At 71.7% G+C, this 55898-nt stretch carries 52 protein-coding genes and 1 pseudogene (2 of these 53 cut by a window edge); 18 read left to right on the top strand and 35 right to left on the bottom strand.

Going from position 1 to position 55898, the window contains the following annotated elements; all coding sequences use genetic code 11:
• Window positions 1-122, bottom strand: partial view of an RNA polymerase sigma factor gene (locus K1J60_RS36555; protein WP_220649950.1) — the 5' end (the start) only. 385 nt of this gene lie to the left of the window's left edge; the window shows 122 of its 507 coding nt (coding positions 1-122); the start codon lies at window positions 120-122; its stop codon lies beyond the left edge, outside the window.
• A 108-nt stretch (window positions 123-230) separates the two neighbouring features.
• Window positions 231-1433, bottom strand: a complete 1203-nt coding sequence (locus tag K1J60_RS36550; protein WP_220649949.1) for a glycerophosphodiester phosphodiesterase — start codon at window positions 1431-1433, stop codon at window positions 231-233.
• A 331-nt stretch (window positions 1434-1764) separates the two neighbouring features.
• On the opposite strand from K1J60_RS36550, the gene K1J60_RS36545 reads away from it, so the two are divergent.
• Window positions 1765-2439 carry a lysophospholipid acyltransferase family protein gene (locus K1J60_RS36545; RefSeq protein WP_033532636.1) on the top strand — a complete coding sequence of 225 codons (675 nt, stop codon included), beginning with the start codon at window positions 1765-1767 and terminating at the stop codon, window positions 2437-2439.
• A gap of 93 nt (window positions 2440-2532) precedes the next feature.
• Here K1J60_RS36545 and K1J60_RS36540 read toward each other — a convergent pair whose 3' ends face one another.
• The 4 genes from K1J60_RS36540 to argH all read right to left on the bottom strand — a co-directional run bounded on the left by K1J60_RS36540 (window position 2533) and on the right by argH (window position 7367).
• Window positions 2533-4056 (bottom strand): MFS transporter, encoded by a 1524-nt coding sequence (locus K1J60_RS36540; RefSeq protein WP_220649948.1) that lies wholly within the window; start codon window positions 4054-4056, stop codon window positions 2533-2535.
• Complete coding sequence (locus tag K1J60_RS36535) at window positions 4053-4619, bottom strand: TetR/AcrR family transcriptional regulator (RefSeq protein WP_220649947.1); 567 nt, start codon at window positions 4617-4619, stop codon at window positions 4053-4055. The genes K1J60_RS36540 and K1J60_RS36535 overlap by 4 nt, the downstream gene beginning before the upstream one ends.
• A gap of 136 nt (window positions 4620-4755) precedes the next feature.
• Complete coding sequence (locus tag K1J60_RS36530; protein ID WP_220649946.1) at window positions 4756-5727, bottom strand: aldo/keto reductase; 972 nt, start codon at window positions 5725-5727, stop codon at window positions 4756-4758.
• Window positions 5728-5936: 209 nt separating this feature from the next.
• A complete protein-coding gene (gene argH, locus K1J60_RS36525; RefSeq protein WP_220649945.1) occupies window positions 5937-7367 on the bottom strand; it encodes an argininosuccinate lyase in 1431 nt (476 codons plus the stop codon).
• A gap of 203 nt (window positions 7368-7570) precedes the next feature.
• Between argH and K1J60_RS36520 the strand changes: the two are divergent.
• The 5 genes and pseudogenes from K1J60_RS36520 to K1J60_RS36500 all read left to right on the top strand — a co-directional run.
• Window positions 7571-8395: pseudogene (locus K1J60_RS36520) on the top strand (hypothetical protein); the annotation flags it as partial.
• A gap of 743 nt (window positions 8396-9138) precedes the next feature.
• Window positions 9139-9726, top strand: coding sequence for a pyridoxamine 5'-phosphate oxidase family protein (locus K1J60_RS36515; RefSeq protein WP_220649943.1), 588 nt, complete (start codon window positions 9139-9141; stop codon window positions 9724-9726).
• A gap of 168 nt (window positions 9727-9894) precedes the next feature.
• Window positions 9895-11232, top strand: coding sequence for a ferredoxin reductase family protein (locus tag K1J60_RS36510; protein WP_052146580.1), 1338 nt, complete (start codon window positions 9895-9897; stop codon window positions 11230-11232).
• A gap of 153 nt (window positions 11233-11385) precedes the next feature.
• Window positions 11386-12480 (top strand): FMN-binding protein, encoded by a 1095-nt coding sequence (locus K1J60_RS36505; protein ID WP_220649942.1) that lies wholly within the window; start codon window positions 11386-11388, stop codon window positions 12478-12480.
• Window positions 12481-12541: 61 nt separating this feature from the next.
• Window positions 12542-13279: an FAD:protein FMN transferase gene (locus K1J60_RS36500; RefSeq protein ID WP_259408354.1), complete on the top strand. Its 738-nt coding sequence runs from the start codon at window positions 12542-12544 to the stop codon at window positions 13277-13279.
• 268 nt (window positions 13280-13547) lie between these two features.
• Here the strand turns inward: K1J60_RS36500 and K1J60_RS36495 are convergent, their stop codons facing one another.
• From K1J60_RS36495 to argC, 5 genes are all read right to left on the bottom strand, one after another.
• Window positions 13548-14096 (bottom strand): arginine repressor, encoded by a 549-nt coding sequence (locus tag K1J60_RS36495; RefSeq protein WP_220649940.1) that lies wholly within the window; start codon window positions 14094-14096, stop codon window positions 13548-13550.
• Between the two features lie 7 nt (window positions 14097-14103).
• On the bottom strand, window positions 14104-15321 hold the full coding sequence (locus tag K1J60_RS36490; RefSeq protein ID WP_220649939.1) for an acetylornithine transaminase: 1218 nt from the start codon (window positions 15319-15321) through the stop codon (window positions 14104-14106).
• Window positions 15318-16241: an acetylglutamate kinase gene (gene argB / locus K1J60_RS36485; RefSeq protein ID WP_220649938.1), complete on the bottom strand. Its 924-nt coding sequence runs from the start codon at window positions 16239-16241 to the stop codon at window positions 15318-15320. The genes K1J60_RS36490 and argB overlap by 4 nt, the downstream gene beginning before the upstream one ends.
• A complete protein-coding gene (gene argJ, locus K1J60_RS36480) occupies window positions 16238-17392 on the bottom strand; it encodes a bifunctional glutamate N-acetyltransferase/amino-acid acetyltransferase ArgJ (protein WP_220649937.1) in 1155 nt (384 codons plus the stop codon). The genes argB and argJ overlap by 4 nt, the downstream gene beginning before the upstream one ends.
• A 109-nt stretch (window positions 17393-17501) precedes the next feature.
• A complete protein-coding gene (gene argC / locus K1J60_RS36475; RefSeq protein WP_220649936.1) occupies window positions 17502-18530 on the bottom strand; it encodes an N-acetyl-gamma-glutamyl-phosphate reductase in 1029 nt (342 codons plus the stop codon).
• A 110-nt stretch (window positions 18531-18640) separates the two neighbouring features.
• Here argC and K1J60_RS36470 point away from each other — a divergent pair, with 110 nt between their 5' ends.
• Complete coding sequence (locus K1J60_RS36470; RefSeq protein ID WP_220649935.1) at window positions 18641-19381, top strand: VOC family protein; 741 nt, start codon at window positions 18641-18643, stop codon at window positions 19379-19381.
• A gap of 54 nt (window positions 19382-19435) precedes the next feature.
• Here K1J60_RS36470 and K1J60_RS36465 read toward each other — a convergent pair whose 3' ends face one another.
• Window positions 19436-19687 (bottom strand): hypothetical protein, encoded by a 252-nt coding sequence (locus K1J60_RS36465; protein WP_398683813.1) that lies wholly within the window; start codon window positions 19685-19687, stop codon window positions 19436-19438.
• 97 nt (window positions 19688-19784) lie between these two features.
• A complete protein-coding gene (locus K1J60_RS36460) occupies window positions 19785-20186 on the bottom strand; it encodes a DUF5997 family protein (protein ID WP_220649934.1) in 402 nt (133 codons plus the stop codon).
• A gap of 95 nt (window positions 20187-20281) precedes the next feature.
• Between K1J60_RS36460 and K1J60_RS36455 the strand changes: the two genes are divergently transcribed.
• Complete coding sequence (locus K1J60_RS36455; protein ID WP_220649933.1) at window positions 20282-21049, top strand: LysR family substrate-binding domain-containing protein; 768 nt, start codon at window positions 20282-20284, stop codon at window positions 21047-21049.
• A gap of 127 nt (window positions 21050-21176) precedes the next feature.
• Here the strand turns inward: K1J60_RS36455 and K1J60_RS36450 are convergent, their stop codons facing one another.
• The gene (locus K1J60_RS36450) at window positions 21177-23660 is read right to left on the bottom strand and encodes an alpha-L-arabinofuranosidase C-terminal domain-containing protein (protein WP_220649932.1); all 2484 of its coding nucleotides are present in this window, start codon (window positions 23658-23660) and stop codon (window positions 21177-21179) included.
• Between the two features lie 189 nt (window positions 23661-23849).
• Between K1J60_RS36450 and K1J60_RS36445 the strand changes: the two genes are divergently transcribed.
• A complete protein-coding gene (locus K1J60_RS36445) occupies window positions 23850-24365 on the top strand; it encodes a DUF6314 family protein (protein WP_220649931.1) in 516 nt (171 codons plus the stop codon).
• Here K1J60_RS36445 and K1J60_RS36440 read toward each other — a convergent pair.
• The 3 genes from K1J60_RS36440 to K1J60_RS36430 form a co-directional block, all read right to left on the bottom strand.
• Window positions 24310-24885 carry a histidine phosphatase family protein gene (locus K1J60_RS36440; RefSeq protein WP_220649930.1) on the bottom strand — a complete coding sequence of 192 codons (576 nt, stop codon included), beginning with the start codon at window positions 24883-24885 and terminating at the stop codon, window positions 24310-24312. The genes K1J60_RS36445 and K1J60_RS36440 overlap by 56 nt on opposite strands.
• Before the next feature lie 106 nt (window positions 24886-24991).
• Window positions 24992-25435, bottom strand: a complete 444-nt coding sequence (locus tag K1J60_RS36435; protein WP_220649929.1) for a GNAT family N-acetyltransferase — start codon at window positions 25433-25435, stop codon at window positions 24992-24994.
• On the bottom strand, window positions 25432-26898 hold the full coding sequence (locus K1J60_RS36430) for an aminotransferase-like domain-containing protein (RefSeq protein WP_220649928.1): 1467 nt from the start codon (window positions 26896-26898) through the stop codon (window positions 25432-25434). The genes K1J60_RS36435 and K1J60_RS36430 overlap by 4 nt, the downstream gene beginning before the upstream one ends.
• Between K1J60_RS36430 and K1J60_RS36425 the strand changes: the two genes are divergently transcribed.
• Both K1J60_RS36425 and K1J60_RS36420 read left to right on the top strand, forming a co-directional pair.
• Window positions 26897-27973, top strand: coding sequence for a DMT family transporter (locus tag K1J60_RS36425; protein ID WP_220649927.1), 1077 nt, complete (start codon window positions 26897-26899; stop codon window positions 27971-27973). The genes K1J60_RS36430 and K1J60_RS36425 overlap by 2 nt on opposite strands.
• Before the next feature lie 47 nt (window positions 27974-28020).
• The gene (locus K1J60_RS36420) at window positions 28021-28215 is read left to right on the top strand and encodes a DUF1918 domain-containing protein (RefSeq protein ID WP_220649926.1); all 195 of its coding nucleotides are present in this window, start codon (window positions 28021-28023) and stop codon (window positions 28213-28215) included.
• Window positions 28216-28255: 40 nt separating this feature from the next.
• Here the strand turns inward: K1J60_RS36420 and K1J60_RS36415 are convergent, their stop codons facing one another.
• Complete coding sequence (locus K1J60_RS36415) at window positions 28256-29530, bottom strand: glycoside hydrolase family 10 protein (RefSeq protein ID WP_259408070.1); 1275 nt, start codon at window positions 29528-29530, stop codon at window positions 28256-28258.
• 177 nt (window positions 29531-29707) lie between these two features.
• Here K1J60_RS36415 and K1J60_RS36410 point away from each other — a divergent pair, with 177 nt between their 5' ends.
• Both K1J60_RS36410 and K1J60_RS36405 read left to right on the top strand, forming a co-directional pair.
• Complete coding sequence (locus tag K1J60_RS36410; protein ID WP_220649925.1) at window positions 29708-30583, top strand: 3-hydroxybutyryl-CoA dehydrogenase; 876 nt, start codon at window positions 29708-29710, stop codon at window positions 30581-30583.
• A 205-nt stretch (window positions 30584-30788) separates the two neighbouring features.
• A complete protein-coding gene (locus K1J60_RS36405) occupies window positions 30789-31046 on the top strand; it encodes a hypothetical protein (protein WP_046916210.1) in 258 nt (85 codons plus the stop codon).
• A 27-nt stretch (window positions 31047-31073) separates the two neighbouring features.
• Here K1J60_RS36405 and K1J60_RS36400 read toward each other — a convergent pair whose 3' ends face one another.
• The 10 genes from K1J60_RS36400 to infC form a co-directional block, all read right to left on the bottom strand.
• Window positions 31074-31619: an NUDIX domain-containing protein gene (locus tag K1J60_RS36400; RefSeq protein WP_220649924.1), complete on the bottom strand. Its 546-nt coding sequence runs from the start codon at window positions 31617-31619 to the stop codon at window positions 31074-31076.
• 98 nt (window positions 31620-31717) lie between these two features.
• On the bottom strand, window positions 31718-33058 hold the full coding sequence (locus tag K1J60_RS36395) for a hypothetical protein (RefSeq protein WP_033531713.1): 1341 nt from the start codon (window positions 33056-33058) through the stop codon (window positions 31718-31720).
• 227 nt (window positions 33059-33285) lie between these two features.
• Window positions 33286-34200, bottom strand: a complete 915-nt coding sequence (locus K1J60_RS36390) for a PP2C family protein-serine/threonine phosphatase (protein WP_317619737.1) — start codon at window positions 34198-34200, stop codon at window positions 33286-33288.
• A 271-nt stretch (window positions 34201-34471) separates the two neighbouring features.
• Window positions 34472-36994 (bottom strand): phenylalanine--tRNA ligase subunit beta, encoded by a 2523-nt coding sequence (gene pheT, locus K1J60_RS36385; protein ID WP_220649922.1) that lies wholly within the window; start codon window positions 36992-36994, stop codon window positions 34472-34474.
• Entirely contained in the window at window positions 36994-38115 is a 1122-nt protein-coding gene (pheS, locus tag K1J60_RS36380) for a phenylalanine--tRNA ligase subunit alpha (protein ID WP_220649921.1), read from the bottom strand. The genes pheT and pheS overlap by 1 nt, the downstream gene beginning before the upstream one ends.
• A gap of 136 nt (window positions 38116-38251) precedes the next feature.
• Complete coding sequence (locus K1J60_RS36375; RefSeq protein WP_220649920.1) at window positions 38252-39388, bottom strand: sensor histidine kinase; 1137 nt, start codon at window positions 39386-39388, stop codon at window positions 38252-38254.
• Window positions 39389-39441: 53 nt separating this feature from the next.
• Entirely contained in the window at window positions 39442-40287 is an 846-nt protein-coding gene (locus K1J60_RS36370; protein ID WP_220649919.1) for a TrmH family RNA methyltransferase, read from the bottom strand.
• A 246-nt stretch (window positions 40288-40533) separates the two neighbouring features.
• The gene (rplT, locus tag K1J60_RS36365; protein ID WP_184896197.1) at window positions 40534-40917 is read right to left on the bottom strand and encodes a 50S ribosomal protein L20; all 384 of its coding nucleotides are present in this window, start codon (window positions 40915-40917) and stop codon (window positions 40534-40536) included.
• A 113-nt stretch (window positions 40918-41030) separates the two neighbouring features.
• Window positions 41031-41225, bottom strand: coding sequence for a 50S ribosomal protein L35 (gene rpmI, locus K1J60_RS36360; protein WP_004933563.1), 195 nt, complete (start codon window positions 41223-41225; stop codon window positions 41031-41033).
• 131 nt (window positions 41226-41356) lie between these two features.
• Complete coding sequence (infC, locus tag K1J60_RS36355) at window positions 41357-42034, bottom strand: translation initiation factor IF-3 (RefSeq protein WP_220651865.1); 678 nt, start codon at window positions 42032-42034, stop codon at window positions 41357-41359.
• A 371-nt stretch (window positions 42035-42405) separates the two neighbouring features.
• Between infC and K1J60_RS36350 the strand changes: the two genes are divergently transcribed.
• Window positions 42406-42762: a DUF1844 domain-containing protein gene (locus K1J60_RS36350; protein WP_046919552.1), complete on the top strand. Its 357-nt coding sequence runs from the start codon at window positions 42406-42408 to the stop codon at window positions 42760-42762.
• On the opposite strand, the gene K1J60_RS36345 is transcribed toward K1J60_RS36350, so the two are convergent.
• Window positions 42753-43514 carry an SseB family protein gene (locus K1J60_RS36345; protein WP_220649918.1) on the bottom strand — a complete coding sequence of 254 codons (762 nt, stop codon included), beginning with the start codon at window positions 43512-43514 and terminating at the stop codon, window positions 42753-42755. The two genes, K1J60_RS36350 and K1J60_RS36345, sit on opposite strands and share 10 nt — an antisense overlap.
• A gap of 149 nt (window positions 43515-43663) precedes the next feature.
• On the opposite strand from K1J60_RS36345, the gene K1J60_RS36340 reads away from it, so the two are divergent.
• Window positions 43664-44665, top strand: coding sequence for a class A beta-lactamase-related serine hydrolase (locus K1J60_RS36340; RefSeq protein WP_220649917.1), 1002 nt, complete (start codon window positions 43664-43666; stop codon window positions 44663-44665).
• Window positions 44666-44674: 9 nt separating this feature from the next.
• Here the strand turns inward: K1J60_RS36340 and mycP are convergent, their stop codons facing one another.
• Window positions 44675-46066, bottom strand: a complete 1392-nt coding sequence (gene mycP, locus K1J60_RS36335) for a type VII secretion-associated serine protease mycosin (protein WP_259408068.1) — start codon at window positions 46064-46066, stop codon at window positions 44675-44677.
• The gene (locus tag K1J60_RS46955; RefSeq protein ID WP_317619736.1) at window positions 46063-47913 is read right to left on the bottom strand and encodes a hypothetical protein; all 1851 of its coding nucleotides are present in this window, start codon (window positions 47911-47913) and stop codon (window positions 46063-46065) included. Before K1J60_RS46955 ends, mycP begins: the two co-directional genes overlap by 4 nt.
• Before the next feature lie 1027 nt (window positions 47914-48940).
• Here K1J60_RS46955 and K1J60_RS36325 point away from each other — a divergent pair.
• On the top strand, window positions 48941-50143 hold the full coding sequence (locus tag K1J60_RS36325) for an amino acid deaminase/aldolase (RefSeq protein WP_220649916.1): 1203 nt from the start codon (window positions 48941-48943) through the stop codon (window positions 50141-50143).
• A 52-nt stretch (window positions 50144-50195) separates the two neighbouring features.
• Here the strand turns inward: K1J60_RS36325 and K1J60_RS36320 are convergent, their stop codons facing one another.
• The 4 genes from K1J60_RS36320 to K1J60_RS36305 form a co-directional block, all read right to left on the bottom strand.
• Window positions 50196-51119: a DUF2510 domain-containing protein gene (locus K1J60_RS36320; RefSeq protein ID WP_220649915.1), complete on the bottom strand. Its 924-nt coding sequence runs from the start codon at window positions 51117-51119 to the stop codon at window positions 50196-50198.
• 66 nt (window positions 51120-51185) lie between these two features.
• Window positions 51186-51977, bottom strand: coding sequence for a 3-oxoacyl-ACP reductase (locus K1J60_RS36315; protein WP_220649914.1), 792 nt, complete (start codon window positions 51975-51977; stop codon window positions 51186-51188).
• The gene (locus tag K1J60_RS36310; protein ID WP_220649913.1) at window positions 51974-53347 is read right to left on the bottom strand and encodes an aldehyde dehydrogenase family protein; all 1374 of its coding nucleotides are present in this window, start codon (window positions 53345-53347) and stop codon (window positions 51974-51976) included. The genes K1J60_RS36315 and K1J60_RS36310 overlap by 4 nt, the downstream gene beginning before the upstream one ends.
• 8 nt (window positions 53348-53355) lie before the next feature.
• Window positions 53356-54714, bottom strand: coding sequence for a glutamine synthetase family protein (locus K1J60_RS36305; protein ID WP_220649912.1), 1359 nt, complete (start codon window positions 54712-54714; stop codon window positions 53356-53358).
• A 105-nt stretch (window positions 54715-54819) separates the two neighbouring features.
• On the opposite strand from K1J60_RS36305, the gene K1J60_RS36300 reads away from it, so the two are divergent.
• Both K1J60_RS36300 and eat read left to right on the top strand, forming a co-directional pair.
• Window positions 54820-55566, top strand: a complete 747-nt coding sequence (locus K1J60_RS36300; protein ID WP_220649911.1) for a FadR/GntR family transcriptional regulator — start codon at window positions 54820-54822, stop codon at window positions 55564-55566.
• A gap of 160 nt (window positions 55567-55726) precedes the next feature.
• Window positions 55727-55898, top strand: partial view of an ethanolamine permease gene (gene eat / locus K1J60_RS36295; RefSeq protein WP_220649910.1) — the 5' portion only. Its footprint extends 1268 nt past the window's final position; the window shows 172 of its 1440 coding nt (coding positions 1-172); the start codon lies at window positions 55727-55729; its stop codon lies beyond the right edge, outside the window.

Here is a 55898-nt window from a genome sequence, read left to right as displayed (position 1 = left end):
TCCAGCAGGCGCAGCCAGACCGCCTGTTCCAGGTCCCCCGCCTCGGCCCCGGCCGCGTACGCCTCCGCCGAGACCTCCGCGACCAGCAGGGGGCGCAGGGTGGCGAGCATGTCGTGTGTCATATGCCCCGGGACGCCACCGCCCCGGCAGGGGTTGCCGGGGCGGGCGCGAGTCACCCCAATCGGGGCTCGGGACTCGGCCGTTGACGTTCGAACCCGTGTGTCGTTCGCTCAGTCGCCGACGAAGTCCGCGTGGGCCAGCAGACCGGTGTCCGGGTTGTCGGTGAAGATGCCGTCGATGCCGGTGTCGAAGTACACCTTGAGCGCGCCGAAGGAGTCGCCGTAGGCGTTGGCGTCCGTGCCCTTGCGGAAGTTCGCGGGCAGGAAGGTGTTCTCGTTGCGCAGGGTGTAGGGGTGCAGGATCAGGCCCTCGGCGTGCGCGTCGGCGACGAGGGTGGTCGGCGTGGTCAGGTTGCCGCCCGAGTCGCGCGGGATGATCAGGTCGAGGGTGGGGCCGATGCCGTTCGCGAACGAGGCGATCCAGGTGAGCCCGGCCGGCTTGACCAGGTCGGCGACGGTGCGCGGGTCACCGGCCTCGACGAAGTCCCAGGGGCGGGTGGCGGCTCCGGAGAGCAGGACGACGAGCGGGCTGTCGACCAGCCGGTTCAGGCGCTGGATGCTGCTCGGCTCGAAGGACTGCAGGAAGACGGGCGAGTTCTTCCGGTGCCGGTCGTACTTGCGCAGCAGCTTGGCGAGCGGCTCCTCCAGGCCGAGGCCCAGCTTGCGGAAGTAGGTGGGGTGCTTGGTCTCGACGTGCAGCCAGACGCGCCTGCCCCGCTTCCGGCCCTCCTTCTCGGCCCAGCGCAGCACCTCCTCGAAGGAGGGGATCTCCCAGCGGCCGTCGTAGAGGGTGTTCTCCTGGCGGTTGCCCGGGATGCGCTCCTTGGCGCGCAGGGTCTTCAGCTCGGCGAGGGTGAAGTCCTCGGTGAACCAGCCGGTGTAGGTGACGCCGTCCACGACCTTCGTGGTCTTCCGACCGGCGAACTCGGGGTGTGCCGCGACATCGGTCGTGCCGGTGATGTCGTTCTCGTGACGGCATACGAGATGGCCGTCCTTGGTGGGCACGAGGTCCTGCTCGATGACGTGCGCGCCCATGTCGAGGGCGAGCTGGTACGAGCCGAGCGTGTGCTCCGGGCGGTAGCCGCTGGCCCCTCGGTGCGCGATGATCGTCGGCACCGGAAGACTCCGGTAGCCGCCGCCCGAGTGGCCGGCCGCCTTGGCGTCCGGCGTCGCCTCGTCGGCTCTCGCCGCGGCCGGCAGTCCGAGGACCGCTCCGCCCGCGCCGAGCACCGCGGCACCGAGCAGCGCCCGTCGGCCCGTTGCGCGTCCCTGTTCGTTCGCGTCCTGCGGCTGCCGCGACTCCTGCGTCCCCATGACCGGCTCCTCCACCGTGATGCCCTGCACCTGTCAAAGCGGGACGATCGTAGGTGTCCTGAGGTGACCGTCGGGAGACCTGGGACCGAACACGCGGAAGACGCCTCGTGTCGCACGGGAGGCGGAATTTGACGGGGTGTCGGTTCGGTGACGCGATGTCCGTCACATGCCGCACCCGGGTGACATCCCGCCGCCACGGCGTCACCGCAGGTAAAACAGCGTCAACAGTTGGTATCCACTCGGTGAACCCGACGTGCGCCGCCCCGTGGGCCGGGAGTATCGTCCTCACCTGCACAGACTTGTACCGGAACGCTTGACATGGGAGGGCCCGTTGTCCCGCTTCGCGCTCATCAAGGCAGTGCTCGGACCGATCATGCGCCTGATGTTCCGCCCCCGGGTGGAGGGCGCGGAGCACATTCCGGGCGACGGTCCGGTGATCCTCGCCGGTAACCATCTGACCTTCATCGACTCGATGATCCTGCCGCTGGTCTGCGACCGGCAGGTCTTCTTCATCGGCAAGGACGAGTACGTCACCGGCAAGGGGATCAAGGGCCGTCTGATGGCCTGGTTCTTCACCGGCGTCGGCATGATCCCCGTCGACCGCGACGGCGGCCGGGGCGGTGTCGCGGCGCTGATGACCGGCCGGCGGATCCTGGACGAGGGCAAGGTGTTCGGCATCTACCCCGAGGGGACGCGGTCGCCCGACGGCCGGCTGTACCGGGGCCGTACCGGCATCGCCCGGCTGACGCTGATGACCGGGGCGCCGGTCGTGCCGTTCGCGATGATCGGGACGGACAAGATCCAGCCGGGAGGTGCGGGGTTGCCGCGGCCGCATCGGGTGACCGTGCGGTTCGGTGAGGCGATGGAGTTCTCCCGGTACGAGGGGATGGATCGGGACCGGTACGTGCTGCGGGCGGTGACCGATTCCGTGATGGCCGAGGTCATGCGGTTGTCGGGGCAGGAGTACGTGGACATGTACGCGTCCAAGGCGAAGGAAGCGGCGTAGCTCCGCCGGGGGTGCCGGGGACTTCGGTCGTCTGTCGGGCGCGGGCCGGTGGGGCTTCTCGCGCAGTTCCCCGCGCCCCTGACCTCGCTGTCCCTAAGCGGGGTTCTCCAGGCGCTGGTTCCGCAGCATGAACCAAGCCGCTATCGACGTCGCCAACAGAACCACCGCACCCGCGCCCGCCGCGATCGTGAGGCCGTCCACGAAGGACTCCCTCGCGGAGGACAGCAGGGCCTCGGCGGTGGCCGACGGCATTCGCGCCGCAGCCTCGACCGCGCCGCCCAATGACTCGTGTGCTCCTTCCGGGGTGCCCGCGGGCGCCGCGAAGTCGCGGTAGACACCTGTCACGATCGAACCCAAGACCGCGATGCCGAGGGCCGCGCCCAGTTCGTACGCCGTTTCGGAGACCGCCGAGGCCGAACCCGCCTGCTCCTTGGGGACGCTGGAGAGGATGACGTCGGCGGTGACGGTGAAGGAGAAGCCGGCGCCGATGCCGACGACCAGCAGGGCGACGCCGATCAGGGGGTAGCCGGTGGAGCGGTCGACCAGGGTGAGCAGGGCGAGGGCCAGGCCGATGGCCGCGAGACCCCCCGTCACCACGGAACGGACCGAGAAGCGGCGGGCCGCGGCTCCGGCGACCAGGCCCGCGGCCACCGCTCCGATCGCCGCCGGAAGCTCGGCGAGACCCGCCTCCAACGGGCCCCGGCCCTGGACCAGTTGCAGGAACTGGGAGAGGAAGAAGACCAGACCGGACAGGCCGAGAATGGTCAGCAGGTCGGCGAGGACGGCTCCGGAGAAGCCCCGGTTGCGGAACAGCCGCATGTCCAGCAGCGGGTGCGGCAGGGTGAGCTGACGGCGCACGAAGAAGAACAGCCCGGCGACGCCGAGGAGGCCGGCGGCGAGCGCGTTGCCGTCGACGCCGTGGGTGGCGGTCTCCTTCACCGCGTACACGACCCCGATCATGCCGACCAGCGACAGGCCGACGCTGGGCATGTCCCACGGGCCCGGGTTCGGGTGGCGGGACTCGGGGAGCAGCTTGATGCCGACGAGGACCAGGACGGCCATCACGGGCAGGTTGATGAGGAAGACCGAACCCCACCAGAAGTGTTCCAGCAGGAAACCGCCGACGACAGGCCCGACGGCGGTGCCGGCGGAGGCCGTGGCACCCCAGACGCCGATGGCGAGGCTGCGCTCGCGCGGGTCGTGGAAGAGGTTGCGGATCAGGGCGAGGGTGGCGGGCATCAGGGTCGCGCCCGCGACACCGAGCAGCGCTCGCGCGACGATCATCATCTCGGGCGTGGTCGCGTAGGCGTTGAGCACGGATATCGCGCCGAACGCCGTGGCGCCGATCAGCAGCAGCTTCTTGCGGCCGACGCGGTCACCGAGACTGCCGGCCGAAACGAGCAGACCCGCGATGACGAACGAGTAGATGTCGCCGATCCACAGGAGCTGGGTGCCCGAGGGCTTCAGGTCCTCACTGATGTAGGGGGTCGCGAGACCGAGGACGGTCGCGTCGACGGCCACCAGCAGCACGGCGAGCACCAGGACGGCGAGCGCGAGCCAGCGGCCCGGCCTCTTCTCCGCCTCGACGGTGCGGGCCGGCCGCAGGGTGCTGGTCATGATTCCTCTCTCGGTTGTTCGGGATGACGCAGGGCGCCGCCGAGCAGCAGCTCGGCGATCATGAAGGTGAAGTCCTTGGCTGCCACACGGCCTTCGGAGACCGCCCAGGCGCCGGAGGCCAGCAGGCCGTAGAGCGCCTCGGTGAGCCAGGCCGGGGTGAGGTCGATGCGGAACTCGCCGGCCGCCTGGCCGCGTTTGAACAGGGCCGCGACGCGGTCGTCGATCCGGGCCCAGCCCTCGTGCTGCCCCTCCCCCTCGAACAGCTGGTTCTCGGTGTAGAGGAAGGCGAGCAGGCCCGCGGCGGGTTCGATCTCGCGCACCAGCCGGCGGACGGCGTCGCGCGCCGGTCCCTCGTCCGGGCGCGCCGCGTCCAGCGCGGCCTCGCACTCCTGGATGCCGAGCGCCTCCAGCGCCCGTACGAGCGCGTCGCGTCCGGCGAAGTGGCGGTGCAGCGTGGCCCGGCTGATCCCGGCGGCCCTGGCGACCTCGTCCATGGTCGCGGTGGACTTGCGGGTCAGCAGGGCGGCTGCGCTGCGCAGCACGTGTTCACGATCGACGGCCATGAGACAACCATAGACCACATGAGACACGTATGTCTCATGCGGGCTATGGACGTCTCACGCCAGAAGCCCCGTCCCGGGCGCCTTGAGGCGCCGGGACGGGGCTTCGCTCGGTGCGGGGCGGGCTGCCGCGTTCCGGTCAGTGCCAGGGCAGGTTGCCGCGCTTCTCCCAGTACGTCCGCGGATCCTCGGCGAGGTCCGCGAGGCGGGCCAGCTGGTCGTCGTCGAGGTCGACGACCGCCGCGTGCAGGTTGGAGGCGAGCTGGTTGGTGGTGGCGGCGCCGGAGAGGACGACTCCGGCCCACGGCTGCCGCAGGACCACCGCCAGGGCGATCGCGTCGCAGCCGAGGCCCGTCCGTTCGGCGACGTCCCTGAGCGCGTCCGGAGCGTGCGGACCCGCCAGTCGGCCGTTGGCCATGCCCTCCTTGACAATCACGGTCAGACCGGCGTCGTGCGCCTCGGCGAGGGCCGGGGCGGCGGAGGTCTCCAGCGCGTTGTACGTCGACTGGACGGTACGGAAGAGGGGTTCGCCGTCGACGGTCACGGTGAGGGCGGTGCGGATGGCGTCCGCCTGGGCCGGACCGCTGGTGGAGAAGCCGACGGTGACGCCCTGGGCGGCCGCCTCCGCCAGCCTGGCGTGGAGTTCCTTGTCGGTGAGGGCCGGGCTGTCCGGAGTCACCGAGTGGATCTGGTAGAGGTCGAGCCGGTCGCCGAGCAGCTCGGCGGTCTCGGCGCGCTGCCGCTCGTACGTCGGGAGGCTGTGGTCCTTGACCTCGTGCTTCTCGGCGTCGGTGGTCCATTCGGCGGTGTAGGTGTAGCCCCACTTGCTGCCGACGACCACGTCGTCGAGGCCGGGTCGGGTGCGGAGCCAGTCGGCGAGGAACTCCTCGGAGCGGCCGTAGGAGCGGGCCGCGTCGAAGTAGCGGACACCCTGGGCGTAGGCGGCGTCGAGGAGTTCGTGGGTGCGGGCGCGGAGGGCCTCGACGGTGCGGCTCTCTCCGAGGTCGGCGTCGCGGCCGAGGTTGATGTAGCCGGGGCGGGCGACCGCGGCCAGACCGAAGCCGATGTGGCAGGTGGGGGTGGTCGCTGCGGCCAGTCGGGCGAAGGGCATCGCGGGCTCCGTTCGGGTCGGCTCCTTGCGGTTCCTGAGCCAACGTAACCCGTGATGACCTTCGTTGTGCGGTAGGGGGTGAGGGGCGGCGGGTGAGGGGCGGGCCTCCGGGGAGGTTTTCACCCCCGCCGACCCTGCCTCTCCCCCGCCGCCCGTTCCCGTCCCGTACCCGAGGGGTGGCGCCCCTCAGGGGCGCGTGTGCGGCCGACTCAGCTCTTCTTGGCCGTCGCCCATGCGTGCTGTGCCGTCACGTCACGCTTGATGTCCGCCAGTTGGATCGCCACCGCGCTGGGGGCCGTGCCTCCCCGGCCGTTGCGGGAGGCCAGGGCGCCCGGCACGTTCAGGACGCCGCGGACCTCGGGGGTGAGGTGGGACGAGATCTTGGCGAACTGCTCGTCCGTCAGGTCGTTCAGCTCCTTGTTCTCGGCCTCGGCGGCCTTGACGCACTCGCCGGCGACCTCGTGCGCGACCCGGAAGGGGACACCCTGCTTGACGAGCCACTCGGCGATGTCGGTGGCGAGGGAGAAGCCGGCCGGGGCCAGCTCCTCCATGCGCTCGCGGTGCACGGTGAGGGTGGCCATCATGCCGGTGAACGCGGGGAGCAGGACCTCCAGCTGGTCGATGGAGTCGAAGACCGGCTCCTTGTCCTCCTGGAGGTCGCGGTTGTAGGCGAGGGGCAGGGCCTTGAGGGTCGCCATCAGGCCGGTGAGGTTGCCGATGAGACGGCCGCTCTTGCCGCGCGCCAGCTCCGCGATGTCCGGGTTCTTCTTCTGCGGCATGATCGACGAGCCCGTCGAGAACGCGTCGTGGAGGGTCACGAAGGAGAACTCCTTCGTGTTCCAGATGATGACCTCCTCGGCGATCCGGGAGAGGTTCACACCGATCATCGCGGTGACGAAGGCGAACTCGGCGACGAAGTCGCGGGAGGCGGTGCCGTCGATGGAGTTCGCCGAGCTGCCGTGCTCGAACCCCAGGTCCTTGGCCACCGCCTCCGGGTCCAGGCCGAGGCTGCTGCCCGCGAGAGCGCCGGAGCCGTAAGGGGAGACGGCGGTGCGCTCGTCCCACTGGCGCAGCCGCTCGGCGTCCCTGGAGAGGGACTGGACGTGAGCGAGGACATGGTGGGCGAAGAGGACCGGCTGGGCGTGCTGGAGGTGGGTGCGGCCGGGCATGGCCACGTCCGGGTGAGCCTCCGCCAGGCCGATCAGGGCGTCCTGGAGGTCGGCGATCAGACCGCCGATCGTGCGGGCGTGGTCCCGCAGGTACATCCGGAAGAGGGTCGCGACCTGGTCGTTCCGGGACCGGCCGGCGCGCAGCTTGCCGCCCAGGTCAGGGCCGAGGCGCTCCAGGAGACCGCGTTCCAGGGCGGTGTGCACGTCCTCGTCGGCGACGGTGCCGACGAACGCGCCCGACGCCACGTCCGCTTCGAGCTGGTCCAGGCCCGCGGTCATCCGGGACAGCTCGTCCTCGGTGAGCAGGCCCGCCTTGTGCAGCACGCGCGCGTGGGCGCGGGAACCCGCGATGTCGTACGGGGCCAGCCGCCAGTCGAAGTGGACGGACGCGGACAGCTTCGCCAGGGCCTCGGCGGGACCGTCGGCGAAACGGGCGCCCCAGAGCCGTACGTCACCGCTGTTGCTGCTCACTCGCGTTGCTCCTAGATCTCCGCTTGCTGCGTTCACTGCTATGCATGAGTATGCAGAACTCTGCATGAATCGTCAATCTGAGAGAACTTTGAGAGACGCCGAGAAAGGTTTGAACAAACGAAACCGCTTTCCCGTAACTCACACCGAACGCAGGCGCCGCGTTTGTAAACACCGACCACACCCGACCCGAGTGAGGCATCCGCATGTCCAGGGCTCTTCCGAAGTACAACAAGCGTCGCGTAGGGATCATCGGCGGCGCCGCCGCGGTCGTGCTCTCCGGAGCGGTCATCGCGGGTTCCGCCCTCGCCGGCGAGGGTGCCAACAACGAGGACGCCGCGGGGAACGCCTCGCCCGGCACCATCACCTGCCCGGCTGTCGAAGGCAGCCTCCCCGCGATCCCGGCCTCCGCGCAGGCCGAGGTCGACCGCAACCTCGCCCTCCTCGACACCCAGATCCAGGAAGCCAACCAGCGCCTCATCGACACCGTCGGCCAGGGCGGCCCGAACTTCGTCAACAACGCCATCCTCGGCCCGCTCGAGGACAAGCGCATCGCCACACTGAACCGCATCGAGACCGCCATCGGCCGCGCCGCCGCCAAGCCCGAAGGCCTCGAAGCGCTCGCCCCCTGCCAGCTCAACCAGGGCGGCGCCGCGGGCGCCGGTGAAGAAGCGGACGCCGGTGCGGGTGCCGGAGCCGGAGCGGGCGAGGGCGCCGAGGACGCGGGCAACGCCGGTGCCGCCGGCACGATCACCTGCCCCGAGGTCGAAGGCGAACTCCCGGCCATCCCCGCCTCCGCCCAGGCCGAGGTCGACCGCAACCTCGCCCTCCTCGACACCCAGATCCAGGAAGCCAACCAGCGCCTCATCGACACCGTCGGCCAGGGCGGCCCGAACTTCGTCAACAACGCCATCCTCGGCCCGCTCGAGGACAAGCGCATCGCCACACTGAACCGCATCGAGACCGCCATCGGCCGCGCCGCCGCCAAGCCCGAGGGCCTCGAAGCCCTCGCGCCCTGCCAGCTCAACCAGGGCGGCGCCGCGGGCGCCGGTGAGGAAGCGGACGCCGGCCAGGAGGCCGAAGCCGGTGCGGGTGCCGAGGCAGGCGCGGGCGCCGAGGCCGGAGCGGGCGAGGGCGCCGAGGACGCGGGCAACGCCGGTGCCGCCGGCACCATCACCTGCCCCGAGGTCGAAGGCGAACTCCCGGCCATCCCCGCCTCCGCCCAGGCCGAGGTCGACCGCAACCTCGCCCTCCTCGACACCCAGATCCAGGAAGCCAACCAGCGCCTCATCGACACCGTCGGCCAGGGCGGCCCGAACTTCGTCAACAACGCCATCCTCGGCCCGCTGGAGGACAAGCGCATCGCCACACTGAACCGCATCGAGACCGCCATCGGCCGCGCCGCCGCCAAGCCCGAAGGCCTGGAGGCGCTCGCGCCCTGCCAGCTCAACCAGTAGTCCGCCCGTACCGTCGGCCCGCCGCGCCGGTGGTCCGGAGGTCCGCCGGTCGCGTGAGAGCTGACGGGCGGTCCGGCCGAGGGGCCGTTCGCGATGAACCGTCCACGACGAGCCGTCCGCGACGGGTCCCCTCGTTCGGCGAGTGACCTCCTGCGCCCCTCGTGGGCGACAGGGGCCGTGTCCGCCCCGCGCGCCGGCCGGGGCGGACACGGAAGACCTGGTTCCGGGTGGGCCCCACCGTGGGGTCCACCCGGAATTCGCGTTCCCGGCCCCAAGTCGTGAGACAGGCGAAGCGTTTCCGTCGATAATTGTTAGACATGGGAAAGACTTATGAGCGCATCGACGGCCGCCTGCGTACGTTCATCGAGGCACAGCCACTGTTCTTCACCGCCACGGCGCCCCTGTCCGCCGACGGCACGGTCAACCTCTCCCCCAAGGGCCTCAAGGGCTCGTTCGTCGTCCTCGACGAACGAGCCGTCGCCTACCTGGACTTCGCCGGCTCCCACGCGGAGACGATCGCGCACCTGCGCGAGAACGGCCGGATCACCCTGATGTGGTGCGCCTTCCAGGGACCGCCCACCATCGTCCGCGTGCACGGCACGGGTGAGCCCGTCTTCCGCGACGACCCACGCTTCGCCGGACTCCTCGCCCGATTCCCCGACATCGACCCCGCCCCGCACGGCCTGCGCGCGATCATCGTGGTCCGCGCCGAGCACATCCGCGACAGCTGCGGCTACGCCGTGCCGTTCATGGCGTACGAGGAGGAGCGCGACCTCCACGGCCGCCGCTTCGCGCGCGAGGACGACGACTCGCTCAGCGCCTACTTCAGCTCCAAGGAACACATCGCGACCAGCATGGACGGCCTCCCGGGGCTGCCGCTGCCGCTGCCGCCGTCCAGCCCCTGACGGCGTGGGAGGCTGGCGCGCCCTCCGGTACCGATGGTTCCGCAAGGCAGTTGTTCACACGGTTGAACAGACGGCACTCCCTGCACGTACGTGTGGGCCAAGGGTCCAGCCCACCACGGAGGAACCGTGTCCACGATCGCCGGAGGTCGCGCCGCGCGCCGCCAGACGATGCGCCGCATCCGACCTCGCCGCTCCCCCGCAGTCCCGCTGCTGATCGTTTTCTTTGCGGGCGTGGCCGCGGTGGTCTGGCTGTGGTGGGACAACACGCCGTCCATCGCGGACCAGGGCAGCAAGATGGTCAACGCCGGCCGGATCACCGGTCTGCTCGGCGGCTACATGATGGCTCTGGTGGTGCTCCAGATGGCCCGGGTGCCCGCGCTGGAACGCCGGGTCGGCTCCGACCGGGTCGCCCGCTGGCACGCGATGACCGGCCGCTACACGCTCTGCCTGGTCGTCGCGCACGTCGTCCTCACGATGTACGGGTACGCGCTGCAGGCCGGTCTCACCCACACCGCGATCCTGCAGCAGACCATCGACTCCATCAACCAACTGCCGGACATGGGCAAGGCCGCCATCGGCACCGGTCTGCTGGTGCTCATCGGACTGATGTCGATCGGTCCGGTGCGCAAGCGGATCCCCTACGACTTCTGGTACCACACACACCTGCTGACCTACGCGGCCACGTTCCTGACGTTCTGGCATCAGATCTCCACCGGCAACGAGTTCGCCGTCACGCCCGCCGCGAAGACCGGCTGGTACGCGCTGTACGGGTCGGTGACCGCGCTGGTGCTCTGGTACCGGATCATCACGCCGATCCGGCTCAACATGCGGCACCGGCTGCGGGTCGAGGCGGTCATCGAGGAGTCGCCCGGGATCGTCTCCGTGCTGATGAGCGGGCGCAAGCTGCACCGGATGGGCGCCGAGGCCGGGCAGTTCTTCCGCTGGCGGTTCCTCGCCCCCGGCATGCGCTTCAGCTCGCACCCGTACTCGCTGTCTGCGGCGCCCCGCCCCAACATGCTGCGCATCACGGTCAAGGCGATCGGCGACCACAGCTCGGCCCTGCGCGACCTGGAGCCCGGCACCCGGGTGTGGGCCGAGGGCCCGTACGGCGCGCTCACGGCAGGCAAGCGCAGCCGGGGCAAGGTGCTGCTGGTGGCCGGCGGTGTGGGCATCACGCCGATGCGGGCCCTGTTCGAGACGCTACCCGGCGCGGCCGGTGACCTGACCCTGCTCTACCGGGCCAACAGCACCCAGGACCTGGCGCTGTGGGACGAGTTGGCGCAGATCGCGGAAGAGCGCGGGGCGCGGCTGATGTACGCGGTGAACAGCCCGGACGGCGAACGCCCCGACATCTCGCCGGACTCCCTGCGCCGCAAGATCCCGGACATCGAACGCCATGACGTCTTCCTGTGCGGGCCGCCCGGTTTCGCGCAGGGCGTGTACGAGGCGCTGCGCGGCGCGGGCGTCCCGACCCGGCGCATCCACCACGAGTCGTTCGAGATGTGAGCGACGGGCTCCCTCCCCGGGGGCCCCACCCGACCGACCGTTTCCAGCCGTAGGTCACCACGACCTGCCCCACCCCGACTTCTGGCCAAGGGTTCCCGCGGTTCGCCCCGGGTCTCCCCCGCGAGACTTCACACTTCAGGAGCTGAAGGAGCGATGAAGAAGAGCCACCCCATCCGGCGGACGCTGCTCGCCACCGCCGCCACCGTGTCCGGCATCGTGCTGCTGCTGTCGCTGAAGCCGGCCTCCGACCCGGCCGGATCGGTACAGGCGGGAGCGGCAGGGGGCGCTCCATCGGCACAGGGCGGGGTGGCGGCCGGCGCGCAGACCCTCACCGGCACCGCCGTCCAGACCGAGTACGGCCCGGTCCAGGTCCGGATCACCGTCAACGGCGGCAAGATCACCAACGCCGAGACCGTGCAGCAGCCCAGCGGCGGCCGCTCCACCCAGATCAGCGGCGACGCGATCCCCAAGCTCAACCAGGCGGCCGTGGCCGCGGGCAGCGCCGAGATCGACGCCGTCTCGGGCGCCACCTACACCAGCGCCGGCTACAAGGAGTCCCTCCAGTCCGCGCTGGACCAGGCCGGCAACGCGCAGGACTCGGGTGCCCAGGTGCTCACGGGGACCACCGTGCAGACCGACTACGGGCCGGTGCAGGTCCGGATCACGGTCAGCGGCGGCAAGATCACCAACGCCGAGGCGATCCAGGCGCCGAGCGGCGGCCGCTCCACCCAGATCACCGGCGACTCGGTGCCCAAGCTCAACCAGGCGGCCGTGGCGGCCGGCAGCGCCGAGATCGACGCCGTCTCGGGCGCCACCTACACCAGCGCCGGCTACAAGGAGTCCCTCCAGTCCGCGCTGGACCAGGCCGGCAACGCGCAGGGCTCCGGCTCCGAGGTCGAGGCGGGCGGCTCGCAGGACGCGGGCGGCGGCGCCGAGGACGGCGGGGACTCCGGGGCAGGGGCCGGGCAGGCGACGGGCACCCAGGTGCTCACCGGTTCCGCCATCCAGACGGACTACGGTCCGGTGCAGGTCCGGGTCACGGTCACCGACGGCAAGATCACCAACGCCGAGGCGCTGCAGCAGCCCAGCGGCGGCCGTTCGACCCAGATCAGCGCCACCGCCATCCCCAAGCTCAACCAGAACGCCGTCTCGGCAGGGAGCGCTGACATCGATGCTGTCTCAGGCGCCACGTACACCAGCGGTGGCTACAAGCAGTCCCTCCAGTCCGCGCTGGACCAGGCCGGCTGATCCGGTGGTCGAACCCGGCGGGTCCGCCGCTCCCGCCCAGCTGCGGCACGTCGAGGAGGTCATGGGCACCGTCTTCTCCTTCGACGTCCGGGGAGGCGAGCCGAGGGCGGTCAAGGCCGCGCTGGAGGAGGCGGTGGCCGGGCTCCACGCGGTGGACGAGGTGTTCAGCACCTACCGCGAGCACAGCCAGATCTCCCGGCTCGCCCGGGGTGAGGCGACGATCGAGGAGTGCGATGCCGAGGTCGCCGAGGTACTCGAACTGTGCGCCGAGGCCGAGCGGTTGAGCGACGGCTGGTTCAGCGCGACGTACCAGGGCCGCTTCGATCCGACCGGTCTCGTGAAGGGGTGGGCCACCGAGCGGGCCGCGCTGCGGCTGGTCGAGGCCGGTGCGGTCGGGGTGAGCGTGAACGGGGGCGGCGATGTGCAGCTGTGCGGTGTGCCCGGACCGGACCGGCCGTGGCGCGTGGGGGTCGCGGATCCCCTCCGGCCCGGAGGACTGGCCGCGGTCGTCACGGCCGCCGGTGCGGACCGGCTGGCGGTGGCCACCTCGGGTACGGCCGAGCGGGGCACCCATATCGTCGACCCCCGCACGGGTAGGTCCGCGGTCACGGACCTCGTCTCGGTGACGGTGGTCGCTCCTCGCCTGACGTGGGCGGACTGCTGGGCCACGGCCGCCTTCGCGATGGGCTCGCGGGAGGGTCTGGCGTGGCTGGAGTCCCTGGAGGACACGGAGGCCCTGCTGATCACCGCGGGCGACGAGGTCCGCTGCACGGGAGGGTTGGCGGCGCGGCTGGGTTGAGCGGCGGCCGACCTGGGCTGCGGGCCAGGGCTGAGCGGGGAGTGGGGCGCTCACCGGCGCTGACAGGGCGCCGCCTGCGCCCACCCGTGCCGGCCCAGCGGCGCGACTGCCCGCAGGCGGGGCGAGCAGACCATATCCGCGACCACGACGAGTGAAAGGCGGGCGCAACCCGTCCGTTCAGGGGCGCGGGGAACTGCGCGACCGGCCACGACGGACTCGCGGCCATCACACAACGGTCCCGCCCCTCCCCGTCGCCGTCCCCGCCGGCTCAGTGCCCGTGGCCGTTGCCGTTCTGCGCCAACCGCAGCAAATGGTCCGCCAACGCCTGCCCGCCCACCGGATCGCGGCTGATCAGAAGCAGCGTGTCGTCGCCCGCGATCGTGCCCAGGATGTCGTGCAGTTCCGCCTGGTCGATGGCCGAGGCGAGGAACTGGGCCGCGCCCGGCGGGGTGCGCAGGACGACCAGGTTCGCGGAGGCCTCGGCGGAGATCAGCAGCTCCGCGGAGAGCCGCCGCATCCGCTCCTCCTTCGCCGACTCCCCCAGCGGAGCCCGAGGCGTACGGAAACCCCCCTCGCTCGGCACCGCGTAGATGAGGTCGCCGTCGGTGTTGCGGATCTTCACCGCGTTCAGCTCGTCCAGATCCCGGCTGAGCGTCGCCTGCGTGACGCTCAGCCCGTCGTCGGACAGCAGCTTGGCCAACTGGCTCTGCGACCGCACCGGTTGCCGGTTGAGGATGTCCACGATCCGCCGGTGGCGGGCGGTACGGGTCTGCGGCACCGCGGGCCCCGCCTGGTCGTGCTCCTGCGCCTGGCTCATCGTCGTCTCATTCTCCGGCTCGTCCGTCCCCATCGGCTTCGTGCGCCGCCCGCGCCGCGTCGAGGACGCCGGGCAGTGCCTGGAGCAGGGCGTCCACCTCGGCGTCACCGATGTTGAGCGCGGGCATCAGCCGTACGACATCGGGGGCGGGCGCGTTGACCAGGAATCCGGCGTCCTGAGCGGCCTGTTGCGCCAGGGGCGCGAGCGGCTCGGTGAGCACGATACCCAGCAGGAGGCCCGCGCCACGGACATGGTCGATCATCGGGTCGCCGAGGGACTCGATTCCGTTGCGCAGCTTCTCGCTCTGCCGCTTGACGTTCTCCAGCAGGCCCTCGGCCCGGATGGTCTCCAGGACGGCGAGCCCGGCGGCGCAGGCGACCGGGTTGCCGCCGAAGGTGGTCCCGTGCTGGCCGGGCTGGAGCAGTTCGGCGGCCCGCCCGAACGCGACGGTCGCGCCGAGCGGCAGTCCGCCGCCGAGGCCCTTGGCGAGGGTGACGACGTCCGGCAGGACGCCCTCGTGGGCCTGGTACTCGAACCAGTGCCCGGTGCGGCCGACGCCGGTCTGCACCTCGTCGAGGACCAGGAGCGAACCGGTGGCGGCCGTGATGGCCCGCGCGGCCTTCAGATAGCCGGCCGGCGGGACGACGACGCCCTTCTCGCCCTGGACCGGTTCGATGATGACGAGGGCCGTCTCCTCGGTGACCGCCGCGGCCAGGGCCTGCGCGTCGCCGTAGGGGACGTGGGTGACGTCACCGGGCAGCGGGTGGAAACCGGTCTGCTTGCCTGGCTGGCCGGTGAGGGCGAGGGCGCCCATGGTCCGGCCGTGGAAGCCGCCCTCGGTGGCGACCATGTGGGTCCGACCGGTCAACCGACCGATCTTGAACGCGCCCTCGTTGGCCTCGGCGCCCGAATTGCAGAAGAACACCTTGCCGTCGCGGCCGAAGTGCTCCAGGAGCCGTTCGGCGAGTGCGACGGGCGGCTCGGCGACGAACAGGTTGGAGACATGGCCGAGGGAGGCGATCTGGTTACTGACGGCCTCGACGATCGCCGGGTGGGCGTGGCCGAGGGCGTTGACCGCGATACCGCCGACGTAGTCGACGTACTCGTTCCCGTCGGCGTCCCACACCCTGGAGCCCGCGCCGCGGACCAGGGAGAGCTTCGGGGTGCCGTAGTTGTTCATGAGCGAGCCCCGCCACCGCTGGGTCAGCTCCTCGTTGGCGGTCATTCGGCGTCCCCCTGTTCCGCATCCGGCACGACCATCGTGCCGATGCCCTCGTCGGTGAAGATCTCCAGCAGGATCGAGTGCTGGACCCGGCCGTCGATGACGCGCGCGGTCTGGACGCCGCCCCGTACGGCGTGCAGGCAGCCCTGCATCTTCGGCACCATGCCGGAGGACAACTCCGGCAGCAGCTTCTCCAGTTGGGAAGCGGTGAGGCGGCTGATCACCTCGTCGCTGTTGGGCCAGTCCTCGTAGAGGCCCTCGACGTCCGTGAGGACCATGAGGGTTTCGGCGCCCAGAGCAGCAGCGAGTGCCGCAGCCGCCGTATCAGCATTGACGTTGTAGACATGCCCCATGTCACCTTCGTCCTGGCTACGGGCGATCGACGAGACGACCGGGATGCGGCCGTCGGCGAGGAGTGCCTCGATCGCGCCCGTGTCGATCGCGGTGATCTCGCCCACCCGCCCGATGTCGACCGGTTCCCCGTCGATCTCGGGCTGGTGCTTGGTGGCGGTGATGGTGTGCGCGTCCTCGCCGGTCAGTCCGACGGCGAGCGGCCCGTGCTGGTTGAGCAGCCCGACCAGCTCGCGCTGCACCTGTCCGGCGAGCACCATGCGTACGACGTCCATGGCCTCCTCGGTGGTGACGCGCAGGCCGGCCTTGAACTCGCTGACGATGCCGTGCCGGTCGAGGGCGGCGCTGATCTGCGGACCGCCGCCGTGCACGACGACCGGCTTGATGCCTGCGTGGTGCAGGAAGACGACGTCCTGGGCGAACGCGGCTTTCAGGTCCTCGTCGATCATGGCGTTGCCGCCGAACTTGATGACGACGGTCTTGCCGTTGTGACGGACCAGCCAGGGCAGCGCCTCGATGAGGATCTGGGCCTTGGGAAGCGCGGTGTGCTTCCGCGCGGGTGTGTTGCTCATGAGGAGTACGCGCTGTTCTCGTGGACGTAGTCGGCGGTGAGGTCGTTGGTCCAGATCGTGGCGGTCTCGGAACCGGCCGCGAGGTCGGCGACGATGTGCACCTCGCGGTAGCGCATGTCGACGTTGTCGCGGTCCTCGCCCACGCCGCCGTTCTTGCAGACCCAGACGCCGTTGATGGCGACGTTCAGGCGGTCCGGCTCGAAGGCCGCGGACGTGGTGCCGATGGCGGACAGGACACGGCCCCAGTTGGGATCCTCGCCGTGGATGGCGCACTTGAGGAGGTTGTTGCGGGCGATGGAGCGCCCCACCTCGACGGCGTCGTCCTCGGTCGCCGCGTTCACGACCTCGATCTTGATGTCCTTGCTGGCGCCCTCGGCGTCCCGGATGAGCTGCTGCCCGAGGTCGTCGCAGACCTGGCGTACCGCTTCGGCGAACTCCGCGTACTCGGGGGTGACTTCGGCGGCGCCGGAGGCGAGCAGCAGGACGGTGTCGTTGGTGGACATGCAGCCGTCGGAGTCGACCCGGTCGAAGGTCGTCCGGGTGGCGGCGCGCAGCGCCCTGTCGAGGACGTCGCTCTCCACGTCCGCGTCGGTGGTGAGCACGACGAGCATGGTGGCGAGGCCGGGGGCGAGCATGCCCGCGCCCTTGGCCATGCCGCCGACGGTCCAGCCGTCCTTGGTGACGACGGACGTCTTGTGCACGGTGTCGGTGGTCTTGATGGCGATGGCGGCCTTCTCACCGCCGTGCTCGGAGAGCTGCGCGGCGGCCGTCTCCACACCCGCCAGCAGCTTGTCCATCGGCAGCAGTACGCCGATGAGGCCGGTGGAGGCGACGGCGATCTCGCCCGCGCTGTGCCCGTCGAGGACCTCGGCGACCTTCTCGGCGGTCGCGTGGGTGTCCTGGAAGCCCTTCGGGCCCGTACAGGCGTTGGCGCCACCGGAGTTGAGGACGACGGCGGAGACCCGGCCGCCCTTCAGCACCTGCTCGGACCAGAGGACCGGTGCGGCCTTCACCCGGTTGGAGGTGAAGACGCCCGCGGCGGCGAGGCGGGGCCCGGTGTTGACCACGAGGGCCAGGTCCGGGTTGCCGTTCTCCTTGATCCCGGCGGCGATGCCCGCCGCCGTGAACCCCTTGGCTGCCGTCACGCTCACTGCGTCTCCTCGTTCGCCCCGCCGCCGAAGCGGCTGATGTCGCTGTCGCCCGTCCAGCGCAGCGGTGCGGCCATCGTCGTCTGCGGCCCGGTGGCTGCGCGTGCGTCGCTCACGGTGCGACTCCGATGGTGGAAAGCCCCGTCGTCTCGTGGAGTCCGAGGGCGATGTTCATGCTCTGGAGGGCGCCGCCGGCGGTGCCCTTGGTGAGGTTGTCGATGGCGCTGATCGCGATGACGCGGCCCGCGGCCCCGTCGTACGCGACCTGCACCTGAACGGCGTTGGAACCGTAGACGGACGCCGTGGCCGGCCACTGTCCCTCGGGGAGCAGATGGACGAACGGTTCGTCGGCGAAGGCCTTCTCGTACGCGGCGCGCACGGCCTCGGCGGTGACGCCGGGCCTCGCCTTCGCGCTGCACGTGGCGAGGATGCCGCGGGGCATCGGCGCGAGGGTCGGTGTGAAGGACACGGTGACCGGCTCGCCCGCGACGCCGCCGAGGTTCTGCATCACCTCGGGTGTGTGCCGGTGGCCGCCGCCGACGCCGTACGGGGTCATCGACCCCATGACCTCGCTGCCCAGCAGATGCGCCTTGGGCGCCTTGCCCGCGCCGGAGGTGCCGGACGCGGCGACGATCACGGCCTCGTTCTCGGCGAGACCCGCCGCGTAGGCCGGGAACAGGGCCAGCGTGACGGCGGTGGGGTAGCAACCGGGTACCGCGATGCGCTTGGACCCCTCCAGCGCGGCGCGGGCACCCGGTAGTTCGGGGAGGCCGTAGGGCCAGGTACCGGCGTGGGGCGAGCCGTAGAACCGCTCCCAGTCGGCCGCGTCCTTGAGCCGGAAGTCGGCGCCCATGTCGACCACGAGCACCTCGGGGCCGAGCTGCTCGGCCACGGCCGCGGACTGCCCGTGCGGCAGCGCGAGGAAGACCACGTCGTGGCCTGTCAGCACCTCGGCGGTCGTCTCCTGGAGCACCCGGTCGGCCAGCGGCAGCAGGTGCGGCTGCAGCGCGCCCAGACGCTGGCCCGCGTTGGAGTTGCCGGTCAGTGCACCGATCTCGACCTCGGGGTGGGCGAGCAGCAGGCGCAGCACTTCGCCGCCCGCATAACCACTCGCTCCCGCCACCGCCACGCGTACCGCCATGGAACCCTCCTCTTGGATGGCATGACTATACGTTTCGCTGCACGTTTATGCAATCTTCCCTCTGTCGCGCGCGCGAGGCCGGGCGGGAGCGAGCGCATAAGATCACCGGCATGGCGCTGCGACCTGTTCAGGTGAACATCAAGGCTCTCGACGCCGGGGGGGTCGGCCGGTTCTGGGCCGAGGCGCTCGGCTGGACCGCCTACAGCCCCGGCGTGACCACGTACGTCGGACCCGCCGGTGGCCTGGTCTGGCCGGACCCGGTCGTCGTCGGCGTCGACGTCGTTCCCGTCCCCGAGGGCAAGACGGCCACGAAGAACCGTACGCATCTCGATCTCGCCACCACCTCCGAGGCGCATCGGGCGGACCTGGTCGCGCGGCTGAGGGCTCTCGGCGCGACGCCCGCCGACGTGGGCCAGGGCGACGTGCCGTGGACCGTCCTCGCCGACCCCGAGGGCAACGAGTTCTGTGTGCTGGAGCCCCGGGAGATCTACCGGGACACCGGGCCGATCGCCGCGGTGGTCGTCGACTGCGCGGATCCCCGGGCCATGGCCCGGTTCTGGGGCGAGGCCGTGGACTGGGCCCTGCACGAGGTGACCGACGATCAGGCCGTGCTGCGCTCGGCCACGGGAACCGGCCCCTACCTGGAGTTTCTCCGCTCGGCCGACGCCGTGACCGCGCCGGACCGCGTCCATCTCGATCTGCTGCCGTATGCCGGTGACGACAAGGCGGCGGAGGTGGCCCGGCTGCGCGCCCTCGGCGCAACCGACCTCGACCTCGGCCAGGGCGACGTCCCGTGGACGTGCCTGGCCGACCCGGAGGGCCACGAGTTCTGCGTCCTCGCGCCCTCCTGACGTGGGACCCGCGGGCTCCCCGGACCGCCGTCCCACGCTGTGAGCCCTGACCGCTCACCCACCGGGGCCCCGGACAGGTCGGGCCGCCGGACCTCGACCGGTCGGTCTCCCGGCCAGCTCCTCCATTACGGCGAGCGGCAGGGACGGGTTGGCGGCCGCGGCCTCCGCCACCGGGTCGGCTGGGTCCGAGAGCAGCTCGACGACGACCGTCGGCGGGAGCGCCGGGTGGCGGGCGGCGAGGGGCCGGTCGACCAGCTCGGCGGGCAGGGCCGGATTGACGGCGAGCCCGCACAGGAGGGGATCCACGCGGGCATCCTGCCCCGGGCCCCTGCCGCGCGGCTCCTGATTTCCGCAGGGCGGCGGCCGCCGGTGCTCCGGCAGGCGACGTCGGCCCGCCGGGGCGCTAGGCCCTGTCGTCCGCCTTGGCCGCCCGCTCGGCGTTGCGCTTCTTGATGCGGGCGCCCTCCTTGCGGACCTCGGCCTGGGTGGCGCGCTCCTTCCGCAGCCACTCGGGGCTCTCCTGCTTCAGGGCCTCGATCTGCTCGGTGGTGAGGGCCTCGGTCACTCCACCGCGCGCGAGCCCCGCGATGGAGACGCCCAGCTTCTCGGCGACCACCGGGCGGGGGTGTGGGCCGTTGCGGCGCAGTTCCTCCAGCCAGGTCGGCGGATTCGTCTGGAGCGCGCTCAGTTCGGCGCGTGAGACGACGCCCTCCTGGAACTCGGCGGGCGTGGCCTGGAGGTACACACCCAGCTTCTTCGCCGCGGTGGCGGGCTTCATGGTCTGGGTGGTCTGGTGCGACGTCATGAGGTCAAGGGTATCGAGCGCCTGCGCGACCGCCGACCACTCAGCTGCTCGGCGGCGATGACCGGGCCCGTCCACCCGCCCGTTAGCCTGGTCACGTGACAGGCTCGGAAGCATCCCCCTCGTTCCCTTCGTTCCGGCTCGCCTACGTCCCGGGAGTGACGCCCACCAAGTGGGTGCGGATCTGGAACGAGCGGTTGCCCGACGTCCCCCTGACCCTCCTCCAGGTGTCCGCCGCCGAGGCGTTCGGCGTGCTGCGGGAGGGGGGTGCCGACGCCGGTTTCGTACGGCTGCCGGTGGACGACACCGACCTCAGCGCGATCCCCCTCTACACCGAGACCACGGTGGTCGTGATCCCGAAGGACCATGTCGTCGCGGCGGTCGACGAGGTGACCACCGAGGACCTCGCGGACGAGGTCGTGCTGCATCCCCTGGACGACACCCTCGGCTGGGAGCGCCCGCCGGGAGAACCGGCGTTCGAGCGTCCCGCCACCACGGCGGACGCGATCGAGCTGGTGGCGGCCGGGATCGGACTGCTCGTCGTCCCCCAGTCGCTGGCCCGGCTCCACCACCGCAAGGACCTCACCTACCGCCCGGTCACGGACGCCCCCGAGTCCCGTGTCGCCCTGTCCTGGCCCCAGGACGCGACCACCGACATGGTCGAGGACTTCATCGGCATCGTCCGGGGCCGCACGGTCAACAGCTCACGGGGCCGCGCCAAGCCCGCGGAGGAGAAGAAGCCGCAGCAGAAGCCCAAGCGTCCCGGCACGGGCAAGCCGACCGCCCGCAGTCCCCGAGGCGGCTCGTCCGGCGGCAGGAACGCCAAGAGCGGCGGCAGGACCGGAAAGCCCCGCCGCCGCTCATAGACGCCCTGGACGGGCCGCGGGCCCGATCAGGGGGCGCGGGAGGCGTCGATCCGCGGCTGAGCCGCGTGGGCGCGAACGGCCCCCGCACACGCGCACCCGGCTCACCAGGCCCAGGCGCCTCCCGCTGTCACCGCTTCTTGATCCTCAGGAAGGTCACGGAGTTCGCGGGAAACGTGTAGCCGAACTCCTCTGCCACCCCGCTGAACGTGGACCTCACCGGCGCCACGGGCGTATCCGTCTCCGTGTTCACCGCGTCCGGCGCGGCCGTCAGCGTCGTCACGCGTGCCTTGGAGCGCACCTTCGCACCCCCGAGGTCGATCGCCGCACGCGCGGCCACGCCCTGCGCGTTGACGACCTTCAGGATCAGGTCGCCCGTCTTCGCGTCGCGCGTCACCACCTGCCGGAACGGCTCCGCCGGCTTGTCGTCGGTGAAGCTCCCCCACTCCTTGCCGTCCAGCAGCAGGGTCACCTGCCGGCCGCGCACCTTGACCTCGACGTCGTACGTACGGCCGGTCTCGATCGTGCCCGGCTTGGAGATGAGCGAGGACTTGCCGCCGTCGACGGCCTGTTCGACCGCGCTGGTGGTGTTGTTCCAGCCGCCGAGGTTCCACCAGTAGTAGTTCCCGGTGTCCTTGACGCCGAAGGCGACGAGGAAGCCCTCCTTGCCGGACTTCTTGGTGGCCTTCACCTTGAGGTCGTAGTCGTGCCAGGCGGTGTCACCGGCCGTGACCATGGTGTTCTCGGCGGCCACGTCGCTCTGCACGTACTGTCCGTCCTGGACGCTCCAGCTGCCGGCACCGGTGTGGTTCCACTTCGACGCGTCCTGGCCGAAGTCGTCGGTGAACAGGGACGAGCCGTCGGCCGAGGTCACCGACACATCGTCGTACGCCGCCGTCGTGGCCCAGGTGGAGAGACCCACGGCTCCGGTGATCGGTCCGGTCAGCGCCGGTGTGCCGGTGGCCGTCGAGGGCACCACACGGTCGCCGACGTTGTTCATGAAGAGCTTCTGCGTCTCGTAGCTGGCGGAGTTCCACGACGCGTGGTTGTTGAACCAGATCATGTCGGGGCGCCACTGCACGTAGTCCTCGTTGGCGAGGAGCGGCGCGTAGGAGGCCAGCTTCACGATGTCGGCGTTGCGCTCCAGGCCTGTCATGAACGCGGCTTCGGAGAGCGCGTTCTTGAAGGCGTTGCCCTGGGAGGCGTACTCACCGAGGAAGACCTTCGGGCCGCCGCGGTCGTAGGAGTCGTAGCGGTCGTTGTTCTGGAGGAACCACTGCGGGCTGTTGTAGTAGTGCTCGTCGACCATGTCGACGTCGGCCTCGCGGTTCAGCTTCCAGGCGGTGTCGAACGTGGCGCCGGTGTCGTCGGGACCGGAGTTCGAGATCACCTGGATGTCCGGGTACTTCGCCTCGATGGCGGCCCGGAACTTCTGGAAGCGGGCGAAGAACTCGTTCGGCAGGTTCTCCTCGTTGCCGACGCCGAGGTGGGTGAGGTGGAAGGGCTTCGGGTGGCCCATCTGCGCCCGCTTCTTGCCCCAGGTGCTGGTCACGGGCCCGTTGGCGAACTCGATGAGGTCCAGTGTGTCCTGGATGTGCCGCTGGAGCAGGGCCTCGTCGTCGGTGGCCTTGTTCTGGCCGCAGCCGGTGACGAGGGCGGGTACCACGGGCAGCGGCATGGCGCCGATGTCCTCGGAGAACTGGAAGTACTCGTAGTAGCCGAGGCCGTAACTCTGGTTGTAGCCCCAGAAGTTGGCGTTGGTGGCGCGCTGCTCCACCGGGCCGATGGTGTCCTTCCACTGGTACGAGCGCTTGCGCTCCCAGCCGGAGGCCTCGCTGTAGTCCTGCATCGAGCCGGTGTTGACGAGGCAGCCGCCCGGGAAGCGGACGAAGCCCGGCTTCAATGCGGCGATCTTCTCGGCGAGGTCCTTGCGCAGGCCGTTCCGGTGCCCCTTGTAGGTGTCGCGCGGGAACAGGGACACCTCGTCGAGGGCGACGGCGTCGGCGGAGGCGACGGTCAGACGGCCGTCGGAGCTGGTCCGCGTCGCCTTGAAGGAGACCCGGTACTTGGCCCAGCCCCCCTTGACCGCCACCCGCCGGGCCTCGGCGAGCGTGCCGTCGGCGTCCTGGAGGGTGACGGTCAGCGCGGTGCGGCGGTCGGCGCGGGCCCACACCGAGAAGTCGTATTTCTTGCCCTCCTCGACGTGGACGCCGGTGTTGTAGCCCGCATTGGTGACGGCTGAACCGGCGCCCAGCGAGAGGTAGTTGCGGTTGCGCTCGTTGAGCCGGCCGGCGTCGTTCACGACCTGCGCGGTGCCGTCCACGGTCCACGAGGTGAGGGGGGTGTAGGCGCGGTTGTCGGCGGTCGAGTACTCGAAGGACCGGTTCTGCACGAGTTCGGCGTACAGACCGCCGTCGGCGGCCCAGTTGATGTCCTCGAAGAAGACGCCGTACATCGTGTCGTCGATCTTCGCGCCCCTGGCGGCCGGGTTGACGGTGATCGCGTAGTCGGTGACGTCCTCGGCGTGCGCGGGGGCCGGGACGGATGCGGCGGCCACCAGGAAGGCGGTGGCGGTGAGGCCGAGTCTCCAACGGGTGCGGGTACTGCGTGACATGGATACTCCGCGGCTCGGGGTGGGGGTCATGAGGTGCAGGGAGTTGCATGGCGTGCATGGCGTGTTTGACACGCTTGGGGCGTTCGAAATGCCGGACAATGATCAACACTTCGAACGGCAAGATAGGGAGGTGACCGAGACAGCGTCAACGGGTCGCGCAGCACCGAAAGTCTCGGAAAGGAAGGACGGATGAGCGGTTTCCTGCCAGTTCCCGATGTCCTCGCCCACCTCTTCGGGGCGTGGCGGGTCCTGCGGTCCGTGCGGGATCTCGCGAACGGCGCGCAGGGGGAGTTCTCCGGGACGACCCTTTTCAGCCCGCTGGACGACGGCGGCCTGCTGCACCGGGAAACCGGAACTTTCGTCTGGCAGGGCGTCCGTCGCCCCGCCGAACGCACCCTGCGCTTCCTGCCGGGGGCGGCGCCCGGCACGGCGGACGTCCGTTTCGCCGACGGCCGCGCCTTCCACGACCTGGATCTGACCACCGGCCGGTGGCGCGCGGACCACCCCTGCGTCGCCGACCTCTACCGGGGCGAGTTCGAGGTGTACGACGAGTCCCGCTGGCGGACGATCTGGCGGGTCGGCGGCCCCGCGAAGGACCAGCTCCTGATCACCGACTACACCCGCGACCCGCCGACCGGCGCCCCTCGGCCTACTGCGCCGCGCCCAACCGCAGGTTCCAGCGGCCCGCGTGGCCGGCGACCGTGACCGTCGACAGGGGACGGATGTCCATGTTCCAGTACGACGACGGCGGAGCCTTCAGCGCGTAGACCAGGGCGGCGCGCAGCACGGACGGCTCGGCCACCGCGACGACACGGCCGCCCTCGCCCAGCGGACGGGTTTCGAGCCATCCGCCTATGCGGGAGATGAAGCCGACCAGCGACTCGCCGCCGTGCGGGGTGGCGTGCGGGTCGGCGAGCCAGGCGTCCACGGCCGAGGGCTCCCGCGCCATGGCCTCGCCCAGCGTGAAACCGCGCCAGCGGCCCATGTCGCAGTCCCGCAGTGCGGGCTGGGCCAGCGGCGCGTAGCCGAGGGCGTCCCCGGTGGCCCGGCTGCGGGGCGTGGGCGAGCAGTAGCGCAGCTCGGCCGCCGCCAGCGGCACCAGCTCATGGGCGGCACGCTGCACTTCGTCCCAGCCTGCCTGGTCCAGCGGCCGGTCGTCCTCGAAACGCTCCGCGAGCAGCGAGGAGCAGCGCGCGGCGGCGACGAACGTGACCCGAAGATGCATGCGGCGATGGTGGAACGGGGTTCTGCGCAGGTCAAGAGGCGTTACTCAGGAGTTACCCGGGGTACTCCGTCCCGCGCTCCGGGCCCGCGCCGCCACACCCGGCCCCTCAGTCGAACACCAGCGCCATCCACTGGTCGGGCTTGGCGAGCGGCTCGAACCCGAGCTTCGCGTAGACGCCGTGCGCGTCGTGCGTGGCGAGCAGGACGCGCCGCAGCCCGTACGACCGCAGGTGCTCACGCACGGCCGCGACCAGCGCGGTGCCGAGCCCGTTCCCGCGCGCCGACGGAGCGACGTACACGTCGCACAGCCAGGCGAACGTGGCCCGGTCGGTCACCACCCGCGCGTAGGCGACCTGCTCCCCCGAAGCCACCTCGTACGCCCCGAAGTTGAGGGATCCCCGGATCGCGCTCTCCTGCTTCTCGCGGGCGCGGCCGAGGGCCCAGTAGGCGTCGGTGGACAGCCAGTGGTGGACCCGTCCGACATCGATGCGTCCGGGATCGGCGGAGATCTCGTAGCCCTTCGGGGCTGCAGGGTTCGACTCGTCGCTCATGGCGAGACGTTCGCAGGCCGGGCGCCCGCTGTCGAACCGTTTACAGCCTCCTCCAGACGCCGCACCCCTTCCGCGATCTCGCCCGCGCCCGCGACCCCCGCGAAGCTCAACCGCAGGTGGCCGGCCGGGGGTTCGGCGCTGAAGTAGGGGCGGCCGGGAGTGACGGCGACACCGGCGCGGAGGGCGGCGGCGACCAGGGCGGGCTCGTCGGTGCCGTCGGGGAGACGCAGCCACAGGTGGTAGCCGCCGGAGGGGACGTGGGGCAGGGCGAGTTGCGGGAGGCGCGACCGCAGCCCGGACGTGAGCGCGTCCCGCCGGAGCTTCAACTCCCTTGACACCGAACGGAGATGGCGGGGCCAGGCGGGCGAGCCGACGAGCTCGAGGGCGGCCTCCTGAAGGGGGCGCGGCACGAAGAAGGTGTCGACGACCTGGATGGCGCGCAGCCGCTCCAGGACCGGGCCCCGTGCGGCCAGGGCACCCACCCGGAAGCTGGGCGAGGTCGCCTTGGTCAGCGAGGAGACGTGCACGACCACGCCGTCGGGATCGCCGGCCGCCAGGGGCCGCGGCAGGGGCCCCGCGTCCTCGTGCACGAGACGGCGTACGAAGTCGTCCTCCACGACGAACGCCCCCGCCTCGCGGGCGATCCGCAGCACCTCGCCCCTGCGGTCGACCGACAGGGTCGCGCCGGTGGGGTTCTGGAAGAGCGGCTGACAGACGAAGACCCGGGCGCCGGACGCCTTGAACGCGTCGGCGAGGAGGGCGGGTCTGACCCCGTCCGCGTCCACCGGCACCGGCACCGGCCGCAGCCCGGCCGCCCGGGCGATCGCCAGCATGCCGGGATACGTGGGTGATTCGACGAGCACGGGCGCCCCGGGCGGCGCGAGGGCGCGCAGCGCGGTGGTCAGGGCGGACTGCCCGCCCGCCGCGACGATCACCTCGGCCGCGGTGATCGCTCCGCCGATGCTCCGCGCGAACCACTCGCGCAGCTCCGGCACTCCCTCGACCGGCGGCCTCGCCCACACCCCGGGCCGACGCCCCGCCCTGGACAGGGCGGCTCCCATCGCCTGCTCCGGCTGCAGCGACGGGTGGAGATAGCCGCCGTTGAACTCGATGACACCGGGCGGCGGAGAGGCGAGCGAGACCAGCACCCCGGAGGCGTCCACCGTGCGGGGCGACGGCTCGGCGCTGCCGTCGGCACTCAGCGCGACCTCCTGCCAGGAGGTGTCCCCCACCGGCGCCGTACCGCCCTGGCGCGGGGCGGCCCGGAAGGCGCCCGCCCCGGGCCGGGTCACCACGAGCCCCTCCGCAGCCAGGTGCGCGAGGGCCCGCGACACGGTCACCGGGCTCACCCGGAATCGCTCGACGAGGGCCCGGCTCGACGGCAGCTTTCCACCTACGGAGTAGCGGTCAAGCTCCTTTCGCAGCTGTTCCGCCAGTTCCATGACACTGCTACGCTCATGCATGAGAGTAGAGAGTAGCGCTATCGCCGGTTCGTCAGTAGCGGTGGACACCGACCGGCCACAGGACACCGAGCCGCGACCGACCACCCCGGGCACCGACACCGGCACCGTCGCCGGTCAGGCCGCCCCCGCCGCGCTCCCGCGCCGTCACCGCTACAGCCGCCGCCACAGCCACGGCCACCGCGTCGGCGGCACGCTCCAGGCAGCGCTCGGTGTCACCGCCTTCTCCCTCACCTTCCCCGCCACCGCCTGGGGCCTGGAGGGCTTCGGCCCCTGGTCACTGGTGGCCGTGCGCAGCGCCCTGGCCGCCGTCATCGCGGGCGTGTGTCTGCTGGTCCTGCGGGTGCCGCTGCCGGGCCGTCCACACTGGGCGGGGCTCGCGGTCGTGGCAGCCGGTGTCGTGCTGGGTTTCCCGATGCTGACCACGCTCGCGCTCCAGACCTCCACCACCGCGCACGCCGCCGTCGTGGTCGGTCTGCTCCCGCTGACGACCGCCCTGTTCTCGGCCCTGCGCATGGGCACCCGCCCCTCGCGCGCCTTCTGGACGGCCGCCGTCGCCGGAGCCGTCGCCGTACTCGCGTTCACCGTGACGCAGAGCGGCGGCTCCCTCACCACGGCCGACCTCTGTCTCTTCGGCGCCCTGCTGGTGTGCGCGGCCGGCTACACCGAGGGCGGCCGACTGGCCCGGGTGATGCCCGGCTGGCAGGTCATCGGCTGGGCCCTGGTGTTCTGTCTGCCGCTGAGCGTGCCGGGCGCGCTGCTGGCCCTGGCGCACGAGCCGGCGCGGCTGACCGCGCACAGTGTGGCCGGTCTGCTGTGGGTGGCGGCCGGGTCGCAGTTCCTGGGGCTGGTCGTCTGGTACCGGGGCATGGCGGCCATCGGCATACCGAAGGCCAGCCAGTTGCAGCTTGCTCAGCCGCTGCTCACACTGGTGTGGTCGGTGCTGCTCCTCGGTGAGCAGCTCACCCCGGCCGCGCCCCTGACGGCCGCCGCGGTACTGGTCTGCATCGCGGTCACCCAGCGCTCGTCCACCCGAGAGCCCGTACGCGACCGGTCCGACCGGCGCCCCCCGCAATAGACTGAGGTCACGGACCGCCACTCCCGTGCAAGACGAGGAGGCCCCCGATGCAGGCAGCCAAAGGCGACACCCTGTTGGTGCACGGCAGGACCGTCGGGCACCACGACCGGACCGCGGAGGTCCTGGAGGTGCTCGGCCAGAACGGGAATCCACCCTACAAGGTCAGGTTCGACGACGGGCACGAGGCGCTGATGTCCCCGGGCCCCGACACCGTCGTCCGTCACCTCGGGGACGACGAGTAGCGGCAGCCCCGGCACACCGGTTCCGGCACTCCCGCTTCCGTCACCCCCGGTTCCGTCGGCGCGGTGGTTCCGCCGGCCGCTGGTAGTGGTCGGCGACCACGCGTGCCATCGCGCCGATCTTGTCGAGGCCGACCTCCTTGGCCGAGAAGAAGACATGTCCGCGTGCCTCGGGAAAGTCGCGGGCGAGGGTGAGGTGCGCCGACAGCTCCGCCGGGTCCTGCCAGGCCGCGGGCTGTGCCGGGTCGCCCGCCTTGTAGAGGGCCTCGCCGATGTACAGCCGCGTCCCGCTGCCCCGGGCGGTCTCCGCCCACCAGGGCACCAGCTTGGCGTAGTCGGCGGCGCTGAAGCCGATGTTCCAGTACAGCTGCGGGACGATGTAGTCGATCCAGTTCTCCTGGACCCATTTCCGGGTGTCCGCGTGCAGGTCGTCGTAGGTCTGCACGCCCGCCCGGGTGTCCGAGCCCAGTTCGTCGGTCGCGGCGTTGCGCCACACGCCGAAGGGGCTGATCCCGAACTGGGTGCCGGGGCGGATGGCCTTGATCTGGGCCGCCGTCTCCCGCACCAGCCGGTCGATGTTGTCGCGCCGCCAGGCCGCCCGGTTGGGGAAGCTCGCGCCGTACCGGTCGAAGGCCGCGTCGTCGTCGAAGACCTGGCCGGCCACCGGGTACGGGTAGAAGTAGTCGTCGAAGTGCACGGCGTCCACGGCGTACCTGCGGACGGCGTCGAGCATGGCCTTCTCCACGAAGGCGCGGACGGCGGGGATGCCGGGGTTGTAGTAGAGCTTGCCGCCGTAGGGGACGACCCAGTCGGGGCTCTGCCGGGCCGGATGGGAAGCGACCAGCCGGCTCGGGTCGGCGTGGACCGCGACCCGGTACGGGTTGAACCAGGCGTGCAGTTCGAGCCCCCGGGCGTGCGCCTCCTCGACGGCCGTGCCCAGCGGGTCCCAGCCGGGGTCCTTGCCCTGGGTGCCGGTGAGGTACTGCGACCAGGGCTCGTACGGGGAGGGCCAGAGGGCGTCGGCGCTGGGGCGAACCTGGAAGATCACCGCGTTGAGGCGACGGTCCACGGCGGTGTCGAGGTGAGCGAGGAGTTCGGCACGCTGTTCGGCAGCGGTCAGGCCGGACTTCGAGGGCCAGTCCCGATTGACGACGGTGGCCAGCCACATGCCGCGCAGCTCACCCTCCCCCGCCCTGCGGCGCGGGCTCGGTTCGCCGCCGGCGATGGCGGTGCCCGCCGCCACGCCTCCCGCCGCCACCAGGGTCGCCGCCGCGGTCGCCCAGAAGGCCCGCCGTGACATCCGTGGCTTGCGATGCATCCTCATTACCTCCGCCTACCGCGTCCCACCTGTCCGCCCGCGCGCGGACCGTTCCAGGCCAGCCTTCCATGGGGCACCCGGGATACTGATCAGTAGGCGTCGCGGGTAACGTGCAGGTTTGGCGCAGGCCTCCACCAGGGGTATCTGCCAGGCACGAAACCCAGTGAAAGGGACGATGTGACGGACATCCCGGCGGGAGACATTGCACGCGTCGGAGTCGTGGGCTGCGGCCAGATGGGAGCGGGCATCGCCGAGGTGTGCGCCCGCGCCGGACTGGACGTCAAGGTCGCCGAGACCACCGGCGAAGCCCTGGAGATCGGCCGCACCCGGCTGTTCAACTCCCTGTCCAAGGCCGCCGAGCGCGGCAAGATCACCGAGGCGGAGCGGGACGGGACCCAGGCGCGCCTGAGCTTCACCACCGATCTCGGCGAGTTCGCCGACCGTGACCTCGTCATCGAGGCGGTCGTGGAGAACGAGCAGGTGAAGACGGAGATCTTCCAGGTGCTCGACCAGGTGGTGACCCGCCCGGACGCGATCCTCGCCTCCAACACCTCCTCGATCCCGCTGGTGAAGCTCGCGGTCGCCACCTCGCGGCCGGACCATGTCATCGGCATCCACTTCTTCAACCCGGCCCCGGTGCAGAAGCTCGTCGAGCTGATCCCGGCGCTGACCACCTCCGAGGGCACGCTCAGCCGGGCGCAGCTGTTCGCCGAGAAGGTGCTCGGCAAACACTCCGTGCGGGCCCAGGACCGCTCGGGCTTCGTCGTCAACGCGCTGCTGGTGCCGTATCTGCTCTCCGCGATCCGGATGTTCGAGTCGGGCATCGCGGGCCGCGAGGACATCGACAACGGCATGGAGCTGGGCTGTGCCCACCCGATGGGTCCGCTGAGGCTCTCCGATCTGATCGGCCTGGACACCATCGTCTCGATCGCCAATTCGATGTACGAGGAGTACAAGGAGCCGCTGTACGCCGCTCCCCCGCTGCTCCAGCGCATGGTGGACGCGGGGCGGCTCGGCCGGAAGACGGGTTCGGGCTTCTACGCGTACGCCTGATCCCCGACAGTCCGACTACGCACGGTCAGTTCCCTTTCGCGCACGGGCCCGGCACCCCATCGGGTGCCGGGCCCGTCGTATTCACACACCGTGTGCGCGGCGGACACGCATATGCCGTCCGCACACTCTCCCCACGCGCCCACCAGGCGAGTTGACTTCAGGTGCGCGTGCAAGGGATGGGATGACTACAGAAAGGAGCGGACTCGTGGCCATCGACCCCGAGCATCCGGTGCACCACGGCGAACTCGCAGAGTTACGTCGCCGCCTGGATGTGGCGCACACCCGCGTCGAAGGAGGGCTGACCCTGCTGAGCCACCGCGCCGAACAGAGCGCCAAGGAACTCGACGACCTCAACACGCGGGTCGTCACCCTGGAGCACGCCCGTTGGCCGCTGCCCGCGGTGGCGGCCCTCACGGCCCTGGGCGCCCTGGTGGTGTCCGTCTGGCAGGCGCTGGGCCGCTAGCCTCCAGGGCGGGACACGGCGGGGGATTCACGGCTTGGTGTCCTGTCCGAGCCGGAGATGGTGCAGCAGGAGCAGGGCGGCCGCCATGGTGGCGGCCGGGACCTCGCCGCGGGCGACCATGTCGGGGACGAGCTTGAGGGGAACCCATTCCCGACGGTCCGACTCGAAGTCGTCCACGGGGTGACCGACATACGCGCCCTCGTCGGCCCAGTACACGTGGTGCCGGGCGTCGGTGAGCCCGTTGGAGGGCTCGACGCTCATCAGGTGGTGCAGGGGTCCCGGCCGCCATCCGGTCTCCTCCTCCAGTTCGCGGGCGGCCGCCTCGGCGATGGCTTCGCCGTCCTCGACGACGCCCGCCGCGAGCTCCCAGCCCCAGCTGTCGGTGATGAAGCGGTGCCGCCACAGGAGCAGCACCTCGTTCGCCTCGTTGACCACGGTGGCCACGGCGACAGGCCGCAGCCGTATCAGGAAGTGATCGAGGTGCCGCCCGTCCGGCAACGCCACATCCGCGAGATTGACGCTGAACCAGCGGTTCGAGTACACGATTTGTTCGCTCTGTTTCGTCCACTGCACGGTTCTGCCACCTTCCGCCGAGTAAGTGGCAATATCGCAGCAGGAGCTTGGTGACAGCAGGCGCACAGCCGGTGCACGGCCGCGCCCCCGGGACGGCGTCAGAGCGGTACGCGCAGTGCCCCGTCGATGAGTTCGGCGGCCTCGGACGTGCCCGCGCAGTCGCTGCGCACGAGGTGTTCGCGTACCGCCCGCAATCTGTCACGCAGGCGCATGGACTCCATTCCGCGCGCCCGCTCGGCCATTTCGACGGCCGTGGCCACCGCCTTGTCCGCGTTGCCCTGCCGCAGTTCGATCTGGCTGAGCATCGCGAGCCGGTGCACCCGCCCCCGGTCGTGCGCCGGGGTGTCGACGGCCGCCGTGGCGTGCTCCGCCGCGGCCGTCAGGTCACCGAGGCTGAGCAGCGCCTCCGCCACCTGTACGTTCACCAGGCCGGGTTGGACATAGCCGGTCTCATCGGGTTCGTACCCGCGCCGGATGCGCTCGGCGGCCTGCTCCGCCCGCCGGATGCAGGACAGCGCGCTCGTGCCGTCGCCCAGGTGCGCGTACGCCTTCGCCTGCATCGCGTACAGGTCGGAGGCGAGCGCCGGGGTGATGTGCGGGCCGGCCGTGCGCAGCGCCGCCTCGGCGAAGGCGACGGCCTGGCGGTGCTCCCGCATGAACAGCGACTGGTTGACGAGGAGCGCGATCACATACGCCCCCAGCCCCCGGTCCCCACTGGCCTTGGCCAGCCGCAGCGCCTGGTGGAAGTAGCGCTGGGCGAGGCCGTGGGCGTCGGAGTCGTACGCGCAGATCCCGGCGATCGCGACCAACCCGCCTGTGGCCCGGTGCAGTTGGCGGCCGGTGGCGTCGGTGTAACTGCCCCGAAGCAGCGGCGCGGCCTCGGCGTTGAGGAACCCGACGATCCGGGTGCGGGTGGCGACGCCGCCGGCCTTGCGGTACATCTGCTCGTAGTGTGTCCGGGCCGCGCGCAGCATTTCGATGTCGGCCATGCTGACGCGGTGCCGTCCGCCCCGGGAGACGTCGACGTCCTCCGGCGGGTTCTCCCACTCCCAGACGGGCATCACGGCGGGCGTCCCGGTGACGGCGGGGGCGCCGAGGACGTGGGGGCGCTGTTGTTCGTCGGAGCGCCACAGGGCGGTGGCGCGCTCCACGAAGCCGGAGAGCCCGGCACCGTGCGGGGAGGCGGCCTCACCCGGCACGCCGAGCCCGATGTCGTCGAGGGTGACGGTCCGGCGCAGCCGCCCGGCGAGCACCTCGCAGATCAGGTCGGGCACCTGTCCGCGCGGCCGCTGTCCCTTCAACCACCGTGCCACGGCGGTGTGTTCGTATCTCAGCGCCAGCCCCCGGGCCCGTCCCGCCTGGTTGACGTGGGCGGCGAGACCGGCGTGGGAGATACCGGCCTCGTCGAGGATCGCGTCGAGCAGGGTGTTGGGCTGCATGGGGCCCTCCGGAGGCTCGGTGCCGGCGAATCGCAGCGTAGCGCCTCCCTCTTCACACGGGGTGTGATGGGAACGCCCGAATTCGGGCTGTGTGCGCGCTGTCGCAGAGAGTTTCGGACAGGTTGACTGACATCCCTCGCCAAGAGGCCGACGGGCCGCCGGCTCCCCCTCGTACAGTGCGGTGGCCCGTCCGGGCGCGGCCGGGGCGCCTGGTGCCGCGACAGGCACTAGCGGGTAGGGGCGACAGGCGGCTTGCCGACCGCGGGCAGGTCGTGGCCGGTGGTGCCGTTCCCCGCGCCCCTGAGAACAAGTGGACGCTCATTGCGGAGTACCAGTATGGCGACGTCGTCCTTGGGCCTTCCTCCCGTGTGGCGGAGGAGCTGGGTGAAGACGGCCCGCAGGACGGAATGGGGGGAGATGGGGCGGCCCCGTACGGCCGCCGCCAGTGCGATGCCCAGAGGAAAGAACCGACCCTGGCTGTCCCTCGCGTCCTCCACCCCGTCCGTGTGCAGGAACAGGGCCTCGCCCGGGAGGAGTTGGCCGCAGGCCGTGACCGGCAGTTCCGCGGGCAGCGGGAAGAGGCCGAGCGGGGGCAGGGGGTCGGCGCGGGTGACGGGTGACACTCGGCCGCCACTGAGCAGATAGGGCCAGGGATGGCCGCAGTTCAGGGCGTGGAGTTCGCCGTCGGGGGTGATCTCCAGCAGGAGGACGGTGACGAAGTCCTCGGTGACCTCGGTGCGGGCGCGGTCCCGCAGATGGCGGGCGAGGGCACGGTCGAGACGGGCCAGGACGCCGACGAGTTCGGCCTCGTCGTGGACGGCCTCACGGAAGCTGCCGAGGACGGCGGCGACGGTCCCGATCGCGGCGATACCGTGCCCGCGTACGTCGCCCATCACCACCCGTACACCGTGCTCGGTGGCGATCACCTCGTACAGGTCGCCGCCGACGGTCGTACCCCGGTCTGCGGAGAGCTGGGCGGCGGCGGTGGCGAGCCCGTCGATCCGAGCGGGCAGCGGCCTGAGCAGCACGCTCCGCACGGCGCCCGCGACCGCGCGCGCCTGCCGCACTTCCCGCAGCATCACCTGCCTGACGTGCAGCATCAGCCCCGTGCCGACCGCGAGGCACACGACGCCTCCGACCATCCGGGCACCGGCACGGACGGACCGCCGGCCGAACAGCCCTCGCCCCCGGGACCATGTCCGGCGAGGAAGCCCAGCCCTGACTCGAATCATGCCGTTGGCCCCCCATCAGGCCCGGACAGCGCGTTAGGCCCAGAAAGGCCGGTCCGATTCTGTCCACCGGACGGCCGGATGGAGGCGATCACCCACATTTGTCACCCGAATGAGTGAGGTGACGCGGGAAAGCGACGGGGGCACGGGGGCTGGCCCCCGTGCCCCCATGCCCCTGGGCGCCCTAACTACGCAGCACCGCTCCCGTGCGCTCGCCCGCGAGGGCGACCGCCGCGTCCCGGGCCGCCGACGCCTCGTCCACGGTCAGCGTGCGATCCGCGGCCCGGAAGCGCAGCGCGTACGCCAGCGACTTCCGCCCGTCGCCCAACTGCTCCGCGTTCTCGTACACGTCGAACAGCCGGATGCCCTCCAGGAGTTCACCCGCGCCCTCACGCAGCGCGGCCTCCACGTCGGCGTGCGGCACGAACGCGTCGACGACGAGCGCGACGTCCTGCGTGGCGACGGGGAACGTGGAGATGCTCGGCGCCTGCGGGGTGCTGTCCCCCACCTGCTCCAGGGCGTCCAGGTCGATCTCCATCGCGGCGGTCCGGGCCGGCAGCCCGAGCGCCTTGAGGACGCGCGGGTGCAGCTCACCGGCGTGGCCCACGACCCGCTCGGTGCCGTCGGCGACGACCACGAACTCGGCGCAGCGCCCGGGGTGCCAGGGGCCGTACTGGCCCTTGCGGACGACCAGTTCGGCACCGGCCTCGCGGGCGACCGCGCGACCGGCCTCGACGGTGTCGGCCCAGTCGGCCGGGCGGCCCTTGCCCCACCAGCCGGCCTGCTCACGGGCTCCGGCGACGACGACGGCGACGTGGCGCGGCTGCTCGGGCAGCGCGGCGTTCAGCGTCGCGATCTCCTCGTCGGTGGGCCGGCGGTCGACCGGCAGCGCGACGGCGACGCGCTGCTCCTCCCGGGGGAGGAAGACCAGGCCGGTCTCGAACAGGGCGAGGTCGTGCGTGCCCCGGCCGTCGTTGCGCCGCAGCGCGCCCAGCAGCCCCGGCAGCAGCGAGGTGCGCAGCGCGGGCTCCTCGTCGTTGAGCGGGTTGGTGAGCTTGACGACGCGGCGGGCCGGGTCGTCCGCCTCCAGACCGAGCTGGTCGAAGACCTGCTCGCCGGTGAAGGGGTAGTTGGGTGCCTCGACGTATCCGGCACCGGCCAGCGCCCGCCCGACCCGGCGGTGCAGCCGCTGCCGCTGGGTGAGGCCGCGCCCGGCCGGGGGCTTGGGCAGCGTGGAGGGCAGGTTCTCGTAGCCCTCCAGGCGGATGACCTCCTCCGCCAGATCGTTCGGGTCGGTGAGGTCGGGGCGCCAGGACGGCACGGTGACGATCAGCTCGTCCTGACCGTAGACGTCGCAGCCGACCTCCTGGAGGCGGCGTACGACGGTCTCGCGGCCGTACTCGACGCCCGCGACCTTGTCCGGGTGGTCCGCCGGGATCGTGATCGTGCGGGGTGCGGACGGGGCGATCACCTCGGTGACGCCCGCGTCGGCGGTGCCGCCCGCGAGGAGCACGAGCAGGTCCACGGTGCGCTGGGCGGCGGCGGCCGCGGCCAGCGGGTCGACGCCGCGCTCGAAGCGACGCGACGCCTCCGACGACAGCTTGTGCCGGCGGGCCGTGCGCGCGATGGCGACCTGGTCGAAGTGGGCGGCCTCGATGACGACGTCGGTGGAGGCGTTCCCACCGTTCTCGGTGGCGTCGTGGTCGGCGATCTCGGTGTTGGCGCCGCCCATGACACCGGCGAGGCCGATGGGGCCGCGCTCGTCGGTGATGACCAGGTCCTCGGCGTGCAGGGTGCGGGTGGTGCCGTCGAGGGTGACGATCTTCTCGCCCTCCTCGGCCCGGCGGACGCCGATCGTGCCCTGGACGAGGGAGCGGTCGTAGGCGTGCAGGGGCTGGCCGAGCTCCATCATCACGTAGTTGGTGATGTCGACGGCGAGGGAGATCGGACGCATGCCGACCTTCTGCAGCCGGCGCTTGAGCCAGATCGGGGAGCGCGCCTCGGGGTCGAGACCGGTGACGGTGCGGGCCGTGAAGCGGTCGCAGCCGAGCGGGTCGGACACCTGGACGGGGTGGCCGAACGCGTTCGGGCCAGGGACGTCGAGGAGTGCCGGGTCGCGCAGCGGCAGACCGTAGGCGATGGCGGTCTCGCGGGCGACGCCGCGGATCGACAGGCAGTAGCCGCGGTCCGGTGTGACGGCGATGTCGAGCACCTCGTCGACCAGCTCCAGGAGCTCGATCGCGTCCTTGCCGACCTCGGTCTCCGGCGGCAGCACGATGATGCCCTTGGTGCCGTCGTCGCCCATGCCCAGCTCGTCGCTGGAGCAGATCATGCCGTGCGAGTTGCGGCCGTAGGTCTTGCGGGCCGAGATCGCGAAGCCGCCGGGCAGTTCGGCGCCCGGGAGGACCACGACGACCTTGTCGCCGACGGCGAAGTTGCGTGCGCCGCAGACGATCTCCTGGGGCTCGCCGGTGCCGTTGGCGGTGCCGACGTCGACGGTGCAGAAGCGGATGGGCTTCTTGAACTCCGTCAGCTCCTCGATGGTCAGCACCTGACCGACGACGAGGGGGCCCTTGAGGCCGTCGCCGAGCTGCTCGACCGTCTCGACCTCCAGGCCGGCCGAGATGAGCTTGGCCTGGACGTCACGACCTGTCTCGGTGGCCGGCAGGTCGACGTACTCCCGCAGCCAGGAAAGCGGGACCCGCATCAGATCTCCATCCCGAACGGCCGGGTGAACCGGACGTCACCCTCGACCATGTCTCGCATGTCTTCGACGTTGTGGCGGAACATCAGCATCCGCTCGATGCCGAACCCGAAGGCGAATCCGCTGTACTTCTCGGGGTCGACACCGCAGGCGGTGAGCACCCGCGGGTTGACCATGCCGCAGCCGCCGAGCTCGATCCAGCCCTCGCTGGAGCAGGTCCGGCAGGGGCGGTCGGGGTTGCCGACGGAGGCGCCCTTGCAGACGTAGCAGAGCATGTCCATCTCTGCGGACGGCTCGGTGAACGGGAAGAAGTTCGGCCGGAGCCGGGTCTTCATGCCCTCGCCGAACAGCGACTGGACCATGTGGTCGAGGGTGCCCTTGAGGTCGGCCATGGTCAGGCCCTCGTCCACGGCGAGCAGCTCGACCTGGTGGAAGACCGGGGTGTGCGTGGCGTCCAGCTCGTCGGTGCGGTACACGCGGCCGGGACAGATCACGTACACCGGCAGCTCACGGTCGAGCAGGGAGCGGATCTGCACGGGCGAGGTGTGGGTGCGCAGGACCACGCCGGACTCGGTGCCGCCCTCGGGGCCCTGCACGAAGAAGGTGTCGGCCTCGCCCCGGGCCGGGTGGTCCGGGCCGATGTTGAGGGCGTCGAAGTTGAACCACTCGGCCTCGACCTGGGGGCCCTCGGCGACCTCGTAGCCCATGGCCACGAAGATGTCCTCGATGCGCTCCGACAGCGTGGTGAGCGGGTGGCGGGCGCCGGCCGGTACGCGGTCGTAGGGCAGCGTGACGTCCACCGCCTCCTCGACCAGCACCCGGGCGTCGCGCTCGGCCTCCAGCTCGCTCTGGCGGGCGGCGAGGCCCTTGTTCACCGCGCCCCGGGCCTGGCCGACGAGCTTGCCGGCGGCGGCCTTGGCCTGCGGCGGCAGCGCGCCGATCTCGCGGTTGGCGAGGGCCAGCGGGGAGGTGCCCCCGGTGTGGGCGACCTTGGCCTCCTGGAGCGCGTCGAGGGAGTCCGCGGCGGCGAAGGCGGCGAGCGCCTCGTCCCGCATGCGCTCGATCTCTTCCGGTTTCAAGGCCTCGACCTCTACAGGGTCGTACGACTTATTCGGTGCCGACATCTCTTCCCGTGCTTCCGATTGGCTGGCGGATGGTCCCCGTACCGACTCGTGGACAGATCGTCACGGTTTTTGGGACACAAAGGTGCCAAAGGCCGAGTCTAACGGGGTGGAGGGCTTGCGAACGCGCCCGTGGTGCTCAGGCCAGGTAGGCCGGTGCCGCCACGGGCAACGTAAATCGGAACTCGGCGCCGCCGCCGGGGGCGCGTCCGACGGTGATGGTGCCGCCGTGGGCTTCGACGATGCCCTTGACGATGTACAGCCCGAGACCGGTGCCGCCGCGCTTGCTGCCCCGCCAGAAGCGGGTGAAGACGCGGTTCATGGACTCCTCCGGGATGCCACTGCCCTCGTCGCTCACCGTGACCGACGTGCCGGTGTCCTCCCCCTCCCGGGGAGACACCGTGGGCGTGACGTCAATCGTGACGGTTCCCTCGCCGTGCCGCACCGCATTTTCCAGCAGGTTGCTCAGCACCTGGTCGATCTTGTCGGGGTCCGCCCACAGAGCGGGGAGCGGCTGCTCCACGCGCAGCAGGAACCGGTCGGCGGGCTGTCCGGCGGCGACGTACGCCTGGATGTGCCGTCCGACGGCGGCACCGATGTCGACGGGCTGCCTGCGCACCTCCAGCCGCCCGGAGTCGATCCGCGAGATGTCGAGCAGCTCGGCGATGAGCCGGGTGACGCGGTTGGCGTCGGCGTCGACGGTCTCCAGCATCAGCTTCTTCTGGTCGTCCGTGAACCGCTCCCACTTGGCGAGCAGCGTCGCGGTGAACCCCTTGACCGACGTCAGGGGTGAGCGCAGCTCGTGGGCCACGGTGGCGATGAGTTCGGCGTGGCTGCGTTCGGTGCGGCGCCGGGCCTCGGTGTCGCGCAGGGAGACGACGACGCGGCGGACGGGGCCGGTGGGTTCGGTACGGATGTAGCGGGCCGATACCAGGATCTCGCGCGCCCCGGGCAGCAGCAGGTTCCGCTCGGGCTGCCCGACCCGGATGGCGAGCCCCCCGTAGGGGTCGGTCAGCTGCCACCAGCGGCGCCCTTCGAGGTCCTCTAAGGGGAGGGCCCGTTCGAGGTGTCGGCCGAGGGCGTCGGCGGCGGGGGTGGCGGTGATCCGGGCGGCGGCGGCGTTGAAGCAGATCACGCGGCCGTTCTCGTCGGCCACGACCAGTCCGTCGGGGAGGTCGTCGGGGTCGATGCCCAGTTCGGCGAGATCGCCCTGCCGGGCCGCGGATGCGGCGAGCACGTCCCGTGCCACCGGTGTGCTGCTCGTGCCGACCCTCATCCCCGTACCCCACCTCTCGCGTTGTGCAGTGGGCCCCCGAGCCCGTCACCCTACTAGCTGGGCGTGACGGTGCGGCACCCTCCGAAGGCGCGCTGTGCACGGGCGGACGCGTAGAGACATACGGCGGCGGCGGTCGCCAGGTTCAGGCTTTCCGCCTTTCCGTGGATCGGTACGCGGACGACGGCGTCGGCCAGCTCCCGGGTCTCCTCGGGCAGCCCCCAGGCCTCGTTGCCGAACACCCAGGCCGTGGGCCCGCCCATGGTGCCCTTGTCCAGCTCGGCGTCGAGGTCGTCGTCGCCGGCGCCGTCGGCTGCGAGGACGCGTACGCCGATGTCCTTGAGTCCCGCGACGGCCTCTTCCACGGGTACGCCGACGGCCACCGGCAGATGGAACAGCGACCCGACGGAGGCGCGCACGGCCTTGGGGTTGTAGAGGTCCACGGAGGCGTCGGTGAGCACGACGGCCTCCGCTCCGGCGGCGTCGGCGCACCGCAGTACGGTGCCGGCGTTGCCGGGGTCGCGGACGTGGGCGAGTACGGCGACGAGCTTGGGGCGGCTCTGGAGGATCTCCTCGAAGGGGGTGTCCAGGAACCGGCAGACCCCGACGAGTCCCTGCGGGGTGACCGTCGTGGAGATGTCGGCGATGACGGCCTCGTCGGCGAGGTGGACGCGTGCGCCGACGGCGCGGGCGGCTCCGACGATGTCGGCGTACCGCTCCGCGGCGTCGACCGTGACGAACAGCTCGACCAAGGTGTCCGCGCGCCCGGTGGCCTCCCGGACGGCCTGCGGGCCCTCCGCCAGGAACAGCCGGTCCTTCCCCCGGAAGTTCCGCTTCGCCAGCCGACGGGCCGCGGCGACGCGGGCGGACCGGGGGGAGATCAACTCGGGGACGGCGGGCATGGGTCACCTTTTGGATCGGAGGCTCGGGGGGTTCGGGTGCGTTGTCGGGCGCGGGTGCGTGGGGGCTGGTCGCGCAGTTCCCCGCGCCCCTGAAAAGCAGGGGCTGGGCTTTCAGGGGCGCGGGGAACTGCGCGAGAAGCCCCACCGGCCCGCGCCCGACAACGCACCCGAAAAACACCCGGACCCGCAGGCGGCAAGCACCTGCGGGTCCGGTTCACATCTCACACGGCTCAGCCAGCGCGAGCGTCACGCCGCCTTGGGCGCGTTCACGTCCGCCGGCAGCGCCTTCTGCGCGACCTCGACCAGCGCGGCGAAGGCCGTGGCGTCGTTGACGGCCAGCTCGGCGAGGATCTTGCGGTCCACCTCGATGTTGGCGGCCTTCAGACCCTGGATGAGGCGGTTGTACGTCATGCCGTTCTGGCGGGCCGCAGCGTTGATGCGCTGGATCCACAGCTGACGGAAGTCGCCCTTGCGCTTCTTGCGGTCGTTGTAGTTGTAGACCAGCGAGTGGGTGACCTGCTCCTTGGCCTTGCGGTACAGGCGCGAACGCTGACCGCGGTAGCCGGAGGCCTGCTCGAGGATCGCCCGGCGCTTCTTGTGGGCGTTGACTGCCCGCTTGACGCGTGCCACTTGTTAACTCCTTGTAGCGGGGCCGTGGTTGTCGTCACACGACCCGAAATCGATGGGGTCCCGGTCCTGACGTACGGCGCGCGGAGATCGACGGACGATCGGGCGCCGTCGCGTCACTTGCCGAGAAGCTTCTTGATCTTCGCGGCGTCGCCCGGGGCCATCTCGGCGTTGCCGGTGAGGCGACGCGTCACGCGGGACGACTTGTGCTCGAGCAGGTGGCGCTTGCCGGCGCGCTCACGGAGCACCTTGCCGGAGCCGGTGACCTTGAAGCGCTTGCTGGCACCGCTGTGCGACTTGTTCTTCGGCATAGCGCCGTTCTCTCCTCGTCAGTGGCGCTCCGGTGCCCGGTCGCGAAACCGGGCACGACGGAACGTCATTTCTATCGGTTGACACCCTGGACCGGTGTCCAGGGCTTCCCCCGGACTCGCGTCCCGGGGACTTACGCCTCGGCAGGCTCCTCGGCCGGCGCCTCGACCTCGACGTGCTCGATCTCGGCGGCGTTCTGCGACTTGCCGGGGTTGGCCTTCGCTTCCGCCTTCCGGGCTTCCTGAGCCTGACGGGCCTCGGCCATCGCCTCGGTCTTCTTCTTGTGCGGACCGAGGACCATGATCATGTTGCGGCCGTCCTGCTTCGGGTTCGACTCGACGAACCCGAGGTCCTGGACGTCCTCCGCGAGACGCTGCAGCAGTCGGTAGCCCAGCTCGGGCCGGGACTGCTCGCGACCACGGAACATGATCGTGATCTTGACCTTGTCGCCCTGCTTGAGGAACCGGACGACGTGACCCTTCTTGGTGTCATAGTCGTGCGGGTCGATCTTCGGCCGGAGCTTCATCTCCTTGATGACCGTGTGCGCCTGGTTCTTGCGCGCCTCACGGGCCTTCATGGCCGACTCGTACTTGAACTTCCCGTAGTCCATGAGCTTGCAGACCGGCGGACGGGCGTTCGCGGCCACCTCGACGAGATCGAGGTCGTACTCCTGCGCAAGCTCCAGGGCCTTGGCAAGCGGAACAATCCCGACCTGCTCGCCGCTGGGACCGACAAGTCGCACCTCGGGAACGCGAATCCGGTCGTTGATGCGGGGCTCGGCGCTGATGGATCCTCCTCGGTAGCACCACACGACGGTCTGGCGGACCGCCGCGTCATGTCTGGTTGACATAAGGACCAACCACCGGGAGCCATGAAAAATGCCCCGGACGGAACACAGGCGGGGCTCCATGTACTGCCGGAGCACCGCCGCGGGTGTGCCGCGGGGCGCAGTATCGGACGACTCCACCGTCCGTACGGAACGGTGGGGGCCGTCTGACCGGGTGACCTGCCGTCCCGGAGGACAGTCAGGTGGGAGTGCGGAGCCTCCACTTGCGGGCCGGGCACACAGGTGTCCAGCCGGTCTTTGACACCACCATACCGGGTTCAAACCTGACGTGCCAATCGGGCCGCGGCGGGCTCCCGCAGGTCGGGGGGTACGTGGCGGGGCCTATCGTGTGGGGCATGAGTGAGACCCCTCCTGAGAACCCCGACTTCGACTCGATGACCCGCGACATCGCCGAGGTCCCCGCGGTCGAGGTGATCGTGACGGTCGCCGTCAACCTGATGAGCGCCGCCGCGGTGAAGCTCGGCCTGACCGAGGAGGGCGACAAGTACAAGGACCTGGACGAGGCCCGCAAGCTGGTCACCGCCCTCGCCGGTCTGCTGGACGCGTCCGCGACCGAGATCAGTTCCTTCCACGCGGCCCCGCTGCGCGACGGCCTGAAGTCGCTGCAGCTGGCGTTCCGCGAGGCGTCGCTCGTCCCGGACGAGCCGGGCCAGGGCCCGGGCGAGAAGTACACGGGCCCGGTCTACGGCTGACCGTCGGCCGTCCCCGACGGCTGCGCCCGTACGTACAGGGGCTCGCCCGGTGGTGTCGCCCCGGCCGGCAGCAGTGCCAGGTCGAGGCCGCGCACCAGGCGGGCCCTCAGTGTGTCGTCGGCGGCGAGGCGTCCGGCGACGGACTGCGCGGTCTCGGCCGGGGGCGCGGTCGCGTCGAGGACGAGCGCGAGGGTGCCGTCGGCCCGGCCGGGGCCGAGGTGGGCGCGGAGCACGGCCGGCTCGGCGGCGACGGCGGAGCGCACCGCGTCCAGGACGGCGGGGTCGGCGAGCGGGTCGGTGGTGGTGCGGCCCTCGGCGAGCGCGAGCAGGGCGCGGCCGGTCAGCTCGTAGGGGACGGGGCCGGCCAGGTCCAGGACGATCGTGTCGGCCTTCTCGTGCGCGGCGGCCTGCAGGGCCTGGTGCAGCGGTACGGCGACGGGGCGGGCGGCGGGGTCCCAGCGGGCGAGGCTGTCGGTGGAGGTGAAGGCGGGCAGCGCGGTGCGGCCGCCGGCCTTGAGGGTGGGCACCGCCATCTCGCTGGTCTTCTCGCGGCGCAGCCCGTTCTCGTCCACCTCGACCTCGCCGAGCACGGCCACGACGGGCACGAGCAGTCGGGCACCCTTGAGCGCTTCGAGGACAGGGCCCACGGCGGTCCGGTCGTCGGCCCAGGCGACGAGCGCGGCGCTCAGCCGGGGGTCGGCGGAACCGTCGTCGTCGGAGAAGCCGGGGTCGGGAATGTTCTTGTTCGCCACGGTCGTCGACCCTATCGGGGGAAGTCTCCTGGGCGTTCGGCAGGCCGGAAACGTGGCTGTCACCTGACTCACGGTTTTCTCAGTCATCCCTGACAACCATCTAACAAGCGCCTAACCACACGCACAGCCCGGCGCAGAACCATCGCGGCATGCCCTCTCGCCGAGCCCAGCGCCGCGCCCGTACGTCCGGGCGCCGTCCGCTCCTCCACCTCGCGCTCGCCTCTCTCGTCCTGGTGGGCGGCACGGCCACGGGGACGGTGTTCATGCGGGCCCAGGCGCACGACGGCCGCGTTCCCGCCGTATCGTCGTCGGGGCCGCCGACACCCTCGGCGGTGGTCGCTGAGGAGGCGTCGGTGGAACCGGTGGCGGCACCCGAGGTGGATCACGCCGAACTGCTCGCGACGGCCCTGGCGGAGGTGACCGTCGAGGACGGGGCGGCGGTGTCCGTGGCCGTGCTCGACGTGGCGTCCGGCGACTCGGCCGGGTACGGGGACGCCCGGTTCGACACCGCAAGCATCGTCAAGCTGGACATCCTCGCGGCACTGCTGCTCCAGGCGCAGGACGCGGACCGGCGGCTCACCGCGCAGGAGAGGGCGTACGCCTCGGCGATGATCCGCGACAGCGACAACGTCTCCGCGACGGCGCTGTGGAAGGCCATCGGGCAGGCGGCGGGCCTGGACGCGGCGAACGAGCGGTTCGGGCTGACGGCGACCGCGGGCGGCGACGGGCTGTACTGGGGCCTCACCCAGACCACGGCGGCCGATCAGCTCGTCCTGCTCCGGCAGGTGTTCGGGGACGACGACAGCTCCGAGCTGAGCGAGGCCTCACGGGCGTACGTCCAGGATCTGATGGGGCGGATCGCCGAGGGCCAGGACTGGGGTGTCTCGGCTGCGGCGACGGGCGGGGCCTCGGGGTCCGGCTTCGCCCTGAAGAACGGGTGGCTGCCCCGTACCGCCACCGGGTTGTGGGACATCAACAGCGTCGGCCGCGTCTCGGTGGACGGGCGGGACTATCTGGTCGCCGTGGTGTCCGACGGCCACTCGACGAAGGCGAAGGGAATCTCGTCGGTCGAGGCGGCGGCGAAGGCGGCGGTGTCGATCTTCGCGGACACGGAAGGCGCCGACGTGGCGGACGCGGCCGGCGCCTCGTAGCGCGGGGCGTCAGACGATGAACTCGTCGGGTCGGCCGCGACCCCGGCCGCGCCAGATCACCACCGCGGTGATCAGCAGGACCACGCCGAGGCCGCCCGCGGCGGGGGCCGTCCAGCCGGCGGTGGGGTCCTCCTCCTCGACCGGGTCCGGGCCGGAGCCGAAGTACTTGCCGCCGTACGACGCGGCCTCGAGGTCGTCGGGCGTGAGCTTGCCACCCTCCTCGATGGCGGCGGCCGGGTCGACGAAGCCGAAGCCCCGGGAGTCGTCGCGACCACCCACCGGCGCCTCGCGGGCGGTGTCCTCCAGGAGGCGTTTGACCTGGGCGGGGCTCAGGCCAGGGTGGGCCGCCCTGACGAGGGCGACTGCGCCGGAGACGAAGGCCGCGGCGGCGCTGGTGCCCCAGCCCTCGTAGTACTTGCGGTCCGGGTCGGCGATGACGACGTGCATGCCGGGGGCGCTGACGGTGGCGTACCAGCGGCGGGTGGAGAACGGGGCGCGGTCGCCGTCCTCGTCGACCGCGGTCACCGCTATCACGCCCGGGTAGGCCGCGGGGTAGGAGACGTGGTCGCCCTTCTCGCCACCGTTGCCGGCCGAGGCGACGACGATCGAGCCCTTCGCCAGGGCGTACTGGACGGCGGCGTCCTCGGAGGGCTCGGGGTGGGCGGACTCGGAGTCGTCGCCGAGGGAGAGGTTGATGACGTCGACGCCCTGGTCGGCGGCCCAGCGGATGCCGTCGGCGAGGGCGTTGCCCCGGGTGCTGCGGGCCTCGGAGCGGGCCGGGTCGCCGTCCTCGAGGATGACGCGGACGGGGAGGATCTTGGCCTCGGGAGCGATGCCGAGGACGCCTTCGGAGCGGTTCACGCCGTGTCCGTGTCCGGCGATGATGCCGGCCATGGCGGTGCCGTGCCGGGCCCAGGAGCGGTCGCCGCGCGAGGCCCCGAAGCCGACCATGTCCTTGGTCGGCAGGACGTTGCCGGCCAGGTCGGGGTGTTCGTCGTCGACGCCCGTGTCGAGCACGGCGACCGTGATCCCGGCGCCCTTCGTCGTACGCCACGCCTCCTGCGTGCGCATCGCGTCCAACGCCCACTGCTGGTCCCGGATGCCGTCGGCATGCGCGGCGGTGGACGGAAGGAGCGCCAGGGAGGCGGCGAGGGGCACGCTGAGCAGGCCGGTCCGCAGACGCCGACGCGGTCCGCGTCGACCGACGTCGGCGGCGCCCAGGCGGGCGTCGGCCCGCGGTGCTGCCGCCTCCCTCGTCGGCCGCACGTTTCCGACCGCCCCCGTCGGCGCTTCCACCCGCCCCGTCCGCTCCGTCTCCTCGGCGGTCGGTGCGACGGTGAAGGTCTCGGCCCGCCCGTCCGGCCGGGCGGGTACGGCGGTCTCGGGTTTGTCGGCTTTCATGAGGGCTGCTCCGTGGCGGACGCGGCGGTCTTGCGCAGGCCGCGTTCGATGCGGTCGGCGAGGCCCTTGGCCTCGTGGCCGAGACCTGACTGGGCGGGGGCGGTGGTGGCACCGGGCTTCATCGCGTCCGCGGCGGCCTGCGGATCGGTGACGGTGCGGCCGTCGGCGAAGCCGGAGACGGCGTAGACGACCACGGGGACGTCGGTGAGGACGGAGATCGTCCAGGAGGCCCGCTGGTCGTCACCGAAGCCGGCGGCGACGGTGTCCTCGGCGGCGTACGGGCGGGGCATCAGATCGGTCCGGCGGTCGAGGCCGTCCTTCGCGAAACGGGCCCTGAGCGCGGTCATGGCGGCGGCGTCCGTCTTGGTGAACAGCAGGCCGACGGTGGTGACGTTGCTGCGGGTCGCGTCGGTGTAGGTGGCGCGCAGCAGCCGCAGGCAGCCGACCGGGGCGAGGGCCTTGCGCAGCAGCGGATCGAAGGCGTCGGCGCAGCCGCTGTCGGGCGCGACGGCGATCCGGGTCCAGGTGCGGTCGGTGCCACCGGGTCCGGCGCCCTCGCCCTGGACGGTGGGCGGGAACAGCGCGTCGACGGGTACGCCGTGCCACAGCTCGCCGGCCGTGGCGAAGGTGGTGCGGGAGTCGTCCGCCCCCGCGTCCCCGGTGAGCCAACTCCCGGCCGCCGCACCGCCGATGAGTCCCATGCCGAGCACCACGCACGCTGCCACGGCCGCCGCCCGCGCCTTGGTGGGCCGGGGTGTGCGCCGTCCGTCGTGCGGGTCCGGCGGCGTCCAGGCAGAGGTGTCCGGCTGCGCGAACGTCACGAAGGGTCGCCCGGAAGACGTTCCGAGCACGCCGTCGAGGGCCTCGGCCGACCGCCGGGAGGAACTCGACGGAGGCTGCCAGCCACCGGGGGGCTCGGGGGTGAGGGGCCGCGGCCGGGGAGTCCCCTCGGGGCCGGCCTCCTCGGGCAGCGGACGTCGGCGGGGCGAGGCCGGGGGCGGCACGGTGCCTCCGGGAGCCGGTACGCGGTCGCGCCGCGCCGACGTCGGGGACTGTTCGGGCGGGCGGGGTGACGAGCCGTGGCGGTCGGCGGGACGGGACGGACCACCCTCGGGGACACGCCCGGCGGAACGCGGGGGTGCGCCGTCGGCGGAGGTCCCCGAAGGGCCGGTGTGCCAGGAGGCGCGGTCGCCGAGGGGCGCGCCCGGGTCACCGGCTCGGGCGCCCGAGGCCTGCGCGGCAGCGGCCGTACGGCGTCCGGTGTCGTGCGCGGCGGGTGGGGAATCGGGGAAGCGGGCCGAGGCCGGGGGCGGGGTGTCGTCCGGGCGCCGGGCGGCCGGCGGCTCGTCCGGGAAGCGGGCGGACGCCGCGGGCGGCCCGTCCGGGAAACGGGTCGCGGTGGGCGGCTGGGTGTTCGGGTAACGGGTCCGGGCCGCTCGTCGGTCGTCACGGGAAGGGGGCGGCGTCGCCGGAGGCGTGTCCGGGAAACGGGCGGAGGCCGCCGGGGGCGGCGGCGGGGTGGCGGGGGCGCCGGTGTTCTGGTTCGCGGTGCGTCGGAAGTCGGAGAAGCGCGGGTGTTCGGCGCGGCGCTGGCCGCCACCACCGTCCGCGACGGAGCTCCGCCCGGCGCTCTGCCCGAACGACTGACCGGAACCTCGCGTGGGACCACGCCCGTTGATGCCCTGCCCGGAGTCGCGCCCAGGACCACGACCGGTCGCCGCCTGCCCGGCGCTCCGGGCGGGAGTCTGCTCCGTCGCCTCACCCGAACCGTGCGCCGGGTTGCGCCCGTTCGTCTGGCCGGAGCCGTGGCCGGGGCGCTGGGTGGTCGGCTGTCGGGAGCCTCGCATGGGGTCCGCGTGACCGGCCGCCGAGCCGGAGCTTCGGGCGCGGGAGGGCCTTGACTCGCCCGGACCGCCGGAACTCCGGCCGTTCTCACCGGTGTTCGGCGATTCCGCCGCACCCGGGTGCCGTACGTCCCGTGCCGTGCCCGGCGTCGACGGGGGCGCCGAGGCCGGACGGGGCGGGGTGCCGGGTCGTGCGGGCGCACCCGCCACCGGCGGCCGCTGCGGGCGGTGCGGCACGGTCGTCCCGCCCCCGGCGGAGGGCGCGCGATCGGGGCGGGGCGGCAGCGCCGAGGAGCCGCCCGTCGGACCGGAGCCGAGCGGAGGAAGGGCTCCCTGCGTTCCGGAGGCCGCCCGGTCCGACCCGGACGCCCGCCTCGCCGACGGCACCGATCCCGATCCGCCGTCCGCGGCCGGCCGCGCTCCCTGGCCGCCACCGGCCGATGGACGCGATCCCGAGCCACCTGTCGTGGTCGGCCCCCTGCCCGGTGTCTGCCGGTCCGAAGCGGTCTCGCGGGACGGCGGCCGGTTCGGGGCGGCCGGGTACGTGGTGTCCGGTGCCGGGGTGGTCGGGTACGTGGTGTCCGTCGGGGTGCCCGGCGTCGCGGCCGACGGGTCCTGGCCCGGTGGTATGGAGGGGCGGGGTGGGACCGGGGGGCGTGGGGGAATGGAGGCGCGACGCGCTTCCGTGCTCATGCACCCCCCGTTTCCTCGTCCCTTGCAGACCCGGAGGTCGTCGTTTCCCGCCGACCCGGAGGTCGTCGTTCCGGCAGACCCGACGGTCGTCCGGGTGACCGACCACCCGTGGGGAGCGGTCGTCGCGCATACCGTGGGAGTCGCCCGACGACGGCCCGCCGACACCTCGGGCAAGCCATACCCGTGGCAGCGGATCGGCATCCCCGTCGAGGTCGTCCCTGCGTGCGCGTCACTCTACGGGTTGGCCCCGGTCGAACGGGAACCAGTCGGCGGGACCGCGGCTTTAGCCCGGAACGTCCCCCTACCCTGCGGTAATCATGTCTGGCAGGCTTCGTGCATGACTGCGCGCGCCGCCGACCGGGCCCGGTACGACCGGGCCACAGCTCATCTCGACGCCCCTGTGGCGATCGTCGACCTCGACGCCTTCGACGCCAACGCGGACGACCTCGTCGGCAGGGCCGGCGGCAAGCCGATCCGCGTCGCGAGCAAGTCCGTTCGCTGCCGGGCGCTGCTGGAGCGGGTCCTGGCCCGTGAGGGTTTCCAGGGCATCATGTCGTTCACCCTCGACGAGTCCCTGTGGCTGGCCCGTTCCGGGTTCGACGACGTCCTGCTGGCCTACCCGTCGGCCGACCACGCGGCGTTCGCCGAACTGGCGGGCGACCCCAAGCTCGCCGCCGCGGTGACCGTGATGGTCGACGACCCGGCCCAGCTCCAGCTGATCGACAACTCGCGACGCGGCGGCACCGAAGTCGTCCGGGTCTGCCTGGAGTTGGACACCTCGCTGAAGCTGCTCGGCGGACGGGTGCGCGTCGGCGCCCTGCGCTCCCCGTTGCACTCCCCCGCGCAGGTCGGCGAGATGGCCCGCGCCGTGGCCGAGCGCCCGGGGTTCAAGCTGGTCGGGATCATGGCGTACGAGGGTCATGTCGCCGGTGTCGGTGACTCGGTGGCCGGGCGGCCGTTCCGGTCGCGTGCCATCCGGCTGATGCAGGCCACCGCGAAGAAGGAGCTGGCCGCGCGGCGGGCCGAAGTGGTGCGCGCCGTCCGGCGGGTGGCGCCGGACCTGGAGTTCGTGAACGGCGGCGGCACGGGCAGTGTGCAGCACACGGCGGCCGAGGACGCGGTCACCGAGATCGGCGCGGGGTCCGGGCTGTACGTGCCTCGGCTCTTCGACAACTACACCTCGTTCACGGGGCGTCCGGCCGCGCTGTTCGCGATGCCCGTCGTACGACGCCCGGGTGTCGGCGTCGTCACCGTCCTGGGCGGCGGCTACCCGGCCTCCGGTGCGCCCGGCCGCGACCGGCTGCCGGTGCCGTACTTGCCGGAGGGCCTGAAGTACGACCCGCAGGAGGGTCCGGGGGAGGTGCAGACCCCGCTGCTCGGCGCGCCCGCCGACGATCTGCTGCTCGGGGACAAGGTGTGGTTCCGGCACGCCAAGGCCGGTGAGCTGTGCGAGCGGTTCGACGTGCTGCACCTGGTGGAGGGCGACGAGGTGACGGCGACCGTGCCGACGTACCGGGGCGAGGGTCACACGTTCCTGTAGGTCCGGGGGACCGGGAGCCCGGGCTCGGGTTCCCGGGGCCTCGCCCGGGGGATCACGAGGGTCCGAGGCTGCTGCCCACTCCCCCGCCCGTGTCGGTGTCCGCGTCGACCGCCGGCCGGATGCCCTCGACGATCTCGTCGATGTCGTCGAGCGGGGGGCCGTCGTCGCCCGCGTCGAGGGCGAACCGGACCAGGACCGGGGCCTCGGAGCCACTGCTGGAGGGGAAGACGAGGGACTGGACGTAGCCGCCGGCCCCGGCCCCGGTCGTCACCCGCCAGCGCACGTAGTAGCCGGCGCGGCCCGCGACGGCGACCGAACCGGAACCGACGACCTCGTGACCCGTGATGCCGTCGTACGGCTGCTGCTCCAGGGCGTCGCGGTCGAAGGCGTCGTTCGCGGCGTCCGCGATGTCGTTCTCGGCGAGGATCTTCGGCGAGGTCTCGTCACTGCCGGTGACGGTCCGTGAGACGACGACGCCACCGCGGCAGACACTGCCCTCGCCGGGGCAGTCGAAGGTGCCGTCGGTGACGAGGACGGCGTCCTCCTCACCGGATCGGTCGCCGTTCTCCCAGCCGTCGGGGATCGGGAACGAGATGCCGTTGAGGCCGTCCACGACGACGTCGGCGTCCCCGGAGGGGGACGGGGTGGCGGGCTTCGTCGGTGACGGGCTGTCCTCGGCCTCGGAGGTCGGGGACGCGGTGGTGGTCCTCGTCTGCCGGCCGCCGTCGCCGTCCTCGCCCAGCAGCAGGACGCCGCCGGTGACCGCCCCGGCCACCAGGACGGCTCCGACGGCGGCCAGGGCCACGGCCCTGGTGCGGCCGGGGCCCCGGCGCGCGGGCGGCTGGGGCTGGAGCACCGGCGGCACGGGCTGTTCCGGCTGGCGCCGGTGGTCGGTCCACGTGGTCCCGTCCCACCAGCGTTCGGTGAGCGGGTAGGACGGGTCGCGATACCAGCCGGGGGGCGGCGAACTGCTCATCCCGGCACTCTAATCACACCGGCGGGGTCGGTGTTCCGGTCGTCGGGGATGTGCCGCCTGGGGCCCCTAGAGCGGGGTGACGTACGCGCCCGAGATACCGCCGTCGACCAGGAAGTCGGTGGCGTTCACGAACGACGAGTCGTCGCTGGCGAGGAACGCGACGGCCGCCGCGATCTCGGTCGCCTCGGCGAACCGGCCGACCGGGATGTGCACGAGCCGGCGGGCGGCCCGCTCCGGGTCCTTGGCGAACAGCTCCTGGAGGAGGGGGGTGTTCACCGGCCCCGGGCAGAGCGCGTTGACGCGGATGCCCTCCCGGGCGAACTGCACGCCCAGCTCCCGCGACATCGCCAGGACGCCGCCCTTGGAGGCCGTGTACGAGATCTGGGAGGTGGCGGCGCCCATCCGGGCCACGAAGGACGCGGTGTTGATGATCGAGCCCTTGCCCTGACGGCGCATGTAGGGGATCGCGGCCTTGCAGCACAGGTACACGGAGGTGAGGTTGACCTCCTGCACCCGCTTCCAGGCCTCCAGGCCGGTCTCCAGGATGGAGTCGTCGTCGGGCGGCGAGATGCCCGCGTTGTTGAAGGCGATGTCGACGCTGCCGTAGGTGTCGTAGGCGGTCTTGAACAGCGCCTCGACCTGCTCGGGGTCGGTGACGTCGACCTTCACGAAGATCCCGTCGACTTCCTCCGCGACCGACTTGCCGCGTGCCTCGTCCACGTCGCCGCAGACGATGTGGGCGCCCTCGGCGGCGAGCCGGCGCGCGGTGGCGAGGCCGATGCCGCTGCCGGCACCGGTGATGACGGCGGTGCGGCCGACCAGGCGGCGGCAGATGTTCTCAGGGGGCGTCGAGGTCACTGTGCGGGGCCTTCCGTGCTGATGAAGACGTTCTTGGTTTCGGTGAAGGCGGCGAGTGCGTCCGGGCCCAGCTCACGGCCGATGCCGGACTGCTTGAAGCCGCCGAAGGGGGTCCAGTAGCGGACGCTGGAGTGGGAGTTGACGGACAGGTTGCCCGCGCGGACGCCCTGGGAGACCCGCAGGGCTCGGCCGACGTCCCGGGTCCAGATGGAGCCGGAGAGGCCGTACGGGGTGTCGTTGGCGAGCCGGATCGCGTCCGCCTCGTCGGTGAAGGGCAGCAGGACGGCGACCGGGCCGAAGATCTCCTCGCGGGCGGCGGCGGAGTCGGGCCGCTCCCCGGTGAGGACGGTCGGCGGGAACCAGAAGCCGGGCCCCTCGGGGGCGCCGCCCCGCAGCGCGGATGCCTCGTCCGGCACGAACGACCGTACGCGGTCCAGCTGTTGACGGGAGATCAGCGGGCCCATCTGGGTCTTCTCGTCGGCGGGGTCGCCCACGACCACGCCGGCCAGCGACTCGGCGAGCAGGCTCTGGACCTCGTCGTACACGGACTCCTGGACCAGGACGCGGGTACGGGCGCAGCAGTCCTGGCCGGCGTTGTCGAGGAAGGAGAACGGGTCGACGGCCGCCTTGAGATCGGCGTCGGCGAAGACGATGTTCGGGCTCTTGCCGCCGAGTTCGAGGGTGACCTGCTTGACCTGGTCGGCGCAGAGTTCCATGACGCGCTTGCCGGTCCGGGTGGAGCCGGTGAAGACGATCTTGGCGACTCCGGGGTGCCGGACGAGGGCCTCGCCGGTGATGTCGCCGCGCCCGGGCAGGACCTGGAAGAGGTGTTCCGGGAGCCCGGCCTCCAGGGCGAGTTCGGCGAGGCGCAGCGCGGTGAGCGGAGTGGTCTCGGCGGGCTTGAGGAGGACGGCGTTGCCGGCGGCGAGTGCGGGTGCGGTGCCCCAGGCGGCGATCGGCATGGGGAAGTTCCAGGGCGCGATCACGCCGACGACCCCGAGCGGTTCGAGGATCGTGACGTTCATGCCGCCGGGCACCGGGATCTGCCGGCCGGAGAGCCGTTCGACGCCGCCGGCGGCGTAGTCGAGCAGGTCCCGGACGTTGCCTGCCTCCCAGCGGGCGTTGCCGATGGTGTGTCCGGCCTCGCGGACCTCCAGGCGGGCGAGTTCCTCGACGTGGTCGTCGACCGCGGTGGCGAAGCGGCGCAGCAGCCGGGCCCGGTCGGCGGGGGCGACGACGGCCCAGGCGCGCTGTGCCTTCTCCGCCCGGCGCACGGCCGCGTCGACGTCGTGCTCGGCGGCGCCCGCGACGGCGGCGATCACCTCCTCCGTCGCCGGGTTGAGGACGTCCAGGATGTGGTGCTGGGACAAGGGATTCCTCACAGACGTTCGAAGGAGCGGCGCAGCTCCCAGTCGGTCACGGCGGCGTCGAAGGCCGCCAGCTCGACGCGGGCCATGTTCAGGTAGTGCGCGACGACCTCGTCCCCGAAGGCGGCCTTGGCGATGGGGCTGCTCTCCCAGAGCTCGGCGGCCTCGCGCAGGGTGGTCGGCACGTGGTCGTACTCGGCGGCGTAGGCGTTGCCCCCGCACACCTCCGGCAGTTCCAGCTTCTGCTCGATGCCGTACAGACCGGCCGCGATCAGTCCGGCGACGGCGAGGTACGGATTGACGTCACCGCCGGGGAGCCGGTTCTCGAAGCGCATCGAGCGGCCGTGGCCGACGACCCTGAGCGCGCAGGTGCGGTTGTCGACGCCCCAGGCCACCGCGGTGGGGGCGAAGGAGCCCGGCTGGAACCGCTTGTAGGAGTTGATGTTGGGGGCGTAGAGCAGCGAGAAGTCACGGAGGGCGGCCAGCTGTCCGGCGAGGAAGTACCGCATGACCTGGGACATCTCATGTCCGTCGGCCATGACGTTGGTGTCGTCGGCGTCCGCGAGGGAGAGGTGGATGTGACAGGAGTTGCCCTCGCGCTCGTTGTACTTCGCCATGAAGGTGAGCGAGACGCCTTCCTGCGACGCGATCTCCTTGGCGCCGGTCTTGTAGACGGCGTGCTGGTCGCAGGTGACCAGGGCCTCGTCGTACTTGAAGGCGATCTCGTGCTGGCCGGGGTTGCACTCGCCCTTGGCGGACTCGACGGTCAGCCCGGCGGCCGCCATCTCGTTGCGGATCCTTCTGAGGAGCGGCTCGATACGGCCCGTGCCGAGGACCGAGTAGTCGATGTTGTACTGGTTCGCCGGGGTCAGGCCCTTGTAGCCGGCGTCCCAGGCCTGCTCGTAGGTGTCCTTGAAGACGATGAACTCCAGCTCGGTGCCCACGTTGGCCGTGTAGCCCAGTTCGGCGAGGCGCTCCAGCTGGCGGCGCAGGATCTGGCGGGGCGCGGCGACGACCGGTGAGCCGTCGTTCCAGGCGAGGTCGGCGATGAGCATCGCCGTGCCCTCGTTCCAGGGCACCCGGCGCAGGGTGCTGAGGTCGGGGTGCATGGCGAAGTCCCCGTAGCCGCGGTCCCAGGAGGACATCGCGTAGCCGTCGACGGTGTTCATCTCGGTGTCGACGGCGAGCAGGTAGTTGCAGCCCTCGGTGCCGTGGGCGAGTACCTCGTCGAGGAAGAAGCGCGCGGCGAACCGCTTGCCCTGGAGGCGCCCTTGCATGTCCGGGAAGGCCAGGACGACAGTGTCGATCTCACCGCCCGCGACGAGGGTGTGCAGTTCCTCGACGGAGAGCGGGGGTGTGCGGTCTGCCACGGGAAAGCCTCCTAGGGGCTTCTTCGGCCACCCCGGAGCCATTCAGCCATCCGGGAGCCATAAGGTATTACCCGTAACCATTAGTTGGGAAGGGGGAACGGTCACATGTCGCGGACAGGGGCGGAACCGGAGACTCCATGGGCCGACGACCGACTGGCGTCCGTCCTGCGTCCGGTCCGGGCGGGCAACGGCTTCGAGGAGGCGCTGGAGCAGATCCTCCAGGTGGTCCGACTCGGCCTGGTCCCGGGCGGCGAGCGGCTGCCGGCCGAGCGCGAGCTGGCGGAGCGGCTCGGGATCAGCCGGGTGACGCTGCGCGAAGTGCTGAAGGTGCTGCAGGACCAGGGCCTGATCGAGGCGCGCCGCGGGCGGTACGGCGGCACGTTCGTGCTGCCCCGCGTCGCCACGCCGGACGAGGACGAGCTGCGCCGACGCCTGAAGGGCATCGACGTCGAGGACACGCTGCGCTTCCGTGAGGTGCTGGAAGTGGGTGCGGCGGGGCTCTGCGCGGCGCACGGTCTGACCGACGAGCAGGCGGAGCGGCTGCGCGCGGCCCTGGCGCGCACCCACAACGCGCCGCTCACCGAGTACCGCCGGCTGGACACCCTGCTCCACCTCACCATCGCCGAGCTGTCCGGCTCCCCCTCGCTCGCCGCCCAGTACGCGGGCGTACGCGCCGGGGTCAACGACCTGCTCGACTGCATCCCGCTGCTGGTGCGCAACCTGGAGCACTCGCAGCAGCAGCACACGGCCCTGGTCGAGGCCGTCCTCGACGAGGACGCCGAGGGGGCGCGGGAGATCATGCGGGAACACTGCGCGGGTACGGCGGCCCTGCTGCGCGGCTTCCTGGGGTGAGGACGGCGAGCCGGGCGGTGGTGCGAACAGGGGTGAGGACGGGCCCGGCCAACGGGTACGGACCTCATGGATTTACGGATGCGTAACGCAGGGGTATTGCTTTTCGGCCACCTACCCCACAAAGGTATGGATCCATTCCTTTGAGTGGGGAGAGTGCGCCATGTCCCTGAAAGCCACGGACACCGCCGATGCGGCGGACGACTACCTGGAGCGCCGGACGCTCCGCCGGGGCAGCGCCGGCTGGGTGCTGCTGACCGGCCTCGGCGTCGCCTATGTCGTCTCCGGCGACTTCTCCGGCTGGAACCTCGGCCTGGCGGAGGGCGGCTTCGGCG

Source organism: Streptomyces akebiae (genome assembly GCF_019599145.1).
In the GTDB taxonomy this organism is placed as follows: Bacteria; Actinomycetota; Actinomycetes; order Streptomycetales; family Streptomycetaceae; genus Streptomyces; species Streptomyces akebiae.
Note: the sequence above shows the minus strand (reverse complement) of the source record. Positions and strands in the feature narration are given on the sequence as shown.

Coding starts and splice junctions, on each gene's coding strand:
- K1J60_RS36375 (WP_220649920.1), bottom strand. CDS start 39,388: ATGAGGGTCGGCACGAGCAGCACACCGGTGGCACGGGACGTGCTCGCC.
- argB (WP_220649938.1), bottom strand. CDS start 16,241: ATGAGCAACACACCCGCGCGGAAGCACACCGCGCTTCCCAAGGCCCAG.
- rpmI (WP_004933563.1), bottom strand. CDS start 41,225: ATGCCGAAGAACAAGTCGCACAGCGGTGCCAGCAAGCGCTTCAAGGTC.
- K1J60_RS36530 (WP_220649946.1), bottom strand. CDS start 5,727: ATGCCCTTCGCCCGACTGGCCGCAGCGACCACCCCCACCTGCCACATC.
- K1J60_RS36390 (WP_317619737.1), bottom strand. CDS start 34,200: ATGGTCGGAGGCGTCGTGTGCCTCGCGGTCGGCACGGGGCTGATGCTG.
- K1J60_RS36510 (WP_052146580.1), top strand. CDS start 9,895: ATGCGCCGCATCCGACCTCGCCGCTCCCCCGCAGTCCCGCTGCTGATC.
- K1J60_RS36460 (WP_220649934.1), bottom strand. CDS start 20,186: ATGACGTCGCACCAGACCACCCAGACCATGAAGCCCGCCACCGCGGCG.
- K1J60_RS36430 (WP_220649928.1), bottom strand. CDS start 26,898: ATGCATGAGCGTAGCAGTGTCATGGAACTGGCGGAACAGCTGCGAAAG.
- pheT (WP_220649922.1), bottom strand. CDS start 36,994: ATGCGGGTCCCGCTTTCCTGGCTGCGGGAGTACGTCGACCTGCCGGCC.
- K1J60_RS36300 (WP_220649911.1), top strand. CDS start 54,820: ATGTCGCGGACAGGGGCGGAACCGGAGACTCCATGGGCCGACGACCGA.
- K1J60_RS36550 (WP_220649949.1), bottom strand. CDS start 1,433: ATGGGGACGCAGGAGTCGCGGCAGCCGCAGGACGCGAACGAACAGGGA.
- pheS (WP_220649921.1), bottom strand. CDS start 38,115: ATGTCGGCACCGAATAAGTCGTACGACCCTGTAGAGGTCGAGGCCTTG.
- K1J60_RS36505 (WP_220649942.1), top strand. CDS start 11,386: ATGAAGAAGAGCCACCCCATCCGGCGGACGCTGCTCGCCACCGCCGCC.
- argC (WP_220649936.1), bottom strand. CDS start 18,530: ATGGCGGTACGCGTGGCGGTGGCGGGAGCGAGTGGTTATGCGGGCGGC.
- K1J60_RS36440 (WP_220649930.1), bottom strand. CDS start 24,885: ATGCATCTTCGGGTCACGTTCGTCGCCGCCGCGCGCTGCTCCTCGCTG.
- K1J60_RS36320 (WP_220649915.1), bottom strand. CDS start 51,119: ATGAGCAGTTCGCCGCCCCCCGGCTGGTATCGCGACCCGTCCTACCCG.
- K1J60_RS36500 (WP_259408354.1), top strand. CDS start 12,542: ATGGGCACCGTCTTCTCCTTCGACGTCCGGGGAGGCGAGCCGAGGGCG.
- mycP (WP_259408068.1), bottom strand. CDS start 46,066: ATGAAAGCCGACAAACCCGAGACCGCCGTACCCGCCCGGCCGGACGGG.
- K1J60_RS36340 (WP_220649917.1), top strand. CDS start 43,664: ATGCCCTCTCGCCGAGCCCAGCGCCGCGCCCGTACGTCCGGGCGCCGT.
- K1J60_RS36470 (WP_220649935.1), top strand. CDS start 18,641: ATGGCGCTGCGACCTGTTCAGGTGAACATCAAGGCTCTCGACGCCGGG.
- K1J60_RS36515 (WP_220649943.1), top strand. CDS start 9,139: ATGGGAAAGACTTATGAGCGCATCGACGGCCGCCTGCGTACGTTCATC.
- K1J60_RS36415 (WP_259408070.1), bottom strand. CDS start 29,530: ATGCATCGCAAGCCACGGATGTCACGGCGGGCCTTCTGGGCGACCGCG.
- K1J60_RS36445 (WP_220649931.1), top strand. CDS start 23,850: ATGAGCGGTTTCCTGCCAGTTCCCGATGTCCTCGCCCACCTCTTCGGG.
- K1J60_RS36435 (WP_220649929.1), bottom strand. CDS start 25,435: ATGAGCGACGAGTCGAACCCTGCAGCCCCGAAGGGCTACGAGATCTCC.
- K1J60_RS36370 (WP_220649919.1), bottom strand. CDS start 40,287: ATGCCCGCCGTCCCCGAGTTGATCTCCCCCCGGTCCGCCCGCGTCGCC.
- K1J60_RS36425 (WP_220649927.1), top strand. CDS start 26,897: ATGAGAGTAGAGAGTAGCGCTATCGCCGGTTCGTCAGTAGCGGTGGAC.
- K1J60_RS36325 (WP_220649916.1), top strand. CDS start 48,941: ATGACTGCGCGCGCCGCCGACCGGGCCCGGTACGACCGGGCCACAGCT.
- K1J60_RS36450 (WP_220649932.1), bottom strand. CDS start 23,660: ATGTCACGCAGTACCCGCACCCGTTGGAGACTCGGCCTCACCGCCACC.
- K1J60_RS36535 (WP_220649947.1), bottom strand. CDS start 4,619: ATGGCCGTCGATCGTGAACACGTGCTGCGCAGCGCAGCCGCCCTGCTG.
- K1J60_RS36490 (WP_220649939.1), bottom strand. CDS start 15,321: ATGACCGCCAACGAGGAGCTGACCCAGCGGTGGCGGGGCTCGCTCATG.
- K1J60_RS36420 (WP_220649926.1), top strand. CDS start 28,021: ATGCAGGCAGCCAAAGGCGACACCCTGTTGGTGCACGGCAGGACCGTC.
- K1J60_RS36395 (WP_033531713.1), bottom strand. CDS start 33,058: ATGCAGCCCAACACCCTGCTCGACGCGATCCTCGACGAGGCCGGTATC.
- K1J60_RS36495 (WP_220649940.1), bottom strand. CDS start 14,096: ATGAGCCAGGCGCAGGAGCACGACCAGGCGGGGCCCGCGGTGCCGCAG.
- K1J60_RS36540 (WP_220649948.1), bottom strand. CDS start 4,056: ATGACCAGCACCCTGCGGCCGGCCCGCACCGTCGAGGCGGAGAAGAGG.
- K1J60_RS36350 (WP_046919552.1), top strand. CDS start 42,406: ATGAGTGAGACCCCTCCTGAGAACCCCGACTTCGACTCGATGACCCGC.
- K1J60_RS46955 (WP_317619736.1), bottom strand. CDS start 47,913: ATGCGAGGCTCCCGACAGCCGACCACCCAGCGCCCCGGCCACGGCTCC.